The organism is Methylobacterium sp. J-118 (assembly GCF_057836565.1).
This window is the reverse complement of sequence record NZ_JBYQFA010000002.1, coordinates 1-48,168: the sequence shown is the minus strand read 5'-3', so window position 1 is coordinate 48,168 and position 48,168 is coordinate 1. Positions and strand designations below refer to the sequence as shown.

The window sequence follows — 48,168 nt, the reverse complement described above, 5'->3', positions numbered from 1 at the left end:
CGCAAGTCGATCACGCCGGACGCGCTGATCAGCTTCATCGACGGCAAGCCGTACAAGACCCTGAAGCGGCATCTCAGCAAGAGTGGCATGACGATCGAGCAGTACCGGGAGCACTTCGGCCTGCCGCGGGACTACCCCTCCACGGCCGCCAGCTACTCGGCGCATCGCTCCGCACTCGCCAAGAGCCTCGGCCTCGGCAGCCAGCGCAAGAAGGCGGCCGCGAAGGCCGCTGAGCCCGTGGCGACCGTCTCCGACAAGCTAAAGCATGCCGGTCGGCCGCGGAAGTCTGAGGGAAGCCCTGAGGCTTGAGGCGTAGGGGGGAGCTGCCTGTTCCCTCCGGCTTGCATCAGCTAGCGTCCGACTACGACGCGATGCTGAATGGTGCATCAGCGCCGTGAAAGTGAGCGCCACGTCTCCAGCCGGAGCGGACGATTAGGAACTTGGCCATGCGCACGGAACTTCATCCAAAGAACCGCGCGTGAGAGCCCAAGAATGAATTACCTGCGCTACACCCATGACATCGAGCAGCCAGCTCCAGACGAGCAGGCGACGATCGACGGCATCATCAAGGGCATGACGCAGCAGTCCGAGACGGTCGAGAAGCGCGAGCACCATGCGGTCCGTGCCAGCCACGCCAAGAGTTCGGCCTGCGTCACCGGCGAGTTCACGATCGCCCCCGGCCTACCGCCGGAACTGGCCCAAGGGCTGTTCTCCAGCCCCGGCCTCCACCCCGTCGCGGTGCGCTTCGCGCAGGGGCCGGGCGAGACACTTGGCGACCGCGTCTCGACCCATCGCGGCATGTCCATCAAGGTGTTCGACGTCCCCGGCGAGAAGCTGCCCGGCCATGCCGTTGATACCCAGGACTTCGTGCTCGCGACTGGTACCACCTTCCCCTCGGGTACGGCGGCGGGCTTCCTGCGCGACGGCACGGTCATCGGCAAGTCCACCGCGCTGCCGGAGGGGGTCAAGAGCGCGGTCTCGTCGACCATGCGCAATCTCAATCGGGTGCTGCACGCGTTCGGGACGGAGAGCGCGTTCGCCGACTTCTTCGGCCATCCGTACAGCCATCCCCTAGCCGACAGCTATTTCAGCCAGGCTCCGATCCGTTTTGGCGACTACGTGGCCAAGCTCGCGGCCGTTCCCACGGCCGAGGCACAGCGCGCCCTATCCGAGTGGCGGCTCGACCCACACGTCGACGAGGACGGTTTCCGCCACGCGGCAATCGACTTCTTCCGCGAGCATGATGTGGTGTTCGAGCTGAAGGCCCAGCTCTGGGCCGACGCCGAGAGGCAACCTATCGAGGACGCGTCGGTCGATTGGCCTGTCTCGGTAAGCCCCTACCGGACCGTGGCTACACTGCGCCTGCCGAGCCAAGACGCCTATTCAACGGAGCGGGCGCGATACTTCGACGAGGTGATGACCTTCCGACCCGCGCACAGCCTCGCGGTGCACCGGCCGCTCGGTTCGGTGATGCGGGCGCGGCTGCAGGTCTATCGGGCGCTCTCCGACTTCCGCCACCGCGAGAACGGCGTGTCCGCCGAGGACACCGCCAGCATCGACCGCATCCCAGCGTGAGGAACTTGCGCGATCAGGCTTCCGAAGTATCGCGAACCATCCCGCTCACATACGCGTTACCGGCGTTCTTCGGCACGGAGGCATCGATGCGTCAGCGCACCCTCGTCACAGCTATCCCTTTCATGCTGCTCTTCTCAGGCGCAGCGTTCGCGCAGGCACCAGCGGCTACCCCACCCGGGACAGCCCCGGGCGCAACTGGCGTAGCCGCACCTCAGCCGGGTTCGACCGGTGCGCCGGGCACCGTGACGGGGACGCCGACCGGGCAGCCGGCTGACACTGTGACGAACAACTCTGCAGCTGGTGGAAATGCCGGCCAGCCGGAGCGGCCCCTGCCCCAGGGTGGCGGCGGCGGCAAATGAGCAGATCGCGGCGCTGATCGAGGTTGAGGCAATCGCCGTCTGTCTACCGTGGTTGCCAATCGCGCAGGATCTGTGACCTTCAAAGCAGACGTCGGGCGGGTCGCTGATCCGCGCGACGACACAGGCGCCACGAGGGACGGCATGGTCATGGCTGAGACAGACAAACCACCGGGTGTGAGCGTGGTGCCGCCGACGGTGCGGATCCCGAACGTCAACGTGCCGGACCCGACGACCGGCAGCGAGCCCGAGAGCAAGGATCCGGTGAAGGATGCCGAGCGCACGCCCGATGATCCGGACAAGGCAGCCGATGACGGCCTGGCTTGATCATGCGCCGCTCTTTCGCGGTTCTCGCCGCTCTGGCTACCCTCGCCTGCCTTCCTAGGGCAGCCGACGCACAGCGCACGTCCGAGTCGCCCGCGAAACCCGCTTCAGGTGCGCCCGCCGGTGAGGAAGCGGCATCTGCGGTTGATCCGGCGGTACTCGACCGCTGCCGACAGCGGGCGGAGGCTCAGAAGCTGAGGGAAGGGCCGGAGCGTAAGGCCTTCATGGGGACTTGCGTCACGCCAGAGGATTGAAGCGCGGCGGCGTCTAGCAAGTCCTGCGTCTCACAGGAACCCGCTCCCCGAGTGCCCCTTGAAGGCGTTGGCCCGGCGAATGTACCCGACGACCGTCCGCGGATCCCGGTGGCCCGACTGATCCATGATGCGGGAGAGAGTACCTGTCTAGGCAAGCTGGTAGCTACCAGCTATCATTTTTTTGCGGTGCTCTGCTCCAGTAATTCGACAGCGCGCTCGAACGCCTCGCCGAGCCCCCACCCGTTCGCGTCGGCGACTTGGGTGAACGTCTCGATCGTCTCAGGCTTCAGCTTGAGGTTCAGCTGGGCTATCCGACCCGTCCGGCGTCGGCGCTGTTGCCGGGTCGTCGCCGTAAATGGCTCGCTTCTGACAGGTTCTCGGCTTCGGAAACCGGTGGCTTCAGCCGCCTGCCTCGTTGCCTCAGCTGTAGGCTTGTCGTCGCGCGGCTTCGGCTTTGCCCAGGCCGACGGGTCGATATCGTCGAGCTCATCGCCGAACCCGAGCGAAGCGCGCTCTTTGCTAGCCATTACGCTGCCGACCTTTCGTTCGCAGCTGCTTTGAGCTTCGACACCACTTCCCCCGCGAATTCGCGGGCGTTCTGGATCGCTTTTTCGAGATTACCCGTCTGTGCTGCTGCAAGCCCCGCCAGCGTACCGCCGAAATCGAATAAGTCCTTGAAAGCGGCCCGCTCAACGATCGCCGTCTCGAACATGGCGATGCCACCGGCCTGCAGCTGCTCCTGTACGTTGCGCAGAGCACGGGAGGTGACGGCTGCCCCCGTGCGCGTGAGCAGGACCGCATGGGCGATCCGCCGGCGAGACAGCTTCTCCGAGTTGCGGATAAGGCGGATGGTCTTGGCCGCGCCCTTCGCATCCATGCTGGATCCCTGCGTCGGGATCACCACCAGATCAGCCATGCCGATGGTATTGGCTACCAACAAGCTAGCCGTGCCTTCCAGATCGACAATTACGAACGCAGCGTCGCGCTCAGCAGCATCAATGGCGTCGACCACGCTCTCCTCAGTCACATCGCTGATGATAATAACGTTCTCAGGCCTGCCGGGTAGCTTTGCCCACTGACTGATCCAGCGCTCCGGATCAGCGTCGATGATAGTGACGGACGCTCCTTTGGTGGCCAGTTCGGTCGCCAACAGCAGCGCGCTGGTCGATTTTCCAGACCCGCCCTTTGGGTTGGCAAAGGCGATGACGGGCATGGTTCCTCCTAGCTCGGATGCCTCTACGCAGGACGTCATGCGTAGCTTAACAGGTAGCTAACAGATAACTTATGCTAGATGATAGCTAGCCGATTCCCATCAAGTAACTTACAGCTACTAGGTAGCTTTCTGATATCTTTAGGTAGCTGACAGCTATCTAGTAGCTTGATGACCGCCAAGCAGTCGATGCGACACTCGGCAATCTCACGCCTTTGCCAGCACTCTATGGACCTGAGCGGCCGACCACGCCCCTCCGCGGGCCGCCGGGATGCCCCGCGCGTTCAGCGCCGCCGCGATTTGGCGCAGCGATACGGCACCCTCCAATCGCATGGCCGCGATGACAGGCACTAGGTCCTGGCCTCGCTCCGTTGCTCGCCACGCTTGTCGCTCCCGCCCGCGTAGTTGGCCGGCCTCGCGGTTCGACAGGTTCTCAGGCTTACCCAACCGCACGCCCCGCGCCTTGGCGGCCGCCAGCGCGGCCTTGGTCCGGGCCGAGATCATCTTGCGCTCGGCCTGGGCGACCACGGCCATGATGCCCACCACCAGTTCGTTGGCCTCCGGCATGTCGGCCGCCACGAACCGCACGCCAGCCTTCTGCAGGTTCAGGAGGAAAGCCGCGTCACGGGAGAGCCGGTCGAGCTTGGCGATAACCAACGTGGCCCCGTGCAGCCGGCAGAGCGCCATGGCTTCCGAGAGGCGAGGGCGGTTGTCCCGCGACCCGCTCTCCACCTCGACCAGTTCGGCCACGTGGCGCCAGGAGCCGCCCGAGAGGAAGTCGGCTACGGCCCCCCGCTGCGCCTCCAGCCCCAAGCCGGATCGACCCTGCCGCTCCGTCGAGACGCGCAGATAGGAGACGAAAGCGGAAGCCATGCTGATTTCGCTGGGTGTTACGTCCGATCGAACGGACGTTTAACCGGATGAAACACAGACCCGCGAGGACGCCGGCGACACACAGCGGCTTCCCGGAACCGGTCTCGAGCCCATCTCAGGATTATCCGCCGCGGTGCGGTCGGGAGTGCGCGAGGCCGGGATGCAGCTCAACGGCTGGTCCCGGCCTGTTGCATCGGGCTCGCTTACAGACCCTTCTGGCAAGGATCTGGTTGCGCATCTCACGTCCGATCCTTCGGCTCAGATGCCGGCGTACCAAGCGTAGCCCTGGTCCTCCCAGTAGCCGCCCTTGCCCTCGCCGATATGGGCGAAGCTTTCCACGACCTCGACGCGCATGACGTACTTGGCCTGCTTGTAGCCGAGGTTGCGCTCGACGCGCAGGCGCAGGGGCGCACCGTTAGCCACCGGCAACGCCTGCCCGTTCAGTTCGTAGGCGAGGATCGTCTGCGGGTGAAAGGCGTCCACGAGGTCGATGCTCTCGTAGTACCGGACCGGCGACCCGCCGCTGGCCGCGGTGTCTTCCGACGCCTGCTGGCCGCCCGAGTCCTTCTTGCTCTCGCCACCGCCCGACTGCTTGGTCATGTTCGGGTTGGCATTGCCGGCAGGCGCCTCTTCTTGCGAACCGCTGTCATCTGTGGCGCCGTCGTCCTCACGATCGTCATCGCCACCCTGGTCCATGGTGTCGGCGCAGTGGAACATGACGAAGCGCGCCTCGGGCCTCAGCTTGGCCCGGGTCAAAAGGTCGGCGAGCGGCACCCCGGTCCACTTGCCGATGGCACTCCACCCCTCGACGCAATCGTGCCGGGTGACCTGGGTGCGGGCGGGAAGCGTGCGGAGCTCGGCCAGGGACAGCCTGAAGGGCGCCTCCACGAGGCCGCCGACCTCCAGGTGGTATTTGGCGAATTTGCCCTTCGCCAGGGCCTTGTAGCCCTTGTCCGGCGGGTCCTCGGTTCCGTTCGGCTTGAACACCGGCGAGATGTCGGCGTCGGCGTATTCCGGTGCGAGCGTCCGGTTGGTGAGCAGCAGCCGCTGGACGAACAGGTTGGCGTCCTCGCCGGTCTTCAGCGTGCGCTTGAACCATTCCGCGTTGCCCAGGCGGTCGCACCCGCCGAGCATAGCCGTCGCAGCCGCGGCGGAAGCCCCTGTCAGGAGGACGCGTCGGCTCAGAAAGCGGCTCATGCCCGGGTCTTCCCGGTAACGGGTGCCGGCTCGACCTTGCGGTCGATCACGAACCAGCCGGTGAGCATGCCACGCATATTGTTCCAGAAGCCCGAGAGCAGAACCAGGGCGACGTGAACGACCACGAACAGGACCAGCAAGGCCGCCATGACGAAGTGGACAGTGCGGGCTGACTGCCGTCCGTCGAACAGGGTCAGCAGGAACGGGAACGCGGCGTCCATGGCCGGCGACATCGCCAGGCCCGCTAGCACCTGCACGGGCAGGAGTACGAACAGCACGAGGGCGTAGGTGAGCTTCTGGATGACGTTGTAGCGCTTGGCTTCATCCCCTTGCGGGAAGCGCAGCGTCAGGTGCTCCCATATCGAAGCACCGAAGTGCCGGATCTGGTCGCGCTGCGGAACGACGCGGAAGCGCAGCTGCCCGCTGCGCAGACCGTAGAACAGGTACAGGGTGCCGTTCAGGACGAAGGCCCAGGCGAAGAAGAAGTGCCAGCTCCGGCCGCCGGTGAGGTCCTGGTCGCTCGGCAGGGTCAGCCAGGACGGGAAGCCAAGATCCGCGGGCTCGCCGTCGGCTCCAGCGGAGGAGCCGAGCCAGCCGGTCGTGTCGAAGGCGCGACCCAGCACCGTGGTCACGCCCTTGGGCGGGTCGTCCTCGGTCGAGGACATCGCCAGCAGTGGCGCATCGAAGGTCGATGCCTTGCCCCAGTAAAGGGCTGGATGCGCGTTGAAGATCTGCAAACCGCTCATCAGCAGGACGAGCAGGCAGAGCGCGTTGGCCCAATGGGTGGCCCGGATCACGGCGGGGTGCCGGAACATCCAGCGTCGTGTCTCGACCTCGCCAGTGTCGGGCGCCGAGCGTGTCAGGTAGGTTCGAGGCAAACGGACTCCCTCAGAGCGGTCTTTGACAAGGGTGGAGGCCCCTGGATTGGGACCTCCGGAAGCGCAGAGCGCCTCAAAATCACATGCCGTGCTTCATCATCATGCGCTTCTTCATCATGCGCTTCCGCATCATGCGCTTCTTCATCATCATTCGGTCGCCGTGCATCATCCGGACTTGCGTGATGCCAGCATCAGACTGGAGGCCATTAACAGACATCGGCGCAGCCGATGCGGATCCTGCACCGAGGGCAAAGCCGCCAAACAGCACGGCGACGAGCGCGAGTGTCATATTTTTCATCTAAAATCTCCCAGATAGGGCGGATATCCCACCCGAACCTACGGAGAAGCCCCGGTATCCCACCTAAGTTCCTAAATAAAATCGTCTTTTCGATCTGTGCATTGGAGTAAAACTGAGCAAAACAGCTCTGTACGAACGGCGAGCCGAATAAGTTTCAAACGAGGAGTCAAATTTATAGCGGGCTTATGGAAGCATCATTTGACGTGATTTTATTGCGCAGCTTCTAATTTGCATCAGAGGTGAGCTTGACCATTGCTGATCTCTCCAGAACTACCTGTGCTCTGTAGGGGTTGGAGGCTAAGGCTTTGATGACGTGGGGAGAGAGCTTAGAGGTGGTTACACCTTCGCATCTATCTCACGCCGCCGCATATTGCCGACCGCTCGCGCCCCGGCTGCTGTTGCATAAGAGTAGGACGATTGCTCCAATCGCTGGCCGTCAACCGACGTAATGATCCATCGGAAGCATCCCGCATGGGCGGTGCAGGGCACTACGTTCACACGAGTGGACCGAGAGGTAAGGTACGACACCGGGAGCAGATGATTACGAGTCATCTGCCCTTTACGAGGGGCGAGACGATCGAGTTTCAGATCTGGTGCCGTGACTGGAGGTACGCCAACGGGATGACAATCGGCGAGGCAGGCTCGACCCCGCCGCCCGATCCGATAACAGGCTGGCCGGGCGAGCCGTGATGATATGGCCGCCCGGCCGATCTGCCTAGATCCACGTTTTCATCCAGCAGCCTTCTCTGTAGATCTGCCGTCGATGGCTGAGAAATATTCTTGGTGGGTTCGCGCCAAGCTGGCGGCGACCGCACTACTCTTGATGCTCGCGCTTCTGATCGTCGTGGCACGATGGATCGCGCGTCTTCTGTCATCAGGGGAACTGAACCAGCACTTGCTACGGTGATTGTCCCAATGAGATGAGCCTAATCATCGTCATCGCCACCTCCGCCGGTGGCCTCGGTCCGCTCATGCGGATCGTCGAGGCTCTGCCCAGCACGTGTCGCGCCTCCGTGTTCATCGTCCAGCACATCGGGACACATCGAAGCGGCCTCCCCGACATCCTCACCCAACGTGGCAATCTTCCGGTAGCCTTCGCACGCCACGGGGAGGCGATCGAGCGTGGCCATATCTACGTTGCGCCACCCGACCACCACATGCGGTTGCGCTTCGGTGCGATCCGTCTGGATCAGGGGATCAAGGTGCACTTCGCGCGTCCGGCCGCCGATCCCCTGTTCATCTCAGCGGCCGAAACCTACGGCGAGCGCGTCGTCGGGGTCGTGCTCAGTGGGGCGAACAGTGACGGCGCCGAGGGGATGCGAGTGATCACGGCGCACGGTGGCCTCGGCTTGGTCCAGGACCTGGAAGAAGCCGAATTCCCCGAGATGCCTTCAGCGGCGGTGAGGCGCGATCACCCTGAGGCACCTCTTACGAGCGACCTGCTCGCTGAGCGCGTTGCTGCTCTCTGTGTTGGTCGCTGAGCCTCAAAAAGCCGGTGGCTCTGGCGTAGGTTGAGCTACCCGGCCAAGTCAGTGGCCTTAGAAGGACGACCCACGAAGCACGGTGCCCGCAACGACATCCCCGCCACGGTGACGGCGATCAAGCGCGGGGGCGTGATGGCTTAAGTCGAGGTCGAACTGGTCGGCACGACCGACCGGATGTCCTCGGTGATGACGATCGACTCGGTGGAGGCGTTGGGCCTCAAGGAGGGCGACACCGTCCACGTTCTCGCCAAGGCTGTGAACGTCCTGCTCGTGAAGCCCTGAGGCAATCGCGAGAAATCCTATCCCAGGATCGCATGTGGCGCTGACATGGGCTGTACACGTGATAAATCGGCAGCCGTTTTGAAACAGGTGCTGCCGCCTGGAAGAGCCATGCGCTTCCGCCTGCAACGCGAGGCGACGCCACGATGGCTTCGAAGCTTCCCCACGCCCTCTATCCGCTCATTTGCAAGCTGGAGAGCGTCAGCCGCCTCTCCGATAAGGAGCGGCATGCGATCGAGAGCCTGCCGGTCCGGGTGCGGACCCTGCCGGCCCGACAGGACATCGTGCGGGAGGGCGACCTCGCGACTCAGTGCTGTGTCATCCTGGAAGGCTGGGCCTATCGCTACAAGTTCCTGAGCGAGGGACGGCGCCAGATCTTCTCGTTCCACATTGCGGGCGACACCCCGGATTTGCAGAGCCTGCACATCCCACTGATGGACCACAACCTCGGGACGATGACCCGGTCAACGGTCGCGTTCATCCCGCACGAGAGCATGCACGACCTCACGAACCGCTTCCCGGGTATCGCGGCCACGCTTTGGCGTGACACGCTGATCGACGCGGCGATCTTCCGGGAATGGTTGATCGCCATGGGGCGCCGCCCGGCATTCGAGCACTTGGCGCACCTCTTATGCGAATTGTACCTGAAGCAGGAGGCGGTCGGTCTGGCGGGTGACCACCGCTGCCCCCTACCGATCACTCAGACCGATCTCGCCGATGCCACAGGTATGACGCCCGTCCACATCAACCGCGTGTTGCGGGATATGCGCGGTCGCGGGCTGATCACGCTGCACCGGCACACCCTGGTGGTGAAGGCGTGGGATGAGCTGATCCGTGCCTCTGAGTTCGACGCGACCTACCTGCATTTGCGGAAGCGAGCGGCGGGATGACCCTGCATCTTCAGCCGGTGCGGGTCCGCACCAGCAGTCAAGACAGCAACGGACAACTCGTGTTCGCGGACGGCTTCCTCGTGGCAGTCCTGGTTCGGCTCTCCGACCAGCACGGTGCCGATGTGGGCCTGTGGTTCTTGGAAGCTGGCTTCGGCCCGACCGCAGTGATCGGTGCTCCCCTGTTCTTGGACCTGGACGCGGCTCAGGCCTGGATCGAGCGGCATCTCAGCGCCAAGCGGGGCAACAGTTAGGACGGCCGCGGAACCGAGAGGGACGTTCGAAGCCTACCGCCGCAAGGACGCGATCTCGTTGATGTAGCGGCTCCTGCTGTCACCAGAGGTGAAGGAATGACCGACCTCGGCCTCTCGCTCCCGCTGCGCATCCGTCGGCTGAACGGCGCCATCGGCATCACTGATGCGGCTGGGCGGTCCGCAGCCTACGTCTACTTCACCGGCGATCCTGATCGGCGGGTCTCGACCAAGCGTGTCGGGCCGGTTGAGGCGGAAGCGATCACGCAGGTGATCGCGCGAGCGCTGACAAAGGCGCTGTCGGCTGGCCTGATCTCCGAGGTAGGGCCGACTTCGGAGCAGTGAGCTACCACTGAGCCAACGTCGATCACCCTGGGCCAGCCGCCCGATCTGATCACACGATGCGGGGCTCGATACCGTCCCAGTCCCTCGGCTATGGCTGAGGAGGGCGGCGCTTTCATCCGCCTCTGCCCTTACCGTTCTGGTTGGATTTGGGCTCCGACAGGGCGCGAAGCCTCGCTTGAAGGGCGGGAACCGCAGCCTGACCTCAGCGCACCGGTGCCGTCATCTCCGGGACGCCGTTTGCCTCGAACCGCACAAGCCGAGGTCCTGGCTTGTCGGTGTCGCCTTCCAGCAGGTCAAGACGAGCGTTGATGGCCTCGATCCACTCCGCGTTCGTGCAGGTGCTCAGCAGCGGTTCGACGATCCTCGCGAGGTCATGGGCAAGCGTCTCGCGACTGAGGCCACTCAGCTCGCCGCCGTGCTCTGCAAAGACGCAGGCAACAGCCTCTCCCTTCATCAGCGCTTGCCCCGCTCCGGCCGGGTCCTCTGTCTCATCATCTCCTTGAGATCGCTTCGTCAGCATCGATCCAGGCATCCGTAGGGCGGCAGGAATTCCTCAAGGGATCCATGAACGGTCAGAGCGGCTAAACCGTTGCGGGGGGAGCTACGTTGGCGGCGACCTGATGCTGTCAAAGCTAATAGGGTCCGTGTGATCATGAGCCGACCACCTTCGGTCCGTGCCCACATCCTCAACGCTCTTGCCGATGAGCCCATGAGCAATCTGCAGCTTGCCGAGCGGGCCGGCATCACGACGCGGCGGCGAGGGGAGGTCGTCAAACTGGCGTGCGATGTTCTAGAGGATGAAGGCCTGATCGAGCAGGTGGGTGGCCAACGCCATCCGAAGTGGCGCAGGTCGACCCGCTCGACAGCCGAAACGTGCATGAACACGGTCCATCCGCCGTCGTCGAGCGGGATGGCGCCGGGCCTCGACGAGCGCTTGGCACGCGAGCTGGTCCAAGGCCTCGTACAATCCGCCAGCGCCCGAGGTGTCGACCCGGCCGTCCGCCTTCGCGAGTTCCGCACGTTGCAACAGGCTGCAATCGCGATGTCGCGAGATCCCGCAGCGATCCATGCTGCGGAGCGGCTCGTCCGAGCAATCGATCTAATCCTGCAGGAGCTGACCCCAGTGAGGTCGTAGGAACGTTCAACGAGGACAGGGGGTTCAAGCCGTTGCTACGCCACCAATAGGAAAGACGTGCATGGACGTTTGGCAGCTCATTGAGCGCGATCACAAAAACATCGGCGGCCTGATCCGCGATATCCCCTACGCGCTCAACGATCCCCGTGCCGTCGGTAGCCGAGAGCGGATGCTGGCCGATCTCATGGACGAACTGAAGCGGCACGAGATCGCTGTTGAGGCGAGCCTATACGGTCCCCTGAGCCGTGAAAGCCAGACACGCGCTCTGATCGAGGACCTGCACCGCGGCCATGCAGAGTTCAGGCGACAGCTTCAGCAGCTCGCTCGCTACCGGCAGAGGGACCGAGCCGGCTGGCTCAACACGTTCGAGGACGTGACCTTCCTCGTGGATCAACACCTGCATCGGCACGTTCACGAACTGATCCCGGCAGCCCAGACGCTCTTCTTGCCTGAGGAGGCTGCCGCTGCCACACGGGCTTTCGTGCGCGCCAAGACGAAGGCCCTACAGAGCCGGCGGCGGAACGCCGTGGGTGGGGTCATGTCGAGTGAGGGCGCTTTTGTCGCCACGCTCGCCGGGGTGGCAGCCGGCCTAGGCTACTTGGTCTGGCATAGCGGACGCTTTGGCCGGTCGAGCTGAGTAGCCGCCACCGGAGAGCGTGTTCCCCGGCAGGGGGTCCGCCCTAGGCCACGGTGATCGCTGTCTGCACAAGGCCGGCAATTCGCACAGTTACGCCCACTCGTCTGGCACAACACGCGCTCAGCTCCGCCGCCCGATCTGATCACGGGCTGGCGGGGGAGGGCGTCGATCTCACTGGCGGTTGAAGCGTCCTTTTACGCGTGAGGAGCGTTCCAGCAGCGGTTCCGCCCCACTGGCTCCTTCTGCCATTGGCGCCCCTTCCGCATCGCGGTGCAGAACCATGGGCGGCAGATGGCGATGGCGGATGGGGGCTGGTCGCTGGTGATCCGTTGAAGCACGCGGTGCTGAGTCGCGGGCCCTTGGAGCAGTGAACTGCCGCCTTGTTTTAGGATTTTCCAAGGCCGACGCAATACTCCTGCGCTGAGGCAAGGAGAAATTCCATGCGAATGTTTGTTCTCGCCGCGCTTGCTGGTTTTGGCCTCGCCGACCTGGTCCTTCCGGCCTCAGCCGTGCCAGCTGGCCCCGTAGCTGGCGTCTCTTCGCCTTCCGATATGCTCACCAATGTTCGGATGAGACGTCACCGCATGGGCCGACGCTCGATGATGCGGACGCAGCGGAAGTACCCCGGTGCCAGCTTCGTCCGGAACACCACTCGCGGTGCGCCCGCCGGCAGCGGCGGCGGCAACGGGACGACTGGCAGCTACGCCGCGCCCAGCGGGAAGTAATTCTGGTTTGAGCCTTGCTGCTTGATGCGCGGCTCGTCGATGAGACCACGAGCCGACTTGCGATGCGCTTCCGATTGAGGCGCGTCGCCTTTTTGAGCCTCACCACGTTGTCGGATCGATGGACACGCGCATGCCCAGCACCGTGGAAGCGATCGCCGAAGGGGCGCACGCCCGGGCAATCGGTCGACCGAAGGACAGCTGCCCTTATCCGGCGGACTCGCCCGAGCGTCAGGCTTGGTTAGAGGGCTACGACGGTACGCCGACCGAGGACGGTTCCGACTTGCCTATGGCTGATGCCTAAATAGCGAGAGCCTAGCGTGTCCCGGCAGGGTAGTTGTCGGGATGGCGGTGTCGAGGTAGTTGCCTGGGAGGCGCTACCGCCCACGGAGGAAGAAGAACCAGATCAAGATCAGGACGGGGATCGGCACTCCTAAAAGCCACAACAGGCTACCCGTCAGCATATCGTCCTCCCTGGAGTGGCAGAGTAAGCCCGCAGACCGCAGATCCGTTCCGGTGCACCTAGCCTACGCGATGGCGGTGAACTACGGACAGGCGTGAGGGACTGGCTCACTGACTATTAAACCACGATCACCGAACCGTCGATTTGATTGACTGACACGACACGCGGTCCGCGAACATCAGGATCCCGCTGCTCCCAGGCCGACAAGGCGGCGTTGGCGGCCTCGACGATCGCCCCCGGAGAGCTGCCGATCTGTGGACGGATTGCCTCAACAAGGCGCGTTAGGATCGTCTGCTCCTCAAGCCGGTGCGCAGGCATCGTGGCTTGCTGGCAGAACGCCACGTAGACGTTCTCGGCGATCACGCGGGCGGCGCGGTCGGGTTCAGGCGTGTCGCTCATCTCAGATAGCCCTTCGCCTTCAGATGCTCGGTGAGGAGCTTCGCAGCTCGCTTCCTTACTTCCCGCCTCCGGCTTTGTAGACGGTGATCGCACGGCGGCAGTTCTCTGAGATCTTGTCCATGTTCTTCTGGAAGCAGGCGTCCATCTCAGGGCTATTCGGATCGTTACCGCTGCAGAAGGTGACGGCGTCTCCGGAGCAGTAGGTCTTCAGATCCTTGTTGCCGCGTTTAGGCGTCTGCGCTGGGGCGGGGGCGGCGATAGCGATGAGGCTGACGGCGAGGATGAAGCTGCGCATATTAAATACCGGCCGGAGAAAGTCGTCGACGCGCTAACTGGCTCAATGCGATATTCTATCCCTTCCGCTCCCGGAACCGGATCCCGGCCCCACCGCCGTTTTCGGGGATGAACTCCAGGTCGGAGGTCATGGACGGAGATCCGCTGCCGCTACGACGATGCCAGCCGCGATGGCTGCAAAGGCGCAATCCGCGAACGCGTATTCCAAGTCGGCCGCTTCCAGTAGGTTCAGCGCCGTGACGAGCACAACAGCCACGCCGATCGCCACGAGGCGGCTCCAGACCTGGTTCATCTGGCATTCTCGGCGCCCGTCTCTCGGATGCCGAGCCATTTGAGAGCGGCCGGTCGCGACTCGAAAGTGTGCCATTGGGATGTAAACAGTGCCGGCCTCTGGGCCGCCGGTATCTCGTCGAGCAACTCAATCTGCCACACGTTGCTCAGCCCCTCGCGCTCAACGACGCGCGCTAGGGCTGCAATAAGGCAGCCATCAAGCAGCACGTCGTAGCTGCCTGGGGCGAGCTGCTCGACGGTGTAGGTCACGAAGGATCCTTCCGGCGCAGCTTTACGCCTGGCTCGCCGCCGTTGGTGAACTCGACGCTGGCGATCAAGGCACTAGCCCCGCGAGCCCGCAGACCGCCAGGGCCGAGACGATGACGGTAAACCCCGCCAGCGAGACGGTGCCGCCGATCCGGGCCCAGCGCGGGCTCACGGCTTAACCTTGGGACGGACGCCTGCTGCGTGGCCGTTCTCGGGCGTGAATTCCAAGCCAGCCCCCTCAAGCGCCCGACGGATCTCCGTGAGCTTGTCCGTCATCGTGTTTGGAACCCCGTCGCTCTTCTCCATGCGCTTGATCGTGGTCGCGGAGACGCCGGACGCCTCTTCCAGCTTCGCGACCGACCAATTCAGGTAGCCGCGCGCCATCCGTATCTGCGCACCCGTAAGCATCTGGCCCTCTGATGCCTAAATTAGGCCACCGAGCGCCCAAAATGGGTTGACATCGGCAGCGAATAGTCCATTTTAGGTCAAGCGCTGCCGAAAAGGAAGCGCTACCCGCCTGGAATGGTCGCCATGTCCCACCGCACCGTCTCCTGGACCCGCCTCTCCCGCTCGCTGCACGACAGCAAGCCGGTAATCCCCGCCGGCCTGCTCAGCGCCCGCGCCCTGATCCAGTTCGGCGCGCGCACCCGCCCCCTCGCCACCGCCGGCCAATACGACCGCGCCGCGATCATGGCCGCCGCCTGCAAGGCTGCCCCCGGCATCATGGAGCGCTGCGGTGTCTCCCGCCGCGAGGCGATGTCCTCCGCCCTCAAGGCCGCCTGGCAGGTCGCCAAGGCCGCCCGCCGCGCCGCCGCTCACTGACCCCGTAGTCGCGTCGGCCTGACCGGCGCTCGCACCCCTCCACCATCGACCCACCGCCACGAGCCCTCACCGGAGCCCGAACGATGACGCACGTCCGCATCCCAGATTTCAGCCAGCCCGCCCCGGTCCGGCGCGCCACCGCGGCGCACGTCCCCGCCCGCCGTCAGCTCCCCGTCGATCGCAGCTACCGCAACCTGCCGGACGAGCAGCAGCCCGGCACGATCGAGCCGTGGGAAGCCGTGACGCCTGTCCGCCCCGACACGTCGCACAGCCGGTCCCTGCGCTTCCTCGATGTCGGTGCCGAGCTGCTGGCCGCCTTCGCGATCATCGGTGGCGGCATGGTCCTGACCGGCCTCGCCACCCTGCTCTGACCCGACTCGCACCCCGAGCGGGCCGGTCGCCCGCGCCACTCTCCTCGAGGATCCCGCGATGTCCTTCCGTGCCTCTCTAAAGAACCTGATCCGCCGTAGCCCCGTCACCGCCCTGCATAAGCGTTCGGCCGAGCTGCACGGCAGCCTAACCGGCCAGACCCGCCGGACCGTCGTCGCCAGCACGGTGGCCGCCTCCGTCTCGCTACCGGCGCTCGCCGCCACCGCGGCATCGGCCGCCTCATCCGACCTCGCCCGCGCATGTGATGCTGCTGTGGCTCATCTGGCTTGGATCAACGACACCGCAGCCCCGGACGACCACTGGCCGGACGACCGGTTAGAGGCTGAGCTAAGCAAGATCGACGACGTGCTGTGGCGGGTCGCCGACGAGCCCGCGGTCGGCCTCGACGACCTCGCGGCCAAAGCCCGCATCCTCATCGCCAGCGACGGCGAGGTGCTAAGCTTAAGCGACACTGCCGACGACCGCGCGATGGTGACGGTCCTACGCGAAGTCGCCGCGCTCATTCCCGGCCGCGCCTTACCGCCCGCACCGATGCCTGTGCGCCCCTCCGAGCGCGCCGAGCACCGCGCCCGCCTGCTGGCCGCCTATGCCGAGGACTGAGCCCGGCGCCCGATCAGCAATACCGCGGGGTTCGGCACCGTCGAGGAGCGCGCCGCGGATCTTGTTGGGCAACGCCTCTGGCTCACAGCCCGGGAAGTTCTCGCCCTGTCGCCACCCGCCACCACTGAGGGTCTCGCCCTCGCGGCGCTGGCCGCTGCGATCCTGGCAGAGGCCGAATACACCAACGATGACCCGGCCATCACCGCCGCGGTCGGGCTGACGCGTGCCGTTCTAGCGCTCACCGGCACCCCTCTTCCCGATGGCTTCGTGGGCTTCGGCGACGAGCCGGACCACGAGGACCGGGACGAAGCCTTCTACACCGGTGCCGGCTCCCTCCCGACATGGGCCATCGCCCAAGCCAAGGCCGAACACGCCGCCTGACGCCGCCACCGCGCGGCGCCACCCTGCCGCGCCTCCTGTCATCCTGTGATCCCCGGAGGCCGCCCGTGCCCTCTCTCAAGCTGTCCAGCCTGTTCCGCCGAGACTCGTCCCGTCAGGCCCTCAAGGAACGCGCCGCCGCCACGGCGAGCCGCACTGCCGCGTTCAAGCCGGTCGCTCCCGACGCGGCCCCCGCCCAGTCCGCGCCACTCGCCCAGGCATGCGACCAAGCCGCGATCGACTGGAACGCCATCCCGTCGTTGAGCCGGGCCAATGACTGGGGCGACGAACAGCTCGACGTTGCGCTGGACGACTACAACGCTGTGTTTCTGCAGGCGATCAACGAGCCCTCCCGAAGCATGGCGGACGTGCGGGCGAAGGCGCGCCTCGTGCTTCACGATATCATGGCGCATACCATCGGGGACGCGGCAGAAGACGAAGTCAAGCTGACCGTCGATAGGCGGCTGACGCGCGTGATCCTGCGCGAGATCGCCAATCTGTCCAGCAGCACGGCTCTGACGCCTCCGGCCGATCCGACCGACTGGCACAGCCCACCGCCGGGGTTCATGGCCTACCCGGCGGATGACCCGCAGTGCTTCGTCATCGTCCGGGAGGGCTTACGCCTGGAGCTGGAACGCCTGCACCGGATCGCGCTGGCCGAGTACGCCCGCAAGGTCGGGCCAGACGCCACGGAAGCGAAGCGCAACCGCGTCCGCCGCGAGCTGCGCCTTGCTGTGTTCGAGTCCGCTTCCCCGAACGGCGATGCCGAGATCGCCAAGGCGTGGGGCGGCTGACCGGCCCCTCTCCCCCTTCCTGTCGCCGTGCGTACCGCCCCGGTCGGATCCCGCCGGGCTTCCCCCTCATCGTGACCCGAGACCATCACCATGGGCGACGTGCTCACCTTCACCCCGCGTCCGAAACCGGCCGCTCCAGATTTGGAGCCGCTCACCGGACCAACACTCCGCGCCAGCCTAGAGGAGGCTGCCCAGATCGCCCTCGACGCGGCGGACCGCATCATCGCCGTGCTCGACCACATGGACGGCGACACCGACCTTGAGGATGGCGGGGACGCTGAGCCGTTCCTGGCCGCACCTGAGAACGCCACCAGCTCACAGGTGGTCTACATGCGCAGGAACGACCAGGACCGAGAGGCCGAGGCGCCTGAGACTGCGTTGTCGGAGGTGGCGGCCAAGCTGCTGCCCGAGGCGACGATCCTGCCCTGGCGCGGGCGGGGGAACGTCATCGCAGCGGCCGGGACGCTGCTCCTCGACCTGCTGGAGCGAGCGTGATGCCGAGGTCTGCTTAGGGTGGAAAGCCGATCCCAGCGCACGAGCCTTTTGACGTCCGCAAGCGCTTCGTAGCCGGACGCTAGAGGGCTCATTGTCTGCACGCCGTCTCCGGGACGGCGAGGTCGAGTACTTGGTGCAAGCTCTGCGCAAGTTGGACTAGATTGAACGAAGGATCACGCCGGGGATGTCGAGATGCGCGACCGTCGGGTCATCACCTTGCGCAGCACGCGCGAGAGCTCCTCGACCGCATAGGGCTTGTGCAACAGCTCGAAGCCGTGCCGGCCGTCCTCAGCTAGGACGTAGCTGTAGCCGCTGGTCAACACCACCGGTAGGCCCGGGTACAGTCGGCGGATCTGGCGTGCCATCTCGACGCCGTTCATGCCTGGCATGACCACGTCCGAGAACACCACCTCGAATTCGCCCCGCCGCTCGGACAAGATCAACAGCGCTTCGTCGGCGCGCGCCGCCCAGGTCGTGACGTAGCCGAGGTCCTGCAGCAGCTGCGTCGAGAACGCACCCACCTCGGCGTTGTCCTCGACCACCAAGATGCGCTGTCCGCGCCCATTATCGCGTTGGACGCCGCGCGCCGGCAGCGCCTCCGGTTCGACCACGCTGATCGTGTTCTGCGCGTGCGGCAGGTAAATCGTGAAGGTGGTGCCCCGTCCGGTCGCGCTCTCGACCCCGACGTTGCCGCCGGACTGCTTGGCAAAGCCGAACACCTGGGACAGGCCGAGGCCGGTACCTTTACCCACCTCCTTGGTGGTGAAAAACGGCTCGAAGATCCGCTCCACCAACTCCGGGGCGATACCGCAGCCGGTGTCGCTCACCGACACCGCCACGTAGGTACCCGGATCGGCCCGATGTGATCGGATCGCCGGCATCCCGGCTCCACACTGGATGCGCAACGACAGCGTGCCCTCGCCGTCCATCGCGTCGCGGGCGTTGACCGCGAGGTTGACTAGGGCGGTCTCGAACTGGCTCACGTCCGCTTCGATGCAGCATGGCTCTGGGTGAAGGTCGCGCTCGATGCGCACGCGGGCACCGACGATCGTGCCGAGCATGTCGGTCACGTGCCGCACTCGCTCGTTGACGTCGAACACCTCCGGTTTGAGTGACTGCCGCCGGGCAAAGGCCAGGAGCTGCCCGGTGAGTTTGGCGGCGCGATCGACCGTGTCGGTTATGGCGTCGACGTAGCGGCGGCGGCGCTCTTCCGCGAGGTCGGGCCGGCGCAGTAGATCGGTCGACGAGCGGATGATCGTCAAGAGGTTGTTGAAGTCATGGGCGATGCCGCCTGTGAGCTGGCCGATCGCCTCCATCTTCTGCGCCTGACGCAGCGCTTCCTCGACCCGCTCGCGCTGCTCGCCCTGCGCCTTCAACTGAGCGTTGGCCTCGGCCAGTTCATGTAAATGCTGCCGCTGCTCGCTCAGGTCGGTGAACACGCCGCACAGCAGGGCAACGCCATCGCCGCGGCGCAGTCGGCTGAACGAGACATTGGTCGGCAGGTACGCCCCGGCAGTCGTGTGCAGGCAGAGCTCGCCCCGCGCGCTGCCACTGTCGTCAGCCTCGACGAGCAGCTGCGTCAAAGTCGGATGCTCACGTGGGTCGACGAAGTCGTGCAGCGGCTGCCCGACCAGCTGATCCGGGGGAACGCCGAGCATCGCCGCGACCCCCGGGTTGCAGTACAGCAGCGCCCCATCCGTACTGAGGGTGAATGCGCCCTCCTGGATCTGCTCGATCAGCACGCGGTAGGGTCGATCGGCATTCTCCAGCGTGTAGACCAGCCGCTCCTGGTTCGGTCCCTCAACGACGATCGCGTCGAAGTCGCCGCGCCGGATCGCCGCGAGCGTGTCGTCCTTCTCTTCGAGTTGCGCCTCAAGCTCGCGGATGCGGGCGTCGCGCGGATCGAGCGGGACCTCAGAGGCCGGGCTCATCATCGTCTCCGGGAGGTGGGAAGATGCCGAGACCGCGCAGCACGCGTCCCTCGTCCGAGAGATCGCCGATGATCCGGCGTACCGGGAGGGGCGTCAGTTTCAGCAGGGTCGGCGCGGCTACGACCTGATCGGCCTCAGCCAGTTCCGGCTGCTGGTAGATGTCGATGATCGCCAGCCTGAAGCGACCAGCGAGATGGTTGCGGCAGATCCGGCGCAGGTTCTCGATCGTGCGCTGCGAGCGCGGGCTCGTGCCGGCGATGAACAGACGCAGCTGGTACTCGGCCGGGTTTGGCGCGTCTGCCCCGTCATGGCTCAAGATGTGGCAGTCGTGGCGGGACCACGCGGGCGGATGTCGAGCCCGACCAACACTTTCTCGGTGTTGGACAGGTCGCCGATGATCCGCTTCAGCGGTGCTGGCAACCGGCGCACCAGCGTCGGGATCGCCAGGATCTGATCACCGGCGGCGAGCTGCGGGTTCTTGAGGAGATCGATCACCTCGATCTCGTACCGACCGGCGAGGTGCTGCTCACAGACCCGCTTGAGGTTGGCCAGCGCGGCCATCGACTTCTGTGTCTGTCCGGCGACGTACAGGCGCAGGTGATACTGTCTGGGATCGAGGTCGGCCTCGGAGACTGGATCGCCGGAGGGTGAGGTGATCTCGGTCATTCTGCGGCGCTCCGCCGGCGCCCGATCTCGACGCGCTCGGCCGTCAGCAGCGTCTCGCGCCGGGCGTCCTCGTCGACGAGCAGCGCCTCCTCATCCTCGGCCGTCTCCAGGCTGGCACGCAACTCGGCGATCTGGCGCTCGATCAACTGCCGCCGCCGTAGCACCTCGCGCTTGCGGCGTTCATTCTCGTGCCGGCGCCGCAGCGCGTCGGCTTCTTCCAGGGCTTCCTGTACGACCCGCGCGGTGCCGGTGAGCACGCCGGCTGGGCCGATGTAGGCGTCGACGAGCTTGAGCCCGACGGCCGACATCTGGAACTCGCGCACCTGGTTCGAGTGGCTCATGCCCCGGGCTTTGATCACGTAGAGCGTGCGCGAGCGCTCACCGTTGGCCTCGACCTCCTGGAGCTTGATCCACACGTCCATCAGCGAGGACAGGCCGAGATCGCCAGCTTGACCGAAGGCGCCGTCGGTGCGCAGGCTGGTGAACACCGCGGTGATGCCCCTGCTCTTAAGCATGTCGACCATGCGCAGCAGCGTCGCTTGCAGTTCGACCTCCGGGCCGCGCAGAGCCGAGATCGGATCGATCACCACGAGCTGTGGCTGGAACTGCTCGATGTCCCGGTGCATCCGGGCGAGATGCATCTCCAGCCCGTACAAGCTCGGGCGCGCCGCCTCGAACCGCAACAGGCCGGTCGCGACGTGGCGTTGAAGATTGAGCCCGACTGAGCGGGCGTTGCGGCAGATCTGTTCGCCGCTCTCCTCAAACACAAACGAGAGGCAGCGTTCGCCGCGCCCGCAGGCTGCGTCGACGAGGTGGGCGCCGAGCGTGGTCTTGCCGGTGCCGGCCGAGCCGGAGAGCAGTATGCTGGAGCCGCGGAACACGCCCCCGGGGCCGAACATCGCGTCGAGGCTGTCGATGCCGGTCGAGATCACCTGATCGGAGATGTCGTAGCTCAGGTCGGCCGCGGTCACCGGCAGGACGCTGATACCCTGCTCGTCGATCAGGAACGGGTACTCGTTGGTGCCATGAGCGGAGCCACGGTACTTGACGATACGCAGGCGGCGGGTGGTGATCTGGTCCTCGACCCGATTGTCGAGCAGCACCACACAGTCCGAGACGTACTCCTCCAAACCCTGGCGCGTGAGCTGGCCTTCGCCGCGCTCGCCGGTGATGATCGCGGTGAGGCCGCGATCCTTGATCCAGCCGAACAGCCGACGCAGCTCGGAGCGCAGCACTGCAGCGTCGCTCAGGCCGGCGAACAAGGTCTCGATCGTGTCGAGTACCACGCGCTTGGCGCCGACGCTGTCCACCGCGAAGCCCAAACGGATGAACAGGCCTTCGAGATCGTACTCGCCGGTCTCCTCGATCTCGCTACGCTCGACGCGGACGTGGTCGACGGCGAGCTTGCCGGCGGAGATCAGACCATCGAGATCGTAGCCCAGGGACGCAACGTTGGCCGCGAGGTCCTCGGCGCGCTCCTCGAAGCTCATGAACACGCCAGGCTCATTGAACCGGGTCGCGCCGTTGACCAAAAAGGTGGTGGCAAACAGGGTCTTGCCGCAGCCTGCAGCGCCACAGACGAGGGATGGACGTCCAGCTGGGAGGCCGCCGTAGGTGACATCGTCAAAGCCGTCGATGCCGGTCGGCGCCTTCGGCAGAGTGGCGCGCGGCGTGGGATCAGTCTGCACGGGTCGATCCTCGGGTCGGCGCCTGTGCTGAGATGCAATCAGCTGCGACGGATGCTGAAGCCGCGATACGCTCGCGCAACAGAGTTTCGATCAGGTTGGTTAGGGTACGGTTGTCCTGGCGAGCGCACAGCTTCGCGGCGGCGAGGACCTCTCCGTCGATCCGAATGGCGAGCGGTTTCCTCAAGCGGCGATGTCCTTCGTACCCGAGCGGGCTACGGGACTGTCTTGCTGATAGCAATACACGATACTGTCAAGCTCGTGATATTGGCGCCTGATCACAGGTGTTCGCCGTCTTCGCGTTGCCGCGACGGTCCTGCTGAGATCGAGTGCGCCCCTCTGATCATCGACGAAGATTGGCTGATGGCGACGCGCCCTCGGGGATGCGCCACCGTAGAACATCAGCTGTTGCTAGAAATCAGATCTATGGATGGATCTGGCCTGACGTCCGGAAGGGTCGTAGCCGGCCCCAGGGGTTCGGGATTAAAGGCGTTCATGCGTCGGTCGGGGCATCAGCTAAGAGATCGTCGCGGTGCGCACGGATCAGAGTGAGGCTCGTCATGTAGGAAGCGAGCAGTAGTTCTTCCTCGGCTGTAACCTGTCCATGCTCGGACAAGTGGGCCACCAGAATGCACTGACGGTGGAAGCGCCTATCGCAGGCAACGATCTCTTGGTTGATGGCGACGAGCGCCTCAATCCATGACACCGGCACGATTGCCCTCCTTTTTTGGTTTCCTCACCTAAGGGATCGCCCGTGTTTGAGGGATGGCTACGACGGTCGCAGGCGGCTTTTCGCAGGGCTCTCAGGACGGCCATGGCCTCCCGTCCGCCAGCCCTACGCTACGTTCGTCGGCGGCTGGAAGCCGAAGAGTAAGAGGCGATCAACCAGATGCGGGCAGCAGTTGCCCTAACCCAGCCCCACCGCACTTCTTCAGGCCATGGCAGAGGGCTAGGTTGAAGGTCGTGGGAGGTCGTTTAGCGACCCTGGTTCCCGTCGCGCATCTCGCCGGTGGGCTCCTGCACGTGGGCCTCGATGAACCACAGCTGCTTGTCGACCGCCCGCGAGACTTCGGTGAATAGGTCGGCCGTGTCAGGGTCGCCCGCCTCGTCGGTCTGGTCGATGTTCTCCCGCACCGCGTTGGCGTAGGCGGCGTAGCTGTCGATCAGCGCGGCAAGCTGGTCGGCAATCGCGTAGACGCCCGTCGGGTACGGCGGCAGCTTCGTGCCTTTCACTACGACCTGCGTCGAGCCGAGCGCTGTGGCTCCAAGCTGCACGGCGCGCTCAGCGACCTTGTCGTTCAGGTCGTCGAGTTCGGTACGGAAACCGTCGAGCATCAGATGAATGCCGATGAACGAGGGGCCCTTGAGGTTCCAGTGGGCCTGCTTGACCGCCAGCGCGAGGTCGATGCCATCGGCTAATCGGGCGTTGAGCGCTTCGATCGAGACCTTCTTGGCGTTCAAGTCGGTGTCGTTGCGGGTCTGGTGAGGCCGCGGGGTGCCGTTGGTCGCCATGCTATCGCTCCGATTGAGTCGGGTGCGAAAGCAGGTCGAGCCGCCTCTGGTTCCTGCTGTCTGATCGCCCCAACGTTGACTTAACCGTGCCGCCCGGCCGACATGCCATGTCCGGCTGGCGCGCGCCTCGCGCGAGTCGCCGGCACCATCAGGAGACACCGCCGCCGCAAGTCGACCCCTGAAAAGCCAACGGCCCCCCAGTCGCCAAACTGGAGGGCCGTCGAAATCAAAGGGCCTGTGAGGCCTGCTGCAATTCCTCACAAGCCATGAGACGCCCCTGGGCGTCAAGCGGGAACGCCAATTCCCGCGACGATGAGGCTTGACCTTGTGGACCGGACGCCCCTGTGGCGGCCCGGAACGACCTGTTGCGGCCCTTTCACGGGGCCGAGGACCATGTTTGCCAACGAGTTGAGGCGCGCCATCGAGGCCGCGAGCCGAATCACCCTGCCGCAAGTGACGGCACTGCTGTGGCGCTCCTATGGGGAGGGGAAGGTCACGGAGGCCGAGGCCGAAGCTCTGTCCGGGCTGATCGAAACGCGAACGCTGTCCAAAAATGGACCGCGATCCGGACAGAGCCCGAACTCAGGGGGAACAGCCAGGCATTCGATCGGCCTGCCCGCGCAAAAATGCGTGGGAAGCCCCAGGAGGCCCGGCGTCGGCTCCCGGCCACGCACGGGCGCCTCGATGGAGCGTCGCCGCCGCTGGGCCGCCTCTGGCCGCCTGCCGCCCGGTCTCGCAGCCCGGTTCACTCTGGCCGAGGCCGCTGTGCTGGCTTTGGTGGCGGCCGAGACCGCCCGGCGTGGCGACTGCCGGCTGGCGATCGACAACCTAGCGGCCGTGACCGGCGTGTCTCGCACGACCGTGAAGAACGCGATCCGCGAGGCTGTGCGGCTCGGGTTCGTGACCGTCGAGGAGCGGCAGGTCACTGGCTGGCGCAATGACACGAACATCGTGCGCATCGTGAGCCGCGAGTGGCTGGCTTGGCTGCGGCTGGCGCGGAAAGGCGATCCTCTCTCGAACCGGAGAGAGCAGGCAGCACCCTCCCTCTCGCAAGGGGGAGGGGTCAAAAGCGCGACCACCACGTCTACTCAGGTTCTGGATCTGGGAGAATCGAGGAAAACGGAGCCGAAGAAGAGCTGCCGACGAGCGGCGGGCAACCTCGACCGATCAGACCGAGCGAGAATCCGCGCGGTTGGTCGCACTGGCCGAGCTATGCCGTGAAGACATGTACCTGGCCGTTCTATCGAACGATCTGAACAGGGCGCTCCAACTTGGCTTCTCGAACGACCATAGAACCGACCGAAGCCGAGGGCGCAGACGAGGCCGCATCCCGTGCGCTTGACGTCATCCTCTCGGAGCCAATCCGACGGCACCTCGGCAGTTTGATAGCGGCAGTCTATGGGCTTGAGGATCAGACCGACGCCGAAGCGAGCGCTGTCGAGCGCTTCGCGGATCTCCTGGCCAAGCTCGATGCAGATGTCGGTGCTGCCCATACTCGCAACGACACTGAGTTCCAGCAACTACTCCTCGCCACAGCGGCATCGCTCAGGCGTTTCGCCTTATCGCTCTGCCGGGACAGATCTGCAGCCGAGGATCTCGTCCAGGAAACCCTCCTCCGGGCCTGGAAAAACAGGCACCGCTTCCTTCCAGGAACGAACCTTGAGGCGTGGACCTTCACGATCCTCCGCAACTTCTACTACACCGGACAGCGCAAGCATCGTGAGGTTCAGGACGACGATGGGAGCTACGCGGCCCGCATGGTCACCTTGCCTGAGCAATCCAGCCGCCTCGACCTACAGGATGTCAGCGCAGCTCTCGACCGTCTCAATCCAGTGATGCGGGAAGCCCTGATCCTCATCGCAGTGGAAAACATGAGCTACGACGAAGCGGCCGCGGTCATGGGTTGCCAAGTCGGGACCGTGAAGAGCCGTATCTGGAGGGCCCGGGACCAGCTTGCGCGGATACTCGGCTACAACGGTGCCGAGATCGGTACTGACGCCGTGATGCTCTCAGCAAACGCAGGGTAGGGCATGCGCGCATCATCTTCCGTGCTGTCTGTCGTCAACAGGACGGCGTCGTTGGTCCGACACTCGCCGAGCGCACGATAACTGCAGCCGATGACGATGCGGCGGTCGCCATCGCACGCGATCTCGATTTGGATTTCCAAGCCCTCGGCGCGAACGCTGTCTACCTCCGCCCCAGATGGCCGAGCGATTTGGAGCTTGCACGCGCCAAACCCGTGCTCAAACAGCTGAACAATGGTCGAAATTGCGCCGCTGCATCGCTGGTTTGAACCCGCAGCCGATATGCCCGGTTGAGGCTGCATGTCAGAGCCGAGCCGAAACATGGATCATCATTGCGACTGTCTTCAGCGCAGGCTCGCCCTCAACATCCTGCTCGACGAACAGGTCATTGCCGCGCTTGCGAGAGCGACCGCCGCTCTGCGTGAGAAGGATGACCCTGCCGTGCTTGACCTTGAGCGTGTGATCCGCACACACCGGATCGGCATCTTGAAGCAGCGGGCCGTCTTGGGGGCTGCCGGGATCGACGTGTGATGGAACAGCGCCGCCTCTACGTCGTCCGGGGCGCTGCGAAGAATGGCATCATTACCTACAAGTGCCCGACGGCGGAGTGGGCGCTACGCAAGCTCCGTGACTTCAAGGCAGCCGGGCGACAGGACATCACGATCACCGATCCGGATGGTGTCTCGCTGACGGAAGCCGACCTGATCGGCATCGTGGGAGGCTCGGACGGAGCACCGGCTAATGCCTCGGCGATGGCGGTTCCTCAGACCGCGCGTTGATCGATTCAGGCATAAGGTCCGCCGAACAGGTCACCGAGTGCCTTCCGCCGGAACAGGGTGCGCCAACGCCGCCGCTGATGCTCCGGCCGGTCGTGGATCATGTGGCAGCGCTGGCAGAAGGCCGCGAGGTTGGCGTCGGCGTTGTTCGCGGTGTCGTGGTTCCGATGGACGGCGGCCAGGACCACCCGGGTTCGGCGGGCACGGCCGAGGATGTCAGCCTCCGCAGCTATCCGGATCCGCCTGCCCCAGCCGTCGCGCCAGCGGCTAGCGTCCGCGTCCCACCAGCGCCCATCGCCGAGGTGGTAGACCATCCGACCATGCGGCCGCCCGCAGCTCTCGCAGCGGCCCTGCGCCCGGCCGAACCGGATCACGGCCGAGAGCTGCGGCCAGTCGATGGGGTAGAAGAAGCGGTGCTCGGGCCGGATCGGCATAAGGGCCGGACTGTGCCACCATGCGTGAAAGAAGCGTAGCGGTAAGGCAAACTAAGGAGGCCCGAGATGGACGTGCGCCCCGAGTGGACTGAGGCCATCCGCACGTGGGCTGCCAGCAATGAGAACGTAGCCGAGGTCTGGCTATTCGGGAGCCGGGCAAAGGGCACGGCGCGTCCAGACAGCGACGTGGACATTGCCCTGGTACTGGTGCCCGGGACCCCTGGCGATCCGGGAACCGACTGGCCGGAGGGTAACTATCAGGCGCTCGGTGATCGGTGGGAGGCCGACCTGACGGCCGCGCTCCAGCATGCCGTGCATCTCAAGCGGTTCGCCCGACCCGGCGAGGAGGAGAGCGAGAACGCGGCCAAGGCTAGGGCCACCTCCGTCCTACTCTGGTCCCGGTAGGGCTCGGGCACGATGCCGAAGCGCCGCCCCGAGGATCCTGACGCAGTGCTCGCGCCCCGGGTGGAGGTTGTGCCCCGGCGTGGGCTGAGTCGGCAGGAGGCCGCCCGCTACGTCGGGATCAGCGCGCCCAAATTCGACGAACTGGTGAGGGAAGGCCGAATGCCTCAACCGTTCCGGATCGGCTCTCGGGTCATCTGGGACCTGCGGAAGGTAGATGATGCCTTCGACGCGCTGAGCGGCTTCCACGAGGGCACGGGGTGGAAGGATTGGGACGACCCGAAGAAGCGGATCATCCCTCTGTGAGCGGTTCCTAGGCGGCCTCGGCGAGGGCATCGGCAAGGCCGAAAGTAACGCCACTCCCGATCAGCGGCTGACCCCTGACCCCGGCACTCCCCCGTTACTCCCTATCAGCGGCTGACACGGGCACGCAAAGCACCTGTGGCCGTACTCTGAAAGATCAGGGCTTGTGCCTTGCCCTGTGCGCCCAATTCGGGCTGACGTCGTGCGCAGATAGGCTGACGTCAGCACGTGCAGTAGCTGGGTAGCCGCCCCACTGCTGATACAAGGGGCGGCTCGGGCTCAATCTCAACCGTGTGGCTTGAACACGACCTTGGTGCAGTTGTCGGTCTTGTCTCGGAACATGTCGTACAGCGCTGGGCCATCCTCCAGGTTGGTGGAGCGATGGCTGATGATGAAGGACGGGTCGATCTCGCCCTTCTGGATACGCTCCATCAGCGGCTTCATGTAGCGGACCATGTGCGTCTGGCCCGTCTTCAGGGTCAGCCCCTTGTTCATCAGAACGCCGAGCGCCACTGGCCCGACCGGCCCGGCGAAGACGCCCGGCATCGAGACATTGCCACCGGGGCGACAGGCCAGGATTGCCTGGTTCAGCGCGAACGGCCGCTCCAGGCTGACGGTGTGCTCCATGATGGCGGAAGATACCTTCTGAAGCGTGGTGTCCGCCCCATGAGACTCCATGCCGACTGCCTCGATGACCGAGTCGGGCCCGAGGCCATGGGTCATCTCCATCAGCGTGTCCTGCACGTTCTGACTGCCGAGATCGATGGTCTCGGCACCGGCCTCACGGGCGAGCGCCAACCGCTCGGGGACGCTGTCGATCGCGATGACACGCTTGGCTCCGAGCAGGTAACAGCACTTCACAGCGAGCACGCCGACCGGACCGCAGCCCCAGATTGCGACGGTATCCTCCGGGCCGATGTCGCAGTGCTCGGCAGCCTGGTAGGCCGTTGGGAAGATGTCGCTGAGGAACAGCACCTGCTCGTCGGTAAGGCCCTCGGGCACCACGATGGGGCCGACGTCGGCATAGGGCACGCGCAGGTACTCGGCCTGTCCGCCGGCGAAGCCACCGGTGATGTGCGAGAACCCGAACAGCCCAGCGAGCGGGTAGCCGTAGGTTTCCGCCTGCATCTTGCCATTCGGGTTGGTGCGCTCGCAGCAGCTCCAGTTGCCCCACTTGCACTGGCGGCACTCGCCGCAGCAAATCGTGAACGGCACGACGATGCGGTCGCCGACCTTGAGCTTCTGGTTGTCCTTCCCGACCTCGATGACCTCGCCCATGGTCTCGTGGCCGAGGACGTCACCGCATTCCATGGTGGGCATGAAGCCGCCCATCAGGTGCAGATCGGAGCCGCAGATCGCGCAGGCGGTGACCTTGATGATGACGTCGCGCCCGTGCTCGATCTTGGGGTCGGGTACCGTCTCGCAGGTGATCTTGCCTCGGCTCTGCCACGTGAGTGCTTTCATCGGACCCGTTCTCCTGCAGGTACAAACTGCAGGGATAGCCGTCTGCAACTCGGGCTGTTCCCGGTCGAAGAGCCTCTTTCTCGCTGATGTGAGGAAGCGGCACTGTGACAGGAGCACAAGATTGCCTCGACACCCACCCCGCCGCCCGCCATCCTGAGCGCATGCCCGACCACCGTGGCCAGACTTACGATCCGCAGGAGGGGCCGGCGCCTTGGGGCGAGTGGCCGCGTAGGCTGCCCCACGCCGTGGCATCATATGACCGGACGGTCTGACGAACTCCGACGGACGGTCAGGCGATCTCCTCGACGCCGATTGGAAACCGCCTACAACAGCAGAAGTTTGCTCTGTCCGGCCGCGCAACGTGGGTGCTCGTATCTGCGATGTAACTCGTCCTAGGGAAGTCACGATGATCTGGACGACGAATGCTGCAGGAGAGACGACCTACATGTGCCAGGAATGGTACGCGTTCACGGGTCAGGAAACGCCAGCGGCACTTGGGGGTGGCTGGGCCAAAGTCATCCATCCTGACGAACGCGGGATGATGGAGGATGCATTCCTGAAGGCTTGCAGCCTGCAATGCGAGTTCGTCCTGCACTACCGCCTCAGGCGGCACGATGGCGCTTACGTCTGGGTTGCTGACTCCGCTGCGCCTTCGCACCTGCCTGGCTGCGGAACGTTCATCGGCTATCTCGGCATGATCCGGAGCCTTGAACCTACCCAGAGCGGGTTCGTCGCGAGGGCCGAGCTTCAGACCTTTCGAGCTGCGTCTGCCGTCGGCGAGTTCGCGCCGATGTCGAAGCTTGACGTGCTGGCAGATCACCTCCTGATGGCGCGTGCAACTGCTCTCGGCGTGGCCGATGAACTGCTGCCGGCGATCGACAGCCTACTCTTCGACGTCGGGAGGCGTCTGGCTCGCGGATTTCAGCAGGGCGATGCGAGCGCCAACATCCACTGAGTGTATGGGTAACGTAGACAGCTCGGCTAATTTGCAACCCAAGCGGGTATGCAATCGTATACCATTCTCGGAGGTGCCCGCTTCTGGCGCTGCCTCACGTGTAGGCCCTCAGGAACGCCCTCATGGACAATGCTGCATATGAGGCCGCTCAGAGCATGCTTGAGCAGATCGCAGGCGCACTCGGCATCCCAGTCGCGACATTCTTCACGCATCCGCGCGGGCCGGTGACCGTAGCCATAAGGGCCAAGCAGGAAGAGGAGCTTCTGCGATTGTTCCGGGCGATGCACGACACTGAAATGCGCGAGCGACTTCTCGCCTACATGCGAACTGCAGCGGACAAAGCCGCCGCGTAAGCGCCGGCACAGCAGCGCCGGGGCCTAACACCCCTCCCCTTGGCCTCGGTGCGGCCTTGCCGGCGCAGTCGCGCTGAGCTTCGATGCCGCCGAGCTTGAGCGCCGCTAAACGCGCTTTCTCAGAGCGTCGATGGGAACTGGCCAGTGGCGGTGCAGTCAAATCTCGCTATCCGAGGTATCTGCAGAGATCCAAGCAGGCTCAGCAATGACGTCGTGAGTGTCCTGAGCCCTGTCCGCGCAGCCTGCAGGATGGTCGACGGGGGGGAACAGGTCCGCCAATCCGATCGCTACACCGTGCAGTACCGGATCATGTGAGGAGCCGAGGGAAGGTGTGTACGGGTCGACGGTTCGCATGCTCAACGCGGCTCTAGACCTGGTGGGAGGTGAGCAGCTCTGAAACCGCTCTTGATCTGGGTTAATAGCCCTTAACGTGGATGGTTCAGATGAATTTCGCGCTTGGGTTGTGAGCTGCAACCGAACGCACGAGGTCACGGTTGAGGAAACACAACCTGAGTCAACCGGGTAACGCCGTTTCAGCCTGATGGTGCCCGCTATGCCGATCGAGCTGCACAGGAAGACGCAGATTGACATCTACGACCGCGCTGCGCGCCAGCACTTCGGCGTCATTGAGGAGCGCCTTCGTAAGGCTGTGACCTTGGTTGACTCGCGCTTCAGTATTGTGACCAACTATCTCGGTCAGCCCACTTCATGAGCGAACCAGCTACGGCTCGACCACCGCTGGCCAAGCATCAGATCGGCGTACTTGTCGTCGAGGATGAGCCACTACTGCTGATGGAGCTGGCCGACACCTTGAGCGACGCCGGACTGATCGTCTTCGAGGCGCGTCACGCCGATGAGGCCGTCGGCTTGCTCGCGAACCGCAACGATATCCGGGTGCTGATCACCGACATCTCGATGCCGGACGGCGCCTTGAACGGCTATCAGCTCGTCAGCTTGGTCGGAGCGCGGTGGCCGCAGATCGGTCTGCTGCTGGTCTCGGGCGTCGAGCAGCCCGAGCGCGGTGACCTTCCTTTGGGGGTGCGCTTTGTGCCCAAACCCTACCGCAGCCGCGACCTCGTCAGCGCTGTGTTCGCCCACGTAGCCGAGCAGACGGGTAGCATTTGAGGCTGCGCAAACGCTTGAACGATAACGACCACGCCGGCGTTCAGACCGGGACCGATCAACTCGATCTGTCGGGAGGAAAACGCCATGTCGATGAAGACCCTTGCCCTCGCCGCTGCACTGACGCTCGCCGTCACGGGAACGGCTCTCGCTCAGATGCCTGCCGGCAGTGGCAGTGGTAGTGCTCAGAGCAACATGAACAATCCTGGCAGCGTGAAGAGCCCGTCAGAGAAGCGCATGGGCGGCCAGCAGGGCATGATGGGTATGAGGCACATGAAGCGCCATCGGCGCCATCATATGCGTCGTTCGCGCATGTAGTTGTAGCTGCTAGAGTTCCGCAGACATCGATCTGCGGAACTATTCCGCTAGCGTTGGTCCCAGGTTACGCCGGGGTGATCTGTCCCTCCGTGGAGAGAAGGTCGCCATGCGTGTCCTTGATGGCATCGAGCACAGCCTGGGGGTTCGCCGGCCGCGCCATCGCCTCCGCTTCATCGTCGACCCGATCGGTGAGGTGGGGATGGTCACGCCTCATCTCCTCCAGCAGGGCGATGATCTTGGCACTCTTCTGCTCGGAAACGATCGCGAGTTCCAGGGTAAGCTGAGCGCGGTGCTCGGCTAACTGCTCATCGTGCCGCTGCGTGATCAGGATCAGACTGGTGACGTATAGGCTCAGGACGCCGCCAACGTCCTGCATGTACGCGAAAGGTGGCGGATCGAAACTGGCGTGACCGAGTGCCGGGAGGATGAGGTTCAAACCGACCCAGGCGAGGATTGCGAGAGTGAGTACGCCGACGAAGCGTGGGCGCCCGACGGCGCTGGTCATGCGGGCGACGGTGCGTTGGACCGGTGTGGCCTTACGATGATGTTCGTGATGCAGATCCGCAATTGCGCGGACTGTGTCCTCGATGTGTGCAGGCAGGATGGGCGTAGCCCCTTTATTCTCGCGGTCGAGAATTAAATTGGGCATCGGCGGTGCGATCTCGTTTTTGAGACAGTTCTGTGAAGCCGGAACATGCCGACGGCGCGACAGGTTGCACTCAAATATTTTCACGCCAGCCGAGACAAGCCGATGGCCCGCTCTCCCCTTCCACTGAGCGTGGCCTTTGCCGCGTTCGCAACCCTGGCGCTCACCGCATCGGCGCAGGCCCAGACCAAGCCCGGCGAGATCAAGGGTTTCGATGTGATGGGCGATAAAGGTCGAAGTGCCCAGGATGGTTGGAGCCAAGCACCAGTGCCGCGGGAGGAGTCCGCAGCCAAAGATGCCCCCAACCCCGGCGGGAAGTCAGTCGCGCAGAACAAGGAGCGGCCCGTGCCAGCTGCCCCGACAACCTACAAGCCAGGCGAAGATCCTCAAGCGCCAGTCGAGCAACAGGCAGCGGCCCCATCGGGCAATAACCCAGCAGCACCATCGAAATAGGTCAACTGTTCTGTCCAATCAGACAGCTTGATGTCGGTCTGCAGAACATACAAAAGGCCGTTCCAATTTTTCAAAAGAACGGCCTTTGGCTTTGGTCGCGGCGATTACACCACGTATCTAACGATTGTTGATAAGGCTTATTTCCCGCCGCCACTGCCCGTCGAACCCATCCGCGACGGCTGCCCCTCATTGCCGGAAGCAGCGGAGTCGGTCGAGATGCTATCGGCAGCACGACCCGTCGGAGAGTAGCTGGCTGCACCTTCCTCCCCGGTGGAGCCGGGCTGGCGCGTCACAACACCGGGAGCGCCGGGCGGAACAATCACGGTGGTGCTGGTCGGGGTCTCGAAGACCTGTGCAGAGACAGGTGTCGTCAGCGCTGCGGCGAAAGCCGCGGCGAGAATGAGCTTGGTCATAAGGTTCTTTCGTCTGTGGGCGTGGGGAACAGTCGATTGCGCACGATGTGTCCCGGCGGTAGTGTCACAGGGGCGGTCAGTGCGGGCTTGACCAGCGCGTGCCTCTTTGAGGCCAATCGCTCGTGGAACGGTTCGTCACCCGGCCCGACTGCTCCGGGGCAGCATCGAGTAGAACCGGCTCGCGTCGAACTGCTGCCGGGCCTGCTGTAGCGTCATCGCTCGCCCATCCATCTTCGGGGGCGCCATCCCGCCGCCGCCCGCCGCCTTCTGGCCCTGCTTCTGCTGCCCGCCCGCGATGCTCTTGAGCGCGCTGGCGATACCGCCGTAGGGGCCGGACTGCTGCGGCCCTTGGTCCTGCGACCCGTCCAGCGCCGTCGGCTGACCGGCCAGTGTCGCGGCGTCGGGCGTCGGGGAAGACTGCCCCGGAACGGCAGACCCCTGCCCGACGACACCACCGAGGCCGAACCCGCCCTGCTGCGCTGTCGAGCCCATCGAGGCGCCGCGGGGCGCGGACGTCGCCGGCAGCGCCTGGCCGCTCCCGAGACTGTTGGCGTAGGCCTGCGTCGTGGCGAGCCGGGCCGACGCCCGCACCGCGATCCTGCGCGCGGCTTGGGCCGATCTGCTACCGGGACCCAACGGGAGGGAACGTACCTAACGCCGGACAGACAATCGGTGGGGCTCGCACCCCGCCGTGGCTACCGATCTATCAATCTCAGTATCGATCGCGCGGAGGCGGGGGCGGACCATCCTCGTCGAACTCGCGACGGCGCTCCTCGCGGCGGATCGCGTCGTGTCGCTCCTCACGGAACTCTTCTCGCCGATCCTCTCGGCGGATCTCGTCAGCCTCACGTTCCCGGGGCGAGCGCGGATCGACCCGCACGCCGCCCGGCCCGATGTCGATGCTCTGCGCGATTGCTGGCACGCTCGGGATAGCGAGCAGTCCGACCGCGAGCAGCCCTCCAGCGATGATGTGCTTCATGTCGATCTCCTCCCAAGCTTGGCCGGTAACGGGCTGGATGGGCTCGCGTTCCGCCCAACCAGCTACCGGTCTAGGCCAAGCCCTTGGCTTGATCGTTCAGCTTTGCTTCGCGCAACTGCATGACCAAGGCGTCCAGCCTCTTCATGGCCTCGATCCTGGGCTTAGAGGGATCAATTCCGTCCTGGTTTAAGCTTATACCCAGATTGTCCGATGCTAGACGCGCCTCTGCGATAACGCATTCAAGATATGGTGTCATCACAACAAGCCGCGGTAGGCTGACGACGACTTCCACAGCGATTTTCATTACATCCAAGCCATTGTCAGCAGCTGCTATCTCGACGACGTCAAGCCACGGCTGTAGTAATTTAGACAGGACTGAGGGGAGGTTGGGCGGGTTCGTAGTGGGATCCATGGCGTTCAGTTCTACGTTGGCGATGTGATCACGCGCTCTCGCGCAAGGTTCGGTCCAATCCAGTGCTTTTTGGCGGAGTGGGATGTGCGGAGCACCCGAAATCGCCGTGCTGTTGATCCAATTAAAAGAGGCTAGACGCCGGCTCAGGCCGATACTCATACCGCGACCCTATGCGAGGCCTTAGCGGATCTATGCCAGGACCGAACGGATGGGGCAGTCGTGAAATTCCGTAGCCGGTGCTATCTATCATCGGACCTGGCTGTTCTTTCGCTGTTGTTTACAGCTAGCCCAACCGCCGAGATCTGACCATGCGAGGCGACGGAAAACCATTCCCCGAAGGCCAGTCCGGCAACCCCGCCGGTCGCCCCCGCGGCTCGCGCAACCGCTCCACGCTGGCCCTGGAGGCCATCTTCGAGGGTGAGGCGGAAGCCCTGTCCCGCAAGGCCATCGAGCAGGCGCTTGCAGGCGACGGCGGCGCGATGAAGCTGTGCCTCGACCGGCTGTTGTCCCCGAAGCGTGACCGCTCCATCACCTTCGACCTGCCGACCATCGAGACAGCCGAGGATTTGCCCAAGGCGACGGAGGCCCTGCTGCGCGCCGTGTCCTCCGGCGAGATCACACCGTCCGAGGCTGCCGACGTCGGCAAAGCAGTAAGCGCTCACATCGAGGCGATCACGGCCGCCGACCTGCACCGACGCCTCGCGGCACTGGAGGGACAGGGCGCATGAGGATCCGAGAGATCGAGACCCGCCTTGCGCGACTGGAGGCGAAGCGGGGCACCGGCCGGTTCGACCACCTGTCCTACGACCAGGCCGAGGAGGCGCTGTTCAACCGGCTGCGCAGGCTGGCGGTCGCGGCCGGTGGGATCGATGAGCTGATGGACGCGTGGGACGCGGCCGAGGATCCGCAGGAGCGGCACCTCATCGCTCGGATCCGATCGTGTGACCACGACGTGGCGACGTACTACCGGGATCTGAGGGCACGGCTGTCATGAGGATCAAGGAGATCGAGGCGAAGATCGCCCGGCTGGAGGCGAGCCCCCGGTTCAGCAGCCTTGCCCGCATGCCCGACTCCGAGCTCGACCGGCAGATTGTGCTCGGCCTGAACGAGATGGCGACCGAGTGGCCGTCTTTTGGGGCCATGGTGTCGGGCCTGCGCGAGTCGCCGAGGCCTGCCGACAAGGACCTCGCCGGCCAGATCGAGGCGTTCATCGCGGACTGGCAGGCCCAGCAGCGACAGAAGGCAGCGCAGTAGAGCGGTCGAGTGCTCAGCCCGTGTGTCAGCGTGATGCCGTGGCTCGCAACCCCGCCAGGCTCACCCCGCGCCTGCCACCGGTCGAAGGGCTGGCTTCCGACCACGCAGCAGGGTTCTGTCGGGAGAGATCGTAGAGCGCATTGCCGACGAACCCGGCCACACGGCGTAGGCTGGCTCCTTCGCAGGTCGCGGCGATCTGCACCCCGAGGTGGCGGGTGTGGCTGCGCCCGTAGAGGTAGATCGCGAGCCGGGCGCGTGTCGCCTCGGGGATGCCGCCGAGTTGATCGGACAATGCCTCGGGCCCTGCGCGGTAGAGGCGGTTGAGCATGTCGATCGGGACCGGGCAATCACCGGCCGGATCCTCGGCGCTGACGGGATAAGCTCGGTTCACGGCGGCACCTGCAGGCTGACAATGAGCAGGGTGCCGGTCATATAGTTAATGAAATCTTCTGCACCGACGGTCCGCTCAGACGCCCCGCATCGTCACCGCCCCATCGCTTGGATCGATCGCCTCGACGTGCGGGCCGCCGATCCCGATCGCGCCGACCACATCCTCGAGCCCACGATTGCACGCTGCTGCGAGGTCGTCGCTGGAGGCAGTAGGTAGGACGAGCAGAAGGCTGCGCACCAAGACGGACACGACGGTCACACGCATGGTCGGGTGAAAGGGCAACCCATCCCGTTCGCGCTCGAAGGCCGAGACGACGTTATCGGCGATCAGCGTGGCGAACCGCTTAAGGTCGGGGCTCGGCATCATCTCGGAGGTGCCTAGAGAAGAGAACTTCTTCAGCATATCGTATTGCGTTTTGCCGCGCACCGATAGATCGTTATGTCTTACTCAAAATCAGGTGCATCGTGAGCGAGAACGTTGAAACCATTGAGGCCCAGGCCGCCAATTTTATTGAGCTGACGGCTGGCATCGTATCGGCCTACGTGTCCAAGAACTCGGTACGGCCTGCCGACATGGCGGAGCTGATCGCCAGTACGCACGCTGCACTCACGGGGCTTGGCAATGCCGGCGCACTTGCTGCTCCTACCACTGAGAAGCTCACAGCCGCCCAGATCCGCAAGTCGATCACGCCGGACGCGCTGATCAGCTTCATCGACGGCAAGCCGTACAAGACCCTGAAGCGGCATCTCAGCAAGAGTGGCATGACGATCGAGCAGTACCGGGAGCACTTCGGCCTGCCGCGGGACTACCCCTCCACGGCCGCCAGCTACTCGGCGCATCGCTCCGCACTCGCCAAGAGCCTCGGCCTCGGCAGCCAGCGCAAGAAGGCGGCCGCGAAGGCCGCTGAGCCCGTGGCGACCGTCTCCGACAAGCTAAAGCATGCCGGTCGGCCGCGGAAGTCTGAGGGAAGCCCTGAGGCTTGAGGCGTAGGGGGGAGCTGCCTGTTCCCTCCGGCTTGCATCAGCTAGCGTCCGACTACGACGCGATGCTGAATGGTGCATCAGCGCCGTGAAAGTGAGCGCCACGTCTCCAGCCGGAGCGGACGATTAGGAACTTGGCCATGCGCACGGAACTTCATCCAAAGAACCGCGCGTGAGAGCCCAAGAATGAATTACCTGCGCTACACCCATGACATCGAGCAGCCAGCTCCAGACGAGCAGGCGACGATCGACGGCATCATCAAGGGCATGACGCAGCAGTCCGAGACGGTCGAGAAGCGCGAGCACCATGCGGTCCGTGCCAGCCACGCCAAGAGTTCGGCCTGCGTCACCGGCGAGTTCACGATCGCCCCCGGCCTACCGCCGGAACTGGCCCAAGGGCTGTTCTCCAGCCCCGGCCTCCACCCCGTCGCGGTGCGCTTCGCGCAGGGGCCGGGCGAGACACTTGGCGACCGCGTCTCGACCCATCGCGGCATGTCCATCAAGGTGTTCGACGTCCCCGGCGAGAAGCTGCCCGGCCATGCCGTTGATACCCAGGACTTCGTGCTCGCGACTGGTACCACCTTCCCCTCGGGTACGGCGGCGGGCTTCCTGCGCGACGGCACGGTCATCGGCAAGTCCACCGCGCTGCCGGAGGGGGTCAAGAGCGCGGTCTCGTCGACCATGCGCAATCTCAATCGGGTGCTGCACGCGTTCGGGACGGAGAGCGCGTTCGCCGACTTCTTCGGCCATCCGTACAGCCATCCCCTAGCCGACAGCTATTTCAGCCAGGCTCCGATCCGTTTTGGCGACTACGTGGCCAAGCTCGCGGCCGTTCCCACGGCCGAGGCACAGCGCGCCCTATCCGAGTGGCGGCTCGACCCACACGTCGACGAGGACGGTTTCCGCCACGCGGCAATCGACTTCTTCCGCGAGCATGATGTGGTGTTCGAGCTGAAGGCCCAGCTCTGGGCCGACGCCGAGAGGCAACCTATCGAGGACGCGTCGGTCGATTGGCCTGTCTCGGTAAGCCCCTACCGGACCGTGGCTACACTGCGCCTGCCGAGCCAAGACGCCTATTCAACGGAGCGGGCGCGATACTTCGACGAGGTGATGACCTTCCGACCCGCGCACAGCCTCGCGGTGCACCGGCCGCTCGGTTCGGTGATGCGGGCGCGGCTGCAGGTCTATCGGGCGCTCTCCGACTTCCGCCACCGCGAGAACGGCGTGTCCGCCGAGGACACCGCCAGCATCGACCGCATCCCAGCGTGAGGAACTTGCGCGATCAGGCTTCCGAAGTATCGCGAACCATCCCGCTCACATACGCGTTACCGGCGTTCTTCGGCACGGAGGCATCGATGCGTCAGCGCACCCTCGTCACAGCTATCCCTTTCATGCTGCTCTTCTCAGGCGCAGCGTTCGCGCAGGCACCAGCGGCTACCCCACCCGGGACAGCCCCGGGCGCAACTGGCGTAGCCGCACCTCAGCCGGGTTCGACCGGTGCGCCGGGCACCGTGACGGGGACGCCGACCGGGCAGCCGGCTGACACTGTGACGAACAACTCTGCAGCTGGTGGAAATGCCGGCCAGCCGGAGCGGCCCCTGCCCCAGGGTGGCGGCGGCGGCAAATGAGCAGATCGCGGCGCTGATCGAGGTTGAGGCAATCGCCGTCTGTCTACCGTGGTTGCCAATCGCGCAGGATCTGTGACCTTCAAAGCAGACGTCGGGCGGGTCGCTGATCCGCGCGACGACACAGGCGCCACGAGGGACGGCATGGTCATGGCTGAGACAGACAAACCACCGGGTGTGAGCGTGGTGCCGCCGACGGTGCGGATCCCGAACGTCAACGTGCCGGACCCGACGACCGGCAGCGAGCCCGAGAGCAAGGATCCGGTGAAGGATGCCGAGCGCACGCCCGATGATCCGGACAAGGCAGCCGATGACGGCCTGGCTTGATCATGCGCCGCTCTTTCGCGGTTCTCGCCGCTCTGGCTACCCTCGCCTGCCTTCCTAGGGCAGCCGACGCACAGCGCACGTCCGAGTCGCCCGCGAAACCCGCTTCAGGTGCGCCCGCCGGTGAGGAAGCGGCATCTGCGGTTGATCCGGCGGTACTCGACCGCTGCCGACAGCGGGCGGAGGCTCAGAAGCTGAGGGAAGGGCCGGAGCGTAAGGCCTTCATGGGGACTTGCGTCACGCCAGAGGATTGAAGCGCGGCGGCGTCTAGCAAGTCCTGCGTCTCACAGGAACCCGCTCCCCGAGTGCCCCTTGAAGGCGTTGGCCCGGCGAATGTACCCGACGACCGTCCGCGGATCCCGGTGGCCCGACTGATCCATGATCCGGGCGAGATCGGCCCCGCGTTCGGCCGCCGTCGTGATGTAGCCGGCCCGCAGGCTGTGTGCCCCGAACAGCGCCGCATCGAACCCGGCGGCCGTGCAGTAGGCCTTGATGATGTTGGCGACGGACCGATCCGTGAGGCGGGCAGCCTGGGGCGCGAGCTGCGCACAGTTCCCCCGCACCCGGCCCGATCGCGAGACCGGCCGGAACACCGGGCCCGAGACGATGCCGGCGGCCGCCAGCCATTCGCGCACGAGGCGCACGGGCTGAATGAACCGGCCGGTCGGGATGGCCTTCTCGAACCCCCTGCCCTCCTGATCGACCTTGGACCGGCGGACCATAACCCGCAGGCCCTCGGGATCCTCGATCAGGTCGGCAACGTCGAGAGCGACAAGTTCGGAGCGTCGGAACGCACCTGCGAACCCGAGCGCCAACAGTGCCCGGTCCCGCTTGCCCGTCAGGGTGTCGGGGATGCGCGCGAGCAGCATCTGCAGGACATCGACCGTCGCGGCGGCCTTTTGCGTCGGGGCCACGCCGATGCGGCGCCGGATGCCCTTCATGGTGGCGCGGACATCCTCGTCATCGGTTGGGTCGGTGGCTTTGGCCAGCTTGTGCGCGTAGCCGATCGCGGCGAGCCGCCGGCCGATGGTCGACGCGGACCGCCCGGCCTCGGCCTCTGCCACCAGGAACCCCGCCACCGCCTCGGGCGTGGCCGGCAGCGACCGGAACCCGTATCGGGCGCACCAGGTCTGAAACACCTTGGCATCCGAGGTGTAGGCCCGGACGGTAGAGTCCGCCTTGCTCGCTTGCTGGTAGGCGCGGATGATCGCGGCTGCCTCGGCGGGAAGCTCGGCCTCGAACTCGGGCCCTATGGTTGGAAGCCCGGATGTCACGATCGTTCGCCTGGACCCACGTAGAGAATGACCAAGAGCCAGATCAGCATCAGCGTCGAGTCGAAGCCGAAGAGGACGCGATTGACAGGAAGCATCTCTTCGGGCCGCACGAGGCTGTAGACCACCGCGCCGAACAGACCGCCCCAAGCGCCGATCCAAGCCACGCGTGAGCTTCGAGGGTCAGGCATCATCGTCGAGCCGGTCCGCCGTTGAGCGGTCGCACTTTGCGCCTTCGTGATGAGTGGCGCCACCAGGGCGAAGGCTGACATCTACTCAGTTCACCGGCCCGTCGTGCGCATCAAGCCCCGTCCGGCCCATTTGCTCGGCCAAGGCATCCCGCCAGCCGAACGGCAGCACCGTGCCACGCATCCGCGCGCCCGCCTCGACGGCGGATAGGACCCGCTGCCAATGCTCGGCTGGCAGATCCTGCGGGGCGGTAGTCAGGCCCATGTTCCGCGCGGCGGCTGAGGCGGCGCCGCACAGCGCAGTTAGACGATCCATCGAACTCGCCTCGCTCATGCCCTGCCTCTGTCTATCGCGCATGCCAGAACCATTGATGCGGCCTAACGTTCAAACTTCCGAGAAACACTGTTATCGGAAGCTACAACCGGGATGGCTCGGTAGCAAGTCCGCGAGGGATCGTGATAGCAAGATTGCGATGCAGATCAGGCCATAAGATCTTGCGCAACTGTGCCGTCTGATGCGGCTGCGACGAGATGCCAGGCCTCACGGTACGGGTCGAGCCAACCTCGCGCCCTGCCTAGCCCCCGCCGGCTATAGTCGTGCATGAGGCTGCGCATTTCGGTGTCCCGGTGCGCCTGCCCGTTGCGCCCGGGCGCCGCCAGCCACGCGGCATGGTTCTCGGTGATGACCTCAGCCACGATGGCGCTTGGCACGATCCAGGACTGAGGTGGGGCGTCGAGACTCTTCCCGAAATCCACGAAGGCGTAGAACAGTAGTGCCCGGCGGATCTTCTCGTGTTTGGCCTTCAGCACCCAGCCGCCGTTCCCGACGTTGTTCCGTGCCTTGACCTGAACCGCCGCGAGCGAGCTGCCCAACCGGTTCGAGACGATGATATCGGCGTCGGGCACGCCGGTTGGGGCGAGGGCTGCAATCATGCCACGTCGGAGAAGCTGGCACATGACGTAGTGCTCGGCCGCAGCGCCGAGGATCGTCGTGTTTACCCGTTCGCCGGTCGACATGCGCAATCCTCGGATCAGGTGATCTTGATAGCAAGATTACGAGACCGCAACGTATCAAGAAGGCATGGGATTTTGCTCTCACTCAGCCGGGCAGGCGAACGCAGCTTTGAAGGCAAGCTCCAGCACGTAGCTCGGATGGCGGTCCCACAACTCGGGACGGGTCTCGATGAACTGCCGGCCCACGGCCAGCACCTGCTCTACCCCGACCCCAGCGCTCGGGCAGATCTCGCGCGACATCGACATGCGGTCGAAGGCCGCCAGGATGTAGCCGGTGCAGAAGTTCGCGCCGAGCGGGTTCTTGCTCTCTCTGCAGATGGTGGCCAGGACCGCCGTGGTGGCCGTGCTTAGGACGTATGGCCGTTGCGCGGGGGCCGATCGCGCCGGCAGGCCGAGGCCGACGACAACGAGAGCTCCCACCGCTCGTATCATAATAGCTCGCAAGCTTGGGATCGTGCTCACTTGCTATGCCGCGCCACGAAATCGCGGATGGCTTCCTCGCATATCTCCTGGATGGTCCGTTCCTGCTCGGCCGCGATGACCTTGAGCCGCTTTCGTGTGGCGGGATCAATGCGCGTCAGGATCTGCACCCGAGCATCCGCCTTCGCCTTCACGGTCGCCGCAGCCGTCGAGGCGGGGTCAGACGACGAGGCGGCAGGTTCGGCCGCCGCGGGCGGTTCACTGATAACGTTGCCAGGGACGGCCGGCGGATCCTTCCGGGCGAACCGACCGGCGAGGCTGTCCAGGGTAGGGCGGGGCGCCTTGCTCATCGTGCCTTCTTTCCTCCGGCGGCAAGGGCCGCCTCGACTTCCTGCCAGAGCGCCGCGACCTCGGACGCGGCCTTCCCGTCCGGTTCGTGCTCATTGACTGTGGAGCCGGTCAGGATCGCGTGGGACATGGCCACCCGGTTGGCGAGCGCCGTCGCCGCCACGGTCGCGCCCATGCTCCCCAGCGCCGCCCGCGCCTCCGCGACGATCGCCGGCTCGGCCGACCCGGTGCGGGCAGGTGCGTGGTTGATGACGGCGAGCGGCGCCTTACCGACCCGCTGCGCCAGGTCCAGCGTCGAGGCGACAGCCGCCAGATCAAGCGGACCGGGCCGCGTCGGGACGAGCACGAGATCTGCCGCCCGCATGGCCGCGAGAATGCTGTCCTCGGCGTGCGGCGGGGTATCGATGATGACCCGGCCAAACCCCTCGCGTCGGGCCGCCTCGACAAGCTCCGGCAGCTCGCGCGCGTCAGCCTCAATCAGCTTCGGCTCGTCCGGTCCGCGGAGTTGATGCCACCATGCGAGCGACCGCTGCGGGTCCGTGTCGATCAGCAGGGCAGGGCGCCCGCCGGCAGCCGCCAGCACGCTCAGGTGCATCGAGAGCGTCGTTTTACCGACGCCCCCCTTCCGGGCCGTGACCGCAATCACCTGCACATTCGCCCCCATTTCGTGCGATCAAGCTCGGCAGCAATCGAGCCCGCGAGCGATCCTGTCAACGAGCCCGCGAGCCCGCCCGCTGGCGAGATGCGTATTCAGCAGGATCCCAAGACCACGAGATTAAAGGCCCGCACGATCCGAAATTGACAAGTTTGCGAGATTGCATGCTATCAAGCTCTCAAGAATTTATGCCCGCAAGCTGGCGAGGGATCGCTGGTTGGCCTTCTGAATGCCACCAGCCGCGGGAGCGGTCGGAAGGTGCGCGAGGCCGGGCGGCTTTCTCACAGAGATCCGCCCGGCCTAACGCTGCGTCGCTGATTGAGGCAGGTACATCCAGACTTACGGCCTCGTGACTGACGTTTCTGGTTCGTGTACGCCGGCTGCGCGATCAGGAGCAGGCGCGTATGGATCGAACGCAACGCCTTCTGCAGTCCTTAGGCAAGGATGCCCGCCTCATTGAGGTCGGACCTAGCTTCAGTCCACTGGCGCCCAAGCGTAACGGCTGGAACACCTTCGTGATCGACCATGCGTCCCGTGAAGAGCTGTTGATCAAGTACGCCGACCAAGACACATCTCGGATCGAAGAGGTGGACTTCGTCTGGCAGGGTGGCTCTATCGCCGATGCTGTGCCGGCAGATCAGCACGGCACCTTCGATGCCTTCATCGCGAGCCACGTCATCGAACACACGACTGACGTCGTGACCTTTCTGAAGGCCGCTGAGACGCTGATCCGTCCCGACGGGATCATCATCCTCGCCGTCCCCGACAAGCGGAAATGCTTCGACTTCTATCGACACCCTTCGACGACGGCCGACGCCATCATCGCATTCCAAGAGAGGCGGGTTCGCCACGACGTCCGAACGCACTTCGAGTACGCGATGCGCATGTCCAACAAGGGCGGCGCGCCTGGTTGGGGCATGGACGATACGCGGCAGGCCGTCATCGCGTTCTCGTTCGACGAAGCTCATCGACAGCTCACCGTTGCGACGCGGTCCGACTACGTCGACGCCCACAACTGGGTGTTCGTGCCGGCGAGCTTTCACTTGATGCTCTTTGAGCTTGCCACCATGGGCTATCTCGATCTGCGCGCGGAAGAGATCGTAGAGGCCGAGGCCACCGAGTTTTACGCCTGGCTACGGAAGGGCCGTGAGACCCCTGATGCGAGCGATCTCCAGGCAATCCGTGCGCAATTGATGGATCGCATCGTCATCGAACTCGCTGACCAGTCTCGCCAGATCGCAACGAGCCCCTTGAGCACGCTCCGCTCGGCCCAGGCCATGGTCGATCAGATCGCGGAAGCTGAGTCACGCACGGAAAGGGCAGAGATACAGAGGAGGGCCGCTGAATATCGGCTGGAGGCGATGCAAGCTGTCCTAGAGGCGGTGCGAGCATGCACGAGTTGGCGAGGACTCGATCGAAGGAAGTTTCAGGGTCTGATTGCCGAGGCGAGCCGATCAATCCCACCTACGGGCCCGGCTGCCGTTCAGCATCTTGTCCTGCTGGCCGAGGCACGCAGGATGTTAGGGTCACAGAGTATGCTGGCAAATGCCGAGCGCAGCGCCGGCGAGCCGTAGCGACAGGTAAGCTGCGCGAGGCCGGGCGAGCCATGATGGTATGGCCGCCCGGCCAGCGGGCACTCACATTAGCCCCACGAACCCGCAGACCGCCAGGGCCGTGACGAGAGCGGTAAACCCCGCCAGCGAGACGGTGCCGCCGATCCGGGCCCAGCGCGGGCTCATGGCTGCTCCGGTGGCTGACGGTGCCTGAGAGGCAGGAACTTTTTATCGATGAACGCTCGAACGTACCCGTCTACGCCTCTTGCGAAGGGTGTGCCGTATATTTCAAGCCAACCGTACTGCTTCATGTACGGTGTCGCCAAAATTAGCAGTTCAGTTTGAAGCCGGTAGGTTTTGTCGAGCGCCTGCGTGTACTCTCCAAATTGAGCGATATACACCTTTGCAGTCTGATCACTCGGGGCGGCCGGGCGCTCCATCATCATGCCCAGGGTTGCATACTCTTGGAACGCCAACTGTATGCGCTCACAGCACGCATCGACTTCGGGTGGGAATAGCAACCGCAGTTGGCAGCGAAGGCGGATGAACTGCCGACGTGCCTCTCCGCCATCGCTGTCCTCGGGCGTTCCGATCCTCAGCTTGCGACAGACGTCCCGCAGCGCTTCAATCGCGTCGTTCGTCGCGTCCCAGGTTTCAAACCGCCGGGCGAACAGATCGAACCGGAGCTTCCGCAAGGCGACGACAGCCTGGATCGCCGCAAACACAACCGCGGCCGCGCCGACTCCGGCGGCAGCCCATGCGGCGGAGAAGCCGCCGGGATCAGGGGGAGGAGAGACGGCCTACCGCCCGTGCTCGGCCGCGTCGCGCCGGTCCTGCTGGCCCGTGTACCAGTAGACGAAGCCGCCAGCCGCCGCGAGCAGCAGCGGGGCGATGATGGCAGCAGACACGAACCCGCCGGTCATTCTTCAATCCTCCGCAGAACCCTACGTGCTGCCAGATGTAGGCTGACGCTCATGAACAACCAAGCGGCCACCAGCAGGTTGAGATCCGCCAGGGGAATATGCGTGCTCGACGTGACGTAGGCCACGATCGGCGCGAAGCACCCGACGGCCAGTGCCGCCACCGCGGCCCCGTTGAACCATGTCGCCGTGATCTTGATCCGCTCGTTGCGAGCCGCCTTGTTCACGGCTGGCGCATCCGCACGCCGGCCCCGCCGCCGTTCTGCGGGATGAACTCGACGCCGGCCGCTTCGAGGGACTGCTGAATGGCAGAAAGATTGTTCGGCGAAGGCGTCCGACGGCCCTTCTCGAAATCTCGAATGGTGCTCTCGCTCAGGTTCGAGCGCTTCCCCAATTCCGCCTGTGACCAGTCGAGCAGCCCGCGGGCGGCTCGTGACTGTGCGGCTGTTAGAGACATCGGAGCTGATCCACGCTTTCCGAGATTTTTACACGGAAAGCGTTGACAGCCATCCGCATCCACGATATCCGTTTATCACACACGGTAATCGTGGAGCAAGCGATATGTCTCGCCGCACCGTCACCTGGACCGACATCGAGCGCGCCGGCCAGGACAGCCGCACCAAGATCCCCGCCGGCCTGCTCAGCGCCCGCGCCCTCATCCAGTTCAGCGCTCGTACCCGCCCCCTCGCCACCGCCGGCCAGTATGACCGCGCGGCGATCATGGCCGCCGCCTGCAAGGCCGCCCCCGGCATCATGGAGCGCTGCGGCGTCTCCCGCCGCGAGGCGATGTCCTCCGCTCTGAAAGCCGCTTGGCAGGTCGCCAAGGCCACTCGCCGCGCCGCCGCTCACTGACCTTCTGACCCCGCCCGGCTGAGCCCCAGCCCGCACCTCCTCGCCACCAACGACCAACCGCCACGAGCCCTCACCGGAGCCCGAACGATGACGCACGTCCGCATCCCAGATTTCAGCCAGCCCGTCCCGGTCCGGCGCGCTACCGCGGCGCACGCCCCCGCCCGCCGCCAGCTCCCCGTCGATCGCCGCTACCGCAATCTGCCGGACGAGCAGCAGCCCGGCACGATCGAGCCGTGGCAGGCCGTGACGCCTGTCCGCCCCGACACGTCGCACAGCCGCGCCCTGCGCTTCCTCGATGTCGGTGCCGAGCTGCTGGCCGCCTTCGCGATCATCGGCGGCGGCATGGTCCTGACCGGCCTCGCCTCCCTGCTCTGACCCGACCCGCAACCCGCCGCGGGCCGGCTGCCCGCGCCCCCTCTCCTCGAGGATCCCGCGATGTCCTTCCGCACGTCCCTCCGCAACCTAATCCGCCGTAGCCCTGCCACCGCCCTTCACGAGCGTTCTGCCGAGCTGCACGGCAGCCTTTCCGGCCAGACCCTCCGGACCGTTGTCGCTGCCCCGTCGTCGCCTGCACCCGGCCCGGCTGTCAGCCCCGAGGAGGCCGCTTTCCTCGACCTGATGCCTCAGGCGCTCCCGCTCTTGCGCCAACACATTCCAGCCGAGGCCGCGTGGCGGGCCATCGCCGACGCGGCAGAGGAAGCCGCAGGGCCGCCCCCCGGCGACGGCTTCACTCACGAACAGCACACGGCATGGCGGAAGCGGGTTGCAGTGGCGCGGGACGCTCAAGGCTACGCTGCGGCCCGGGATATCTGTGGCCCCATAGAGACCGCGCTGGACGACCTTGTTGACGGGTACAGCGAGGTTCCGATGCAGACCCTCCCCGCGATCCTTTTCAAGGCCGCGCTGGACGCGCTGCACGAAGGCTGGATTGAGAGTGCCGCCGACGACCTTAGGCGCCTTGCCGCTGAGCGGTTCGACCTCCCCTCCGGTTGCGACGCTGAGCTAAAAGTCGAGCTCGGCCAGCACACCGGAAGCCCCCAGGCCGCCCCCGAACCGCGCGTGTCTCCCGCGGAGCCCAGCGACGATACCGAGCTGCTGCGGCTCGGGCACCAGTTCGAGGCGGCCCGTGCCCGCGAGGCCGCAGCCATCGCTGCCTGGAATGCCGTGCTACCCGCCGAGGATCTACGGTTGGAAGCCGATGCGGCCGACGCGGGCGACGCTGCCGCTACCCTAGCGCACCAGCTGGCGAGCCAACCAGCCCTCACGGCAGAAGGCTTCCGGGTCAAGCTTCGGGTTCTCTCGCACTACAGGCGCAACGCGCTGCTGAGCGAAATTTGCGACCTCCCCGACCCGGATCAATCCCTGTCGCACTCGCTCTGGCGCGACATGCAGCGTGGTCCGCCCGTGGTCGACGACGGCCGCACCGTCGACATCGCCGAGGCCGAGCGCCGGGACCGCTGGCAGCGGCTCCCCACTCCTCTGTCGCCGTGCGTACCGCCCCGGCCGGACCCTCGCCGGGCCTCCCCTCCATCGCGACCAGAGACCTGACACCATGGGCGATGTCTTGACCTTCACCCTCCGTCCGAAACCGGCCGCTCCAGAGATCCCGGAGCCGCTGGCCGGCGCCACACTCCGCGCCAGCCTAGAG

At 65.1% G+C, this 48,168-nt stretch carries 75 protein-coding genes (1 of these 75 only partly in view); 38 read left to right on the top strand and 37 right to left on the bottom strand.

The genetic code is table 11. The annotated features are described in order from the left end of the window. The 3 genes from AC3IF3_RS28905 to AC3IF3_RS28895 form a co-directional block, all read left to right on the top strand. Nucleotides 1-309, top strand: partial view of a Ros/MucR family transcriptional regulator gene (locus AC3IF3_RS28905; RefSeq protein WP_489231453.1) — the 3' portion only. The gene continues 210 nt to the left of window position 1, outside the view; 309 of the gene's 519 nt are visible here — the last part of the coding sequence; its start codon lies beyond the left edge, outside the window; its stop codon occupies nt 307-309. A 183-nt stretch (nt 310-492) separates the two neighbouring features. Beyond that, entirely contained in the window at nt 493-1,575 is a 1,083-nt protein-coding gene (locus AC3IF3_RS28900) for a catalase family protein (RefSeq protein ID WP_489231406.1), read from the top strand. A gap of 506 nt (nt 1,576-2,081) precedes the next feature. Continuing rightward, on the top strand, nt 2,082-2,258 hold the full coding sequence (locus AC3IF3_RS28895; RefSeq protein WP_489231405.1) for a hypothetical protein: 177 nt from the start codon (nt 2,082-2,084) through the stop codon (nt 2,256-2,258). 424 nt (nt 2,259-2,682) lie between these two features. Here AC3IF3_RS28895 and AC3IF3_RS28890 read toward each other — a convergent pair whose 3' ends face one another. From AC3IF3_RS28890 to AC3IF3_RS28865, 6 genes are all read right to left on the bottom strand, one after another. Then, the gene (locus AC3IF3_RS28890; RefSeq protein ID WP_489231452.1) at nt 2,683-3,036 is read right to left on the bottom strand and encodes a stability/partitioning determinant; all 354 of its coding nucleotides are present in this window, start codon (nt 3,034-3,036) and stop codon (nt 2,683-2,685) included. Next, nucleotides 3,036-3,722 carry a ParA family protein gene (locus tag AC3IF3_RS28885; RefSeq protein ID WP_489231451.1) on the bottom strand — a complete coding sequence of 229 codons (687 nt, stop codon included), beginning with the start codon at nt 3,720-3,722 and terminating at the stop codon, nt 3,036-3,038. The genes AC3IF3_RS28890 and AC3IF3_RS28885 overlap by 1 nt, the downstream gene beginning before the upstream one ends. Before the next feature lie 204 nt (nt 3,723-3,926). Continuing rightward, nucleotides 3,927-4,592 carry a recombinase family protein gene (locus AC3IF3_RS28880; RefSeq protein WP_489231450.1) on the bottom strand — a complete coding sequence of 222 codons (666 nt, stop codon included), beginning with the start codon at nt 4,590-4,592 and terminating at the stop codon, nt 3,927-3,929. A 258-nt stretch (nt 4,593-4,850) separates the two neighbouring features. Next, entirely contained in the window at nt 4,851-5,789 is a 939-nt protein-coding gene (locus AC3IF3_RS28875; protein WP_489231449.1) for a molybdopterin-dependent oxidoreductase, read from the bottom strand. Beyond that, nucleotides 5,786-6,667, bottom strand: a complete 882-nt coding sequence (locus tag AC3IF3_RS28870) for a cytochrome b/b6 domain-containing protein (RefSeq protein WP_243968288.1) — start codon at nt 6,665-6,667, stop codon at nt 5,786-5,788. Before AC3IF3_RS28870 ends, AC3IF3_RS28875 begins: the two co-directional genes overlap by 4 nt. A gap of 79 nt (nt 6,668-6,746) precedes the next feature. Continuing rightward, nucleotides 6,747-6,965 (bottom strand): hypothetical protein, encoded by a 219-nt coding sequence (locus AC3IF3_RS28865; protein ID WP_243968289.1) that lies wholly within the window; start codon nt 6,963-6,965, stop codon nt 6,747-6,749. A gap of 694 nt (nt 6,966-7,659) precedes the next feature. Between AC3IF3_RS28865 and AC3IF3_RS28860 the strand changes: the two genes are divergently transcribed. The 6 genes from AC3IF3_RS28860 (at nt 7,660) to AC3IF3_RS28835 (ending at nt 10,211) form a co-directional block, all read left to right on the top strand. After that, a complete protein-coding gene (locus AC3IF3_RS28860; protein ID WP_489231448.1) occupies nt 7,660-7,872 on the top strand; it encodes a hypothetical protein in 213 nt (70 codons plus the stop codon). A 13-nt stretch (nt 7,873-7,885) separates the two neighbouring features. After that, on the top strand, nt 7,886-8,446 hold the full coding sequence (locus AC3IF3_RS28855; RefSeq protein WP_489231447.1) for a chemotaxis protein CheB: 561 nt from the start codon (nt 7,886-7,888) through the stop codon (nt 8,444-8,446). A gap of 156 nt (nt 8,447-8,602) precedes the next feature. After that, nucleotides 8,603-8,731 (top strand): hypothetical protein, encoded by a 129-nt coding sequence (locus tag AC3IF3_RS28850; RefSeq protein ID WP_489231484.1) that lies wholly within the window; start codon nt 8,603-8,605, stop codon nt 8,729-8,731. A gap of 143 nt (nt 8,732-8,874) precedes the next feature. Beyond that, entirely contained in the window at nt 8,875-9,618 is a 744-nt protein-coding gene (locus tag AC3IF3_RS28845) for a Crp/Fnr family transcriptional regulator (RefSeq protein ID WP_489231446.1), read from the top strand. Then, on the top strand, nt 9,615-9,869 hold the full coding sequence (locus AC3IF3_RS28840) for a hypothetical protein (RefSeq protein WP_489220929.1): 255 nt from the start codon (nt 9,615-9,617) through the stop codon (nt 9,867-9,869). Before AC3IF3_RS28845 ends, AC3IF3_RS28840 begins: the two co-directional genes overlap by 4 nt. A 96-nt stretch (nt 9,870-9,965) precedes the next feature. Continuing rightward, a complete protein-coding gene (locus AC3IF3_RS28835; protein WP_489220928.1) occupies nt 9,966-10,211 on the top strand; it encodes a hypothetical protein in 246 nt (81 codons plus the stop codon). A 202-nt stretch (nt 10,212-10,413) separates the two neighbouring features. Here the strand turns inward: AC3IF3_RS28835 and AC3IF3_RS28830 are convergent, their stop codons facing one another. Beyond that, a complete protein-coding gene (locus tag AC3IF3_RS28830; protein ID WP_489231445.1) occupies nt 10,414-10,731 on the bottom strand; it encodes a hypothetical protein in 318 nt (105 codons plus the stop codon). Nucleotides 10,732-10,920: 189 nt separating this feature from the next. On the opposite strand from AC3IF3_RS28830, the gene AC3IF3_RS28825 reads away from it, so the two are divergent. The 3 genes from AC3IF3_RS28825 to AC3IF3_RS28815 all read left to right on the top strand — a co-directional run bounded on the left by AC3IF3_RS28825 (nt 10,921) and on the right by AC3IF3_RS28815 (nt 13,009). Further along, complete coding sequence (locus AC3IF3_RS28825; protein WP_489231444.1) at nt 10,921-11,346, top strand: hypothetical protein; 426 nt, start codon at nt 10,921-10,923, stop codon at nt 11,344-11,346. Between the two features lie 61 nt (nt 11,347-11,407). After that, nucleotides 11,408-11,983 carry a hemerythrin domain-containing protein gene (locus AC3IF3_RS28820; protein WP_489231443.1) on the top strand — a complete coding sequence of 192 codons (576 nt, stop codon included), beginning with the start codon at nt 11,408-11,410 and terminating at the stop codon, nt 11,981-11,983. A gap of 843 nt (nt 11,984-12,826) precedes the next feature. After that, nucleotides 12,827-13,009 (top strand): Rmf/CrpP fold protein, encoded by a 183-nt coding sequence (locus tag AC3IF3_RS28815; protein WP_489231442.1) that lies wholly within the window; start codon nt 12,827-12,829, stop codon nt 13,007-13,009. 276 nt (nt 13,010-13,285) lie between these two features. On the opposite strand, the gene AC3IF3_RS28810 is transcribed toward AC3IF3_RS28815, so the two are convergent. The 5 genes from AC3IF3_RS28810 to AC3IF3_RS28790 all read right to left on the bottom strand — a co-directional run bounded on the left by AC3IF3_RS28810 (nt 13,286) and on the right by AC3IF3_RS28790 (nt 14,806). Then, nucleotides 13,286-13,567: a hypothetical protein gene (locus AC3IF3_RS28810; RefSeq protein WP_489231441.1), complete on the bottom strand. Its 282-nt coding sequence runs from the start codon at nt 13,565-13,567 to the stop codon at nt 13,286-13,288. 55 nt (nt 13,568-13,622) lie between these two features. After that, nucleotides 13,623-13,862 carry a 3',5'-cyclic-nucleotide phosphodiesterase gene (locus AC3IF3_RS28805; protein ID WP_489231440.1) on the bottom strand — a complete coding sequence of 80 codons (240 nt, stop codon included), beginning with the start codon at nt 13,860-13,862 and terminating at the stop codon, nt 13,623-13,625. 126 nt (nt 13,863-13,988) lie between these two features. Then, nucleotides 13,989-14,153 (bottom strand): hypothetical protein, encoded by a 165-nt coding sequence (locus AC3IF3_RS28800; RefSeq protein ID WP_243972562.1) that lies wholly within the window; start codon nt 14,151-14,153, stop codon nt 13,989-13,991. Further along, on the bottom strand, nt 14,150-14,401 hold the full coding sequence (locus AC3IF3_RS28795; protein ID WP_489231439.1) for a hypothetical protein: 252 nt from the start codon (nt 14,399-14,401) through the stop codon (nt 14,150-14,152). Before AC3IF3_RS28795 ends, AC3IF3_RS28800 begins: the two co-directional genes overlap by 4 nt. A 165-nt stretch (nt 14,402-14,566) precedes the next feature. Beyond that, a complete protein-coding gene (locus AC3IF3_RS28790) occupies nt 14,567-14,806 on the bottom strand; it encodes a helix-turn-helix domain-containing protein (protein WP_489231438.1) in 240 nt (79 codons plus the stop codon). Between the two features lie 123 nt (nt 14,807-14,929). On the opposite strand from AC3IF3_RS28790, the gene AC3IF3_RS28785 reads away from it, so the two are divergent. The 5 genes from AC3IF3_RS28785 to AC3IF3_RS28765 all read left to right on the top strand — a co-directional run bounded on the left by AC3IF3_RS28785 (nt 14,930) and on the right by AC3IF3_RS28765 (nt 17,877). Further along, nucleotides 14,930-15,220, top strand: coding sequence for a hypothetical protein (locus AC3IF3_RS28785; protein ID WP_489231437.1), 291 nt, complete (start codon nt 14,930-14,932; stop codon nt 15,218-15,220). Between the two features lie 83 nt (nt 15,221-15,303). Beyond that, nucleotides 15,304-15,591 carry a hypothetical protein gene (locus AC3IF3_RS28780; protein WP_489231436.1) on the top strand — a complete coding sequence of 96 codons (288 nt, stop codon included), beginning with the start codon at nt 15,304-15,306 and terminating at the stop codon, nt 15,589-15,591. A 58-nt stretch (nt 15,592-15,649) separates the two neighbouring features. Next, the gene (locus AC3IF3_RS28775; RefSeq protein WP_489231435.1) at nt 15,650-16,210 is read left to right on the top strand and encodes a hypothetical protein; all 561 of its coding nucleotides are present in this window, start codon (nt 15,650-15,652) and stop codon (nt 16,208-16,210) included. Nucleotides 16,211-16,656: 446 nt separating this feature from the next. Next, a complete protein-coding gene (locus AC3IF3_RS28770) occupies nt 16,657-17,382 on the top strand; it encodes a hypothetical protein (protein ID WP_489231434.1) in 726 nt (241 codons plus the stop codon). Nucleotides 17,383-17,472: 90 nt separating this feature from the next. Then, complete coding sequence (locus tag AC3IF3_RS28765; protein WP_489231433.1) at nt 17,473-17,877, top strand: hypothetical protein; 405 nt, start codon at nt 17,473-17,475, stop codon at nt 17,875-17,877. 173 nt (nt 17,878-18,050) lie between these two features. On the opposite strand, the gene AC3IF3_RS28760 is transcribed toward AC3IF3_RS28765, so the two are convergent. From AC3IF3_RS28760 to dps, 6 genes are all read right to left on the bottom strand, one after another. Continuing rightward, nucleotides 18,051-19,811, bottom strand: coding sequence for an ATP-binding protein (locus AC3IF3_RS28760; RefSeq protein WP_489220926.1), 1,761 nt, complete (start codon nt 19,809-19,811; stop codon nt 18,051-18,053). After that, on the bottom strand, nt 19,792-20,124 hold the full coding sequence (locus tag AC3IF3_RS28755; RefSeq protein ID WP_489220925.1) for a circadian clock KaiB family protein: 333 nt from the start codon (nt 20,122-20,124) through the stop codon (nt 19,792-19,794). Before AC3IF3_RS28755 ends, AC3IF3_RS28760 begins: the two co-directional genes overlap by 20 nt. After that, nucleotides 20,121-20,474 (bottom strand): circadian clock KaiB family protein, encoded by a 354-nt coding sequence (locus tag AC3IF3_RS28750; RefSeq protein WP_489231432.1) that lies wholly within the window; start codon nt 20,472-20,474, stop codon nt 20,121-20,123. Before AC3IF3_RS28750 ends, AC3IF3_RS28755 begins: the two co-directional genes overlap by 4 nt. Further along, nucleotides 20,471-22,162, bottom strand: coding sequence for a circadian clock protein KaiC (gene kaiC / locus AC3IF3_RS28745; protein WP_489231431.1), 1,692 nt, complete (start codon nt 22,160-22,162; stop codon nt 20,471-20,473). The genes AC3IF3_RS28750 and kaiC overlap by 4 nt, the downstream gene beginning before the upstream one ends. Before the next feature lie 490 nt (nt 22,163-22,652). After that, the gene (locus AC3IF3_RS28740) at nt 22,653-22,871 is read right to left on the bottom strand and encodes a hypothetical protein (protein WP_489220922.1); all 219 of its coding nucleotides are present in this window, start codon (nt 22,869-22,871) and stop codon (nt 22,653-22,655) included. A gap of 263 nt (nt 22,872-23,134) precedes the next feature. Continuing rightward, entirely contained in the window at nt 23,135-23,671 is a 537-nt protein-coding gene (gene dps, locus AC3IF3_RS28735; RefSeq protein WP_489231430.1) for a DNA starvation/stationary phase protection protein Dps, read from the bottom strand. A gap of 393 nt (nt 23,672-24,064) precedes the next feature. Between dps and AC3IF3_RS28730 the strand changes: the two genes are divergently transcribed. From AC3IF3_RS28730 to AC3IF3_RS28715, 4 genes are all read left to right on the top strand, one after another. Continuing rightward, nucleotides 24,065-24,892 carry a helix-turn-helix domain-containing protein gene (locus AC3IF3_RS28730; protein WP_489231429.1) on the top strand — a complete coding sequence of 276 codons (828 nt, stop codon included), beginning with the start codon at nt 24,065-24,067 and terminating at the stop codon, nt 24,890-24,892. Between the two features lie 50 nt (nt 24,893-24,942). Continuing rightward, nucleotides 24,943-25,698, top strand: coding sequence for a sigma-70 family RNA polymerase sigma factor (locus AC3IF3_RS28725; protein ID WP_489231428.1), 756 nt, complete (start codon nt 24,943-24,945; stop codon nt 25,696-25,698). 318 nt (nt 25,699-26,016) lie between these two features. Then, nucleotides 26,017-26,226 (top strand): hypothetical protein, encoded by a 210-nt coding sequence (locus AC3IF3_RS28720; RefSeq protein ID WP_489231427.1) that lies wholly within the window; start codon nt 26,017-26,019, stop codon nt 26,224-26,226. Beyond that, complete coding sequence (locus AC3IF3_RS28715) at nt 26,226-26,474, top strand: hypothetical protein (protein WP_489231426.1); 249 nt, start codon at nt 26,226-26,228, stop codon at nt 26,472-26,474. The genes AC3IF3_RS28720 and AC3IF3_RS28715 overlap by 1 nt, the downstream gene beginning before the upstream one ends. A gap of 5 nt (nt 26,475-26,479) precedes the next feature. On the opposite strand, the gene AC3IF3_RS28710 is transcribed toward AC3IF3_RS28715, so the two are convergent. Then, nucleotides 26,480-26,905: a hypothetical protein gene (locus AC3IF3_RS28710; RefSeq protein WP_489231425.1), complete on the bottom strand. Its 426-nt coding sequence runs from the start codon at nt 26,903-26,905 to the stop codon at nt 26,480-26,482. Between the two features lie 66 nt (nt 26,906-26,971). Between AC3IF3_RS28710 and AC3IF3_RS28705 the strand changes: the two genes are divergently transcribed. Both AC3IF3_RS28705 and AC3IF3_RS28700 read left to right on the top strand, forming a co-directional pair. Beyond that, nucleotides 26,972-27,310, top strand: a complete 339-nt coding sequence (locus tag AC3IF3_RS28705; RefSeq protein ID WP_489231424.1) for a nucleotidyltransferase domain-containing protein — start codon at nt 26,972-26,974, stop codon at nt 27,308-27,310. Nucleotides 27,311-27,469: 159 nt separating this feature from the next. Beyond that, a complete protein-coding gene (locus AC3IF3_RS28700; RefSeq protein ID WP_489231423.1) occupies nt 27,470-27,613 on the top strand; it encodes a hypothetical protein in 144 nt (47 codons plus the stop codon). A 282-nt stretch (nt 27,614-27,895) separates the two neighbouring features. On the opposite strand, the gene AC3IF3_RS28695 is transcribed toward AC3IF3_RS28700, so the two are convergent. After that, nucleotides 27,896-29,074 carry a zinc-dependent alcohol dehydrogenase gene (locus AC3IF3_RS28695; RefSeq protein WP_489231422.1) on the bottom strand — a complete coding sequence of 393 codons (1,179 nt, stop codon included), beginning with the start codon at nt 29,072-29,074 and terminating at the stop codon, nt 27,896-27,898. A 406-nt stretch (nt 29,075-29,480) separates the two neighbouring features. On the opposite strand from AC3IF3_RS28695, the gene AC3IF3_RS28690 reads away from it, so the two are divergent. The 5 genes from AC3IF3_RS28690 to AC3IF3_RS28670 all read left to right on the top strand — a co-directional run bounded on the left by AC3IF3_RS28690 (nt 29,481) and on the right by AC3IF3_RS28670 (nt 31,822). Beyond that, complete coding sequence (locus AC3IF3_RS28690; RefSeq protein WP_489231421.1) at nt 29,481-30,029, top strand: PAS domain-containing protein; 549 nt, start codon at nt 29,481-29,483, stop codon at nt 30,027-30,029. Nucleotides 30,030-30,151: 122 nt separating this feature from the next. Further along, on the top strand, nt 30,152-30,382 hold the full coding sequence (locus AC3IF3_RS28685; protein WP_489231420.1) for a hypothetical protein: 231 nt from the start codon (nt 30,152-30,154) through the stop codon (nt 30,380-30,382). A 553-nt stretch (nt 30,383-30,935) separates the two neighbouring features. Further along, entirely contained in the window at nt 30,936-31,094 is a 159-nt protein-coding gene (locus AC3IF3_RS28680) for a DUF3606 domain-containing protein (RefSeq protein ID WP_489231419.1), read from the top strand. Next, nucleotides 31,091-31,507, top strand: a complete 417-nt coding sequence (locus AC3IF3_RS28675; RefSeq protein ID WP_489231418.1) for a response regulator — start codon at nt 31,091-31,093, stop codon at nt 31,505-31,507. Before AC3IF3_RS28680 ends, AC3IF3_RS28675 begins: the two co-directional genes overlap by 4 nt. An 84-nt stretch (nt 31,508-31,591) precedes the next feature. After that, nucleotides 31,592-31,822 carry a hypothetical protein gene (locus AC3IF3_RS28670; protein ID WP_243973988.1) on the top strand — a complete coding sequence of 77 codons (231 nt, stop codon included), beginning with the start codon at nt 31,592-31,594 and terminating at the stop codon, nt 31,820-31,822. A gap of 64 nt (nt 31,823-31,886) precedes the next feature. Here AC3IF3_RS28670 and AC3IF3_RS28665 read toward each other — a convergent pair whose 3' ends face one another. The 5 genes from AC3IF3_RS28665 to AC3IF3_RS28645 form a co-directional block, all read right to left on the bottom strand. Further along, a complete protein-coding gene (locus tag AC3IF3_RS28665) occupies nt 31,887-32,729 on the bottom strand; it encodes a DUF1003 domain-containing protein (RefSeq protein ID WP_489231417.1) in 843 nt (280 codons plus the stop codon). A 329-nt stretch (nt 32,730-33,058) separates the two neighbouring features. After that, the gene (locus AC3IF3_RS28660; RefSeq protein ID WP_489231416.1) at nt 33,059-33,334 is read right to left on the bottom strand and encodes a hypothetical protein; all 276 of its coding nucleotides are present in this window, start codon (nt 33,332-33,334) and stop codon (nt 33,059-33,061) included. Nucleotides 33,335-33,469: 135 nt separating this feature from the next. Continuing rightward, nucleotides 33,470-33,925, bottom strand: a complete 456-nt coding sequence (locus AC3IF3_RS28655; protein ID WP_489231415.1) for a hypothetical protein — start codon at nt 33,923-33,925, stop codon at nt 33,470-33,472. Between the two features lie 121 nt (nt 33,926-34,046). Then, the gene (locus tag AC3IF3_RS28650) at nt 34,047-34,313 is read right to left on the bottom strand and encodes a hypothetical protein (protein WP_489231414.1); all 267 of its coding nucleotides are present in this window, start codon (nt 34,311-34,313) and stop codon (nt 34,047-34,049) included. Between the two features lie 70 nt (nt 34,314-34,383). Next, nucleotides 34,384-34,884, bottom strand: a complete 501-nt coding sequence (locus AC3IF3_RS28645) for a hypothetical protein (RefSeq protein ID WP_489231413.1) — start codon at nt 34,882-34,884, stop codon at nt 34,384-34,386. A gap of 149 nt (nt 34,885-35,033) precedes the next feature. Between AC3IF3_RS28645 and AC3IF3_RS28640 the strand changes: the two genes are divergently transcribed. The 3 genes from AC3IF3_RS28640 to AC3IF3_RS28630 are packed head-to-tail and all read left to right on the top strand — an operon-like array spanning nt 35,034 to nt 35,979. Next, nucleotides 35,034-35,453, top strand: a complete 420-nt coding sequence (locus AC3IF3_RS28640; RefSeq protein ID WP_489231412.1) for a DUF5681 domain-containing protein — start codon at nt 35,034-35,036, stop codon at nt 35,451-35,453. Further along, nucleotides 35,450-35,719 (top strand): hypothetical protein, encoded by a 270-nt coding sequence (locus AC3IF3_RS28635; RefSeq protein WP_489231411.1) that lies wholly within the window; start codon nt 35,450-35,452, stop codon nt 35,717-35,719. Before AC3IF3_RS28640 ends, AC3IF3_RS28635 begins: the two co-directional genes overlap by 4 nt. Next, complete coding sequence (locus AC3IF3_RS28630; protein ID WP_489231410.1) at nt 35,716-35,979, top strand: hypothetical protein; 264 nt, start codon at nt 35,716-35,718, stop codon at nt 35,977-35,979. The genes AC3IF3_RS28635 and AC3IF3_RS28630 overlap by 4 nt, the downstream gene beginning before the upstream one ends. Before the next feature lie 25 nt (nt 35,980-36,004). Here the strand turns inward: AC3IF3_RS28630 and AC3IF3_RS28625 are convergent, their stop codons facing one another. Further along, the gene (locus tag AC3IF3_RS28625; protein WP_489231409.1) at nt 36,005-36,370 is read right to left on the bottom strand and encodes a hypothetical protein; all 366 of its coding nucleotides are present in this window, start codon (nt 36,368-36,370) and stop codon (nt 36,005-36,007) included. Between the two features lie 75 nt (nt 36,371-36,445). Next, on the bottom strand, nt 36,446-36,796 hold the full coding sequence (locus AC3IF3_RS28620) for a hypothetical protein (RefSeq protein WP_489231408.1): 351 nt from the start codon (nt 36,794-36,796) through the stop codon (nt 36,446-36,448). Between the two features lie 38 nt (nt 36,797-36,834). Between AC3IF3_RS28620 and AC3IF3_RS28615 the strand changes: the two genes are divergently transcribed. The 3 genes from AC3IF3_RS28615 to AC3IF3_RS28605 all read left to right on the top strand — a co-directional run bounded on the left by AC3IF3_RS28615 (nt 36,835) and on the right by AC3IF3_RS28605 (nt 39,302). Continuing rightward, the gene (locus AC3IF3_RS28615; RefSeq protein WP_489231407.1) at nt 36,835-37,353 is read left to right on the top strand and encodes a Ros/MucR family transcriptional regulator; all 519 of its coding nucleotides are present in this window, start codon (nt 36,835-36,837) and stop codon (nt 37,351-37,353) included. A gap of 183 nt (nt 37,354-37,536) precedes the next feature. Continuing rightward, nucleotides 37,537-38,619: a catalase family protein gene (locus AC3IF3_RS28610; protein WP_489231406.1), complete on the top strand. Its 1,083-nt coding sequence runs from the start codon at nt 37,537-37,539 to the stop codon at nt 38,617-38,619. A 506-nt stretch (nt 38,620-39,125) separates the two neighbouring features. Beyond that, nucleotides 39,126-39,302, top strand: a complete 177-nt coding sequence (locus tag AC3IF3_RS28605; RefSeq protein ID WP_489231405.1) for a hypothetical protein — start codon at nt 39,126-39,128, stop codon at nt 39,300-39,302. A gap of 281 nt (nt 39,303-39,583) precedes the next feature. On the opposite strand, the gene AC3IF3_RS28600 is transcribed toward AC3IF3_RS28605, so the two are convergent. The 7 genes from AC3IF3_RS28600 to AC3IF3_RS28570 all read right to left on the bottom strand — a co-directional run bounded on the left by AC3IF3_RS28600 (nt 39,584) and on the right by AC3IF3_RS28570 (nt 43,204). Beyond that, nucleotides 39,584-40,573 carry a site-specific integrase gene (locus tag AC3IF3_RS28600; protein ID WP_489231404.1) on the bottom strand — a complete coding sequence of 330 codons (990 nt, stop codon included), beginning with the start codon at nt 40,571-40,573 and terminating at the stop codon, nt 39,584-39,586. Next, nucleotides 40,570-40,842 carry a hypothetical protein gene (locus AC3IF3_RS28595; protein WP_489231403.1) on the bottom strand — a complete coding sequence of 91 codons (273 nt, stop codon included), beginning with the start codon at nt 40,840-40,842 and terminating at the stop codon, nt 40,570-40,572. Before AC3IF3_RS28595 ends, AC3IF3_RS28600 begins: the two co-directional genes overlap by 4 nt. A gap of 4 nt (nt 40,843-40,846) precedes the next feature. Next, the gene (locus tag AC3IF3_RS28590; protein ID WP_489231402.1) at nt 40,847-41,092 is read right to left on the bottom strand and encodes a hypothetical protein; all 246 of its coding nucleotides are present in this window, start codon (nt 41,090-41,092) and stop codon (nt 40,847-40,849) included. 146 nt (nt 41,093-41,238) lie between these two features. Then, on the bottom strand, nt 41,239-41,775 hold the full coding sequence (locus AC3IF3_RS28585) for a hypothetical protein (protein ID WP_489231401.1): 537 nt from the start codon (nt 41,773-41,775) through the stop codon (nt 41,239-41,241). Nucleotides 41,776-41,853: 78 nt separating this feature from the next. Beyond that, nucleotides 41,854-42,192: a Rap1a/Tai family immunity protein gene (locus tag AC3IF3_RS28580; RefSeq protein WP_489231400.1), complete on the bottom strand. Its 339-nt coding sequence runs from the start codon at nt 42,190-42,192 to the stop codon at nt 41,854-41,856. A 38-nt stretch (nt 42,193-42,230) separates the two neighbouring features. Then, nucleotides 42,231-42,542: a ribbon-helix-helix domain-containing protein gene (locus AC3IF3_RS28575; RefSeq protein WP_489231399.1), complete on the bottom strand. Its 312-nt coding sequence runs from the start codon at nt 42,540-42,542 to the stop codon at nt 42,231-42,233. Continuing rightward, entirely contained in the window at nt 42,539-43,204 is a 666-nt protein-coding gene (locus AC3IF3_RS28570) for an AAA family ATPase (RefSeq protein WP_489231398.1), read from the bottom strand. The genes AC3IF3_RS28575 and AC3IF3_RS28570 overlap by 4 nt, the downstream gene beginning before the upstream one ends. A gap of 395 nt (nt 43,205-43,599) precedes the next feature. Here AC3IF3_RS28570 and AC3IF3_RS28565 point away from each other — a divergent pair, with 395 nt between their 5' ends. Continuing rightward, nucleotides 43,600-44,769, top strand: coding sequence for a class I SAM-dependent methyltransferase (locus AC3IF3_RS28565; protein WP_489231397.1), 1,170 nt, complete (start codon nt 43,600-43,602; stop codon nt 44,767-44,769). A 161-nt stretch (nt 44,770-44,930) separates the two neighbouring features. Here AC3IF3_RS28565 and AC3IF3_RS28560 read toward each other — a convergent pair whose 3' ends face one another. The 3 genes from AC3IF3_RS28560 to AC3IF3_RS28550 all read right to left on the bottom strand — a co-directional run bounded on the left by AC3IF3_RS28560 (nt 44,931) and on the right by AC3IF3_RS28550 (nt 46,125). Continuing rightward, a complete protein-coding gene (locus tag AC3IF3_RS28560; RefSeq protein WP_489231396.1) occupies nt 44,931-45,473 on the bottom strand; it encodes a hypothetical protein in 543 nt (180 codons plus the stop codon). Nucleotides 45,474-45,667: 194 nt separating this feature from the next. Next, nucleotides 45,668-45,895 (bottom strand): amino acid transporter, encoded by a 228-nt coding sequence (locus tag AC3IF3_RS28555; protein WP_489231395.1) that lies wholly within the window; start codon nt 45,893-45,895, stop codon nt 45,668-45,670. Beyond that, a complete protein-coding gene (locus tag AC3IF3_RS28550) occupies nt 45,892-46,125 on the bottom strand; it encodes a helix-turn-helix domain-containing protein (RefSeq protein WP_243971476.1) in 234 nt (77 codons plus the stop codon). The genes AC3IF3_RS28555 and AC3IF3_RS28550 overlap by 4 nt, the downstream gene beginning before the upstream one ends. Nucleotides 46,126-46,229: 104 nt before the next feature. Here AC3IF3_RS28550 and AC3IF3_RS28545 point away from each other — a divergent pair, with 104 nt between their 5' ends. The 3 genes from AC3IF3_RS28545 (at nt 46,230) to AC3IF3_RS28535 (ending at nt 48,068) form a co-directional block, all read left to right on the top strand. Then, entirely contained in the window at nt 46,230-46,520 is a 291-nt protein-coding gene (locus tag AC3IF3_RS28545) for a hypothetical protein (protein WP_489231394.1), read from the top strand. Between the two features lie 87 nt (nt 46,521-46,607). Then, nucleotides 46,608-46,895, top strand: a complete 288-nt coding sequence (locus tag AC3IF3_RS28540) for a hypothetical protein (RefSeq protein WP_489231393.1) — start codon at nt 46,608-46,610, stop codon at nt 46,893-46,895. A 60-nt stretch (nt 46,896-46,955) separates the two neighbouring features. Continuing rightward, nucleotides 46,956-48,068 (top strand): hypothetical protein, encoded by a 1,113-nt coding sequence (locus AC3IF3_RS28535; RefSeq protein ID WP_489231392.1) that lies wholly within the window; start codon nt 46,956-46,958, stop codon nt 48,066-48,068. The last annotated feature ends 100 nt before the right edge of the window (nt 48,069-48,168 follow it).

What these genes read in the sequence shown, in the direction of transcription:
- AC3IF3_RS28900 (WP_489231406.1), top strand. Translation starts at nt 493, where the DNA reads ATGAATTACCTGCGCTACACCCATGACATCGAGCAGCCAGCTCCAGAC.
- AC3IF3_RS28895 (WP_489231405.1), top strand. Translation starts at nt 2,082, where the DNA reads ATGGCTGAGACAGACAAACCACCGGGTGTGAGCGTGGTGCCGCCGACG.
- AC3IF3_RS28890 (WP_489231452.1), bottom strand. Translation starts at nt 3,036, where the DNA reads ATGGCTAGCAAAGAGCGCGCTTCGCTCGGGTTCGGCGATGAGCTCGAC.
- AC3IF3_RS28885 (WP_489231451.1), bottom strand. Translation starts at nt 3,722, where the DNA reads ATGCCCGTCATCGCCTTTGCCAACCCAAAGGGCGGGTCTGGAAAATCG.
- AC3IF3_RS28880 (WP_489231450.1), bottom strand. Translation starts at nt 4,592, where the DNA reads ATGGCTTCCGCTTTCGTCTCCTATCTGCGCGTCTCGACGGAGCGGCAG.
- AC3IF3_RS28875 (WP_489231449.1), bottom strand. Translation starts at nt 5,789, where the DNA reads ATGAGCCGCTTTCTGAGCCGACGCGTCCTCCTGACAGGGGCTTCCGCC.
- AC3IF3_RS28865 (WP_243968289.1), bottom strand. Translation starts at nt 6,965, where the DNA reads ATGAAAAATATGACACTCGCGCTCGTCGCCGTGCTGTTTGGCGGCTTT.
- AC3IF3_RS28860 (WP_489231448.1), top strand. Translation starts at nt 7,660, where the DNA reads ATGGCCGCCCGGCCGATCTGCCTAGATCCACGTTTTCATCCAGCAGCC.
- AC3IF3_RS28855 (WP_489231447.1), top strand. Translation starts at nt 7,886, where the DNA reads ATGAGCCTAATCATCGTCATCGCCACCTCCGCCGGTGGCCTCGGTCCG.
- AC3IF3_RS28845 (WP_489231446.1), top strand. Translation starts at nt 8,875, where the DNA reads ATGGCTTCGAAGCTTCCCCACGCCCTCTATCCGCTCATTTGCAAGCTG.
- AC3IF3_RS28840 (WP_489220929.1), top strand. Translation starts at nt 9,615, where the DNA reads ATGACCCTGCATCTTCAGCCGGTGCGGGTCCGCACCAGCAGTCAAGAC.
- AC3IF3_RS28835 (WP_489220928.1), top strand. Translation starts at nt 9,966, where the DNA reads ATGACCGACCTCGGCCTCTCGCTCCCGCTGCGCATCCGTCGGCTGAAC.
- AC3IF3_RS28830 (WP_489231445.1), bottom strand. Translation starts at nt 10,731, where the DNA reads ATGCTGACGAAGCGATCTCAAGGAGATGATGAGACAGAGGACCCGGCC.
- AC3IF3_RS28825 (WP_489231444.1), top strand. Translation starts at nt 10,921, where the DNA reads ATGAGCAATCTGCAGCTTGCCGAGCGGGCCGGCATCACGACGCGGCGG.
- AC3IF3_RS28820 (WP_489231443.1), top strand. Translation starts at nt 11,408, where the DNA reads ATGGACGTTTGGCAGCTCATTGAGCGCGATCACAAAAACATCGGCGGC.
- AC3IF3_RS28815 (WP_489231442.1), top strand. Translation starts at nt 12,827, where the DNA reads ATGGACACGCGCATGCCCAGCACCGTGGAAGCGATCGCCGAAGGGGCG.
- AC3IF3_RS28810 (WP_489231441.1), bottom strand. Translation starts at nt 13,567, where the DNA reads ATGAGCGACACGCCTGAACCCGACCGCGCCGCCCGCGTGATCGCCGAG.
- AC3IF3_RS28805 (WP_489231440.1), bottom strand. Translation starts at nt 13,862, where the DNA reads ATGCGCAGCTTCATCCTCGCCGTCAGCCTCATCGCTATCGCCGCCCCC.
- AC3IF3_RS28800 (WP_243972562.1), bottom strand. Translation starts at nt 14,153, where the DNA reads ATGAACCAGGTCTGGAGCCGCCTCGTGGCGATCGGCGTGGCTGTTGTG.
- AC3IF3_RS28790 (WP_489231438.1), bottom strand. Translation starts at nt 14,806, where the DNA reads ATGCTTACGGGTGCGCAGATACGGATGGCGCGCGGCTACCTGAATTGG.
- AC3IF3_RS28785 (WP_489231437.1), top strand. Translation starts at nt 14,930, where the DNA reads ATGTCCCACCGCACCGTCTCCTGGACCCGCCTCTCCCGCTCGCTGCAC.
- AC3IF3_RS28780 (WP_489231436.1), top strand. Translation starts at nt 15,304, where the DNA reads ATGACGCACGTCCGCATCCCAGATTTCAGCCAGCCCGCCCCGGTCCGG.
- AC3IF3_RS28775 (WP_489231435.1), top strand. Translation starts at nt 15,650, where the DNA reads ATGTCCTTCCGTGCCTCTCTAAAGAACCTGATCCGCCGTAGCCCCGTC.
- AC3IF3_RS28765 (WP_489231433.1), top strand. Translation starts at nt 17,473, where the DNA reads ATGGGCGACGTGCTCACCTTCACCCCGCGTCCGAAACCGGCCGCTCCA.
- AC3IF3_RS28760 (WP_489220926.1), bottom strand. Translation starts at nt 19,811, where the DNA reads ATGATGAGCCCGGCCTCTGAGGTCCCGCTCGATCCGCGCGACGCCCGC.
- AC3IF3_RS28750 (WP_489231432.1), bottom strand. Translation starts at nt 20,474, where the DNA reads ATGACCGAGATCACCTCACCCTCCGGCGATCCAGTCTCCGAGGCCGAC.
- dps (WP_489231430.1), bottom strand. Translation starts at nt 23,671, where the DNA reads ATGGCGACCAACGGCACCCCGCGGCCTCACCAGACCCGCAACGACACC.
- AC3IF3_RS28730 (WP_489231429.1), top strand. Translation starts at nt 24,065, where the DNA reads ATGTTTGCCAACGAGTTGAGGCGCGCCATCGAGGCCGCGAGCCGAATC.
- AC3IF3_RS28720 (WP_489231427.1), top strand. Translation starts at nt 26,017, where the DNA reads ATGGATCATCATTGCGACTGTCTTCAGCGCAGGCTCGCCCTCAACATC.
- AC3IF3_RS28715 (WP_489231426.1), top strand. Translation starts at nt 26,226, where the DNA reads ATGGAACAGCGCCGCCTCTACGTCGTCCGGGGCGCTGCGAAGAATGGC.
- AC3IF3_RS28710 (WP_489231425.1), bottom strand. Translation starts at nt 26,905, where the DNA reads ATGCCGATCCGGCCCGAGCACCGCTTCTTCTACCCCATCGACTGGCCG.
- AC3IF3_RS28705 (WP_489231424.1), top strand. Translation starts at nt 26,972, where the DNA reads ATGGACGTGCGCCCCGAGTGGACTGAGGCCATCCGCACGTGGGCTGCC.
- AC3IF3_RS28700 (WP_489231423.1), top strand. Translation starts at nt 27,470, where the DNA reads ATGCCTCAACCGTTCCGGATCGGCTCTCGGGTCATCTGGGACCTGCGG.
- AC3IF3_RS28695 (WP_489231422.1), bottom strand. Translation starts at nt 29,074, where the DNA reads ATGAAAGCACTCACGTGGCAGAGCCGAGGCAAGATCACCTGCGAGACG.
- AC3IF3_RS28690 (WP_489231421.1), top strand. Translation starts at nt 29,481, where the DNA reads ATGATCTGGACGACGAATGCTGCAGGAGAGACGACCTACATGTGCCAG.
- AC3IF3_RS28685 (WP_489231420.1), top strand. Translation starts at nt 30,152, where the DNA reads ATGGACAATGCTGCATATGAGGCCGCTCAGAGCATGCTTGAGCAGATC.
- AC3IF3_RS28680 (WP_489231419.1), top strand. Translation starts at nt 30,936, where the DNA reads ATGCCGATCGAGCTGCACAGGAAGACGCAGATTGACATCTACGACCGC.
- AC3IF3_RS28675 (WP_489231418.1), top strand. Translation starts at nt 31,091, where the DNA reads ATGAGCGAACCAGCTACGGCTCGACCACCGCTGGCCAAGCATCAGATC.
- AC3IF3_RS28670 (WP_243973988.1), top strand. Translation starts at nt 31,592, where the DNA reads ATGTCGATGAAGACCCTTGCCCTCGCCGCTGCACTGACGCTCGCCGTC.
- AC3IF3_RS28660 (WP_489231416.1), bottom strand. Translation starts at nt 33,334, where the DNA reads ATGACCAAGCTCATTCTCGCCGCGGCTTTCGCCGCAGCGCTGACGACA.
- AC3IF3_RS28650 (WP_489231414.1), bottom strand. Translation starts at nt 34,313, where the DNA reads ATGAAGCACATCATCGCTGGAGGGCTGCTCGCGGTCGGACTGCTCGCT.
- AC3IF3_RS28645 (WP_489231413.1), bottom strand. Translation starts at nt 34,884, where the DNA reads ATGAGTATCGGCCTGAGCCGGCGTCTAGCCTCTTTTAATTGGATCAAC.
- AC3IF3_RS28640 (WP_489231412.1), top strand. Translation starts at nt 35,034, where the DNA reads ATGCGAGGCGACGGAAAACCATTCCCCGAAGGCCAGTCCGGCAACCCC.
- AC3IF3_RS28635 (WP_489231411.1), top strand. Translation starts at nt 35,450, where the DNA reads ATGAGGATCCGAGAGATCGAGACCCGCCTTGCGCGACTGGAGGCGAAG.
- AC3IF3_RS28630 (WP_489231410.1), top strand. Translation starts at nt 35,716, where the DNA reads ATGAGGATCAAGGAGATCGAGGCGAAGATCGCCCGGCTGGAGGCGAGC.
- AC3IF3_RS28610 (WP_489231406.1), top strand. Translation starts at nt 37,537, where the DNA reads ATGAATTACCTGCGCTACACCCATGACATCGAGCAGCCAGCTCCAGAC.
- AC3IF3_RS28605 (WP_489231405.1), top strand. Translation starts at nt 39,126, where the DNA reads ATGGCTGAGACAGACAAACCACCGGGTGTGAGCGTGGTGCCGCCGACG.
- AC3IF3_RS28595 (WP_489231403.1), bottom strand. Translation starts at nt 40,842, where the DNA reads ATGTCAGCCTTCGCCCTGGTGGCGCCACTCATCACGAAGGCGCAAAGT.
- AC3IF3_RS28590 (WP_489231402.1), bottom strand. Translation starts at nt 41,092, where the DNA reads ATGAGCGAGGCGAGTTCGATGGATCGTCTAACTGCGCTGTGCGGCGCC.
- AC3IF3_RS28585 (WP_489231401.1), bottom strand. Translation starts at nt 41,775, where the DNA reads ATGTCGACCGGCGAACGGGTAAACACGACGATCCTCGGCGCTGCGGCC.
- AC3IF3_RS28575 (WP_489231399.1), bottom strand. Translation starts at nt 42,542, where the DNA reads ATGAGCAAGGCGCCCCGCCCTACCCTGGACAGCCTCGCCGGTCGGTTC.
- AC3IF3_RS28570 (WP_489231398.1), bottom strand. Translation starts at nt 43,204, where the DNA reads ATGGGGGCGAATGTGCAGGTGATTGCGGTCACGGCCCGGAAGGGGGGC.
- AC3IF3_RS28565 (WP_489231397.1), top strand. Translation starts at nt 43,600, where the DNA reads ATGGATCGAACGCAACGCCTTCTGCAGTCCTTAGGCAAGGATGCCCGC.
- AC3IF3_RS28550 (WP_243971476.1), bottom strand. Translation starts at nt 46,125, where the DNA reads ATGTCTCTAACAGCCGCACAGTCACGAGCCGCCCGCGGGCTGCTCGAC.
- AC3IF3_RS28545 (WP_489231394.1), top strand. Translation starts at nt 46,230, where the DNA reads ATGTCTCGCCGCACCGTCACCTGGACCGACATCGAGCGCGCCGGCCAG.
- AC3IF3_RS28540 (WP_489231393.1), top strand. Translation starts at nt 46,608, where the DNA reads ATGACGCACGTCCGCATCCCAGATTTCAGCCAGCCCGTCCCGGTCCGG.
- AC3IF3_RS28535 (WP_489231392.1), top strand. Translation starts at nt 46,956, where the DNA reads ATGTCCTTCCGCACGTCCCTCCGCAACCTAATCCGCCGTAGCCCTGCC.